Source organism: Sulfitobacter sp. THAF37 (assembly GCF_009363555.1).
Classification (GTDB): domain Bacteria; phylum Pseudomonadota; class Alphaproteobacteria; order Rhodobacterales; family Rhodobacteraceae; genus Sulfitobacter.
Map to the genome: position 1 here is coordinate 1122087 of NZ_CP045372.1, position 55717 is coordinate 1177803.

Below are 55717 nucleotides of genomic sequence, written 5' to 3' on the forward strand. Positions count from 1 at the left end.
GAGAAGACCCGCTTTGTCGGGGTGCGCGGGCTCATGAAGCAGAAGCTTGCCGAGGGTGATACAGATACCGCGCTGCAACTTGCGGAAAAGGCGTTCGCGCTGAAGCCGAAGCACGAGGAAACCGGCGATGTTCTGCTGCGTCTTCAGGCCGAGAAAGAAGACTGGAGCGGCGCCCGCAAGACGCTGAGCACCAAGCTGAAGAACGGCCAGCTGCCGCGCGATGTGCACAAGCGGCGCGACGCCGTGCTGGCCCTGTCCGAAGCGCGCGACGTTTTTGCCGAGGGCAATGACATCGAGGCGCGCGAAGAAGCGATCGAAGCGAACCGCCTGTCGCCCGATCTGATCCCGGCGGCGGTGATGGCCGCTCAGGGCTACATCGACCGCAAGAAGCCGCGCTATGCCTCCCGCGTTCTGACCAAGGCATGGAGCGTGCATCCGCACCCGGACCTCGCGGCCGCTTTTGCCGCGATCGAGCCGGACGAGAAACCCGCCGCCCGCATCAAACGCTTCAGCGCCTTGACCCGTTTGCAGCCCGATCATCCGGAAACCAAGATGCTGCTGGCGGAACTGAATATCGCGAACGAGGATTTCCCCGCCGCCCGCCGTGCGCTGGGCAAGCTGGCAGAGGAAAACCCGACAGCGCGTTCAGTAACGCTCATGGCGGCTATCGAACGGGGCGAGGGCGCGTCGGATACGGTGGTCAAGGGGTGGCTTGCACGTGCGCTGACAGTGTCGCGCGGGCCGCAGTGGATCTGCGAGAACTGCCAGCACATTCATGCAAACTGGAAACCGATCTGCGAAAACTGCAAGAGCTTCGACACGCTGGCCTGGAAGACGCCGCCGATGTCGGAAGTCGCGATGCCGGGTGGCGTCCAGATGTTGCCGCTGATCGTCGGCGCGCCTGCGGATGAGACAGGGGCGGATGGCGCTGAAAAGGTTGCCACCCGCAGCGATATCGAGGACGCGCAACTGATCGTCGATGACGATGATGCGAAAGAGAAGGAACAGCCTGCATCCTGATGGGGCGCGGGTCCTGACCTTAGCCCTTGGCCCCTTGGCCACGGGCGTAGACGTCTTCGTAGCGCACAATGTCGTCCTCGCCGAGGTAGCTTCCCGTCTGGACCTCGATCAGTTCCATGGGGACCTTACCGGGGTTCTCCATCCGGTGTACGGCGCCCAGCGGGATGTAGACGGATTCGTTCTCGCACACGAGCTGCACCTTGTCGTCGATCGTGACCTTGGCCGTTCCCGCGACGACGATCCAATGCTCGGAACGGTGGACATGGCTTTGCAGGCTCAACGCGGCGCCCGGTGTGACGACGATGCGTTTGACCTGAAACCGTCCGCCCAGGATCAGCGTCTCGAAAAAGCCCCAGGGACGGTGATCCTTGGGAAAGGCGTCAGCTTGCGGAATGCTGCGTTTGCGCATTTCTTTGACCACATTGCCCACGTCCGCAACCCTGTCGCGATGGGCGATCAGGACGGCGTCGGGCATTGCAACGGCGACGATACCGTCCAGTCCCAGGCCAACCACCTGCTGGCCCGCGTTCTCGGACCTCAGCAGGCTGTCCATGCAGTCGATCGCCAGTGCGGCGCCTTGCACCGCGACCCCGTCTTCATCTTTACCGGCGTGCTGGTGCACGGCCGCCCAGCCCCCCAGATCGGACCAGTCGCCGTGGTGCTCAATGACGCTCAGGTTCGTCACCTTCTCCATGATTGCATAATCGACGGAGATATCCTCGCAACGGGACCAGGCTTCGGGGTCAAGCCGCAGAAAGCCAAGATCGGGGCGAGCTCCCTCCACGGCGGCCCGTACATGCGTCAGCAAGTCGGGTGCATGGACGGCATAGGCATCGACCAGGGTCCGGGCGGTGTACATGAAAATGCCCGCGTTCCACAGGTAGCCGCCCGACGCCAGCATCCGCTCCGCCTCGGCCAGTTCAGGTTTCTCGACAAAGCGTTTCAGCGGTACGACAGCACCGCCGTCACCTCCGCCGACTTCGAGATAGCCGTAGCCGGTTTCGGGGCGATCCGGATGGATGCCGAAGGTGACGATCTGTCCGGCGACTGCCGCGTCCACCCCACGCTGAACGCTGTCGCGGAATTTGTCAGCTTCGGTGATGTAATGGTCCGAGGGCGCGGCCAGCATCAGGGCGTCCGGGTCCGTCTGCATCTGTACCAGGGCTGCCGCCAGCAGGGCAGGGGCGGTGTTGCGGGCCTGCGGTTCAATCAGGACGGCGCCTGGATCGAGCCCGGCGTCGGCCAGCTGTTGTGTGGCGATGAACCGGAAATCGGAATTGGTGACGATCATCGGGGCAGCGTAGCCCGGCCCGGACAGACGCGTGCTTGATTGTTGGTAGAGGCTGCCCTTGCCGATCAGTGAAATGAACTGCTTGGGAAAGCTCTTGCGGGACACGGGCCAAAGTCTTGTGCCTGACCCTCCGCAAAGGATAACCGGGGTGATTTCCGGTGCTGTCATCGCTTGGTCCTCTTCATTGTTCGGCGCACTATAGATTGCGCATAGCGGCAGGGATATGGCGGGCTGACACACCCCGGCCGATTCTGCCGAGCTGCGCTATTGAGACCCCGGTTTGCTGCACAACTGGAAACACGCGGGTCTGCGGGTCCGAGATGGCCACAGTTACCCTGCGGCACTCAGAGCTTGGCAAGTTCCTTGATCGCCTCGGTCAGGGGATAGTGGTGATTGCCCACGAACAAGCCGTGGGCGTCGATGTAATCAGCGTTTTTCGGAGTGCCGTGAATCTCATGGTCGATATACTGCATGACTTCGTTCTTGGCGAAATTGCCCGCAACGATGGGGCGGCATTCAAATCCCTTTGCCCCAAGGTCGCGCACCATCTGGGCACGGGTCCCGGCGTGATCTTCGCGCAGCACGAGGGAGAAGCCGAACCAGCTCGATTTTCCGATCTCCTTCTGGATCATGACGCGCGGGTGATCGCTCAGCGCCTCTTGCAGCAGTGTTCCGTTGGCCCGACGTCCGTCGATAAGGGCAGGCAGTTTGCGGATTTGTTCTCGGCCCAGGGCACCCGACATTTCCAGCGGGCGCAGGTTGTACCCTGGCAGGACAAAGCGAAAGCTCTCCTCGAAGGGGTCATCGGATTTCTCGCCGGTGACATGGTTGAACTTTGGCAGGTTCCGCGTCCACCCGTGGGCGCGCAAGGACAGCATGACGTGGTACAGTTCCTCGTCATCGGTTACGACCATGCCGCCTTCCATGGTCGAAATGTGGTGCGAGAAGAAGGACGAATAGCTGCCCATGACCCCGAACGTTCCGGCTTGCTTGCCTTCAAAGGTCGCGCCCATGGATTCGCAATTGTCCTCGATCATGACGATCCCGCGCGGTTCCGTCAGCGCCTTGAGGCGGGCAAAGTCGTTTGGGTTGCCCAGCAGATTCACCACCATCAGCGCGCGCGTCTTGTCGGTGATCGCGGCTTCCAGTGCGGTCAGATCGTAGTTCAGCGTTTCGCGGTCGATGTCCACGAATTTCAGCCGCAGGCCATATTGCGATAGGGGAAAATAGGTGGTCGACCAACTGACCGCTGGCACGATCACCTCGTCGCCCCGGTTGAGCTTCAGCGCAGGGTTACGAGAATAGAAGAGCGCCGCTGTCATCAGCAGGTTCGCGGACGATCCCGAATTGACCATGACCGCGAACTTTGAGCCAAACAGATCGGCGAACTCTTCTTCGTATGCGCGTACCTCCGGTCCCATCGAAAACATGTCGGATGCGATTACCCGGTCAATGGCGGCATATTCCGCGTCGTCCCAGGAGGACGTGGCAAGGGGGTATGTAAAGCTCATGTGGCGTAGTGCTCCAGGTAATAGTTGTAGGTTCTGGCGATCCCCTCGCGCAGTGGGGTGGGGGCCTGCCAGCCCCAGGCAGTCTGCCGGTCGGTGGCGCAGAGTTTCTGTTTCATGCCGACGGGGCGGGACAGGTCGTGGGTGAACCTCCCCTCCCAGCCGATCACCTCGGCAACGGCTGCGTAATAATCGTTGATCGAATGGTCATGACCCAGCCCGATGTTCATGGCGCCGGGCAGGGCGGCGGGGTCTTTTACCGCTTTCCAGACGGCACCGGCCAGATCCGCTGCGTACATGAATTCGCGCCGTGCGGTACCGTCGCCCCATATTTCGACTGTTTCCGCACCCGTGCGCATCGCCTCGTGCACCTTATGAATGATCGCAGGCAGCAGGTGCGACGCCTTTGGGTCGAATTTGTCATATGGCCCGTAAAGGTTGCAGGGGATCAGCGTCTTGTAGTGCGCATCCGGGTCTTCAATTCGGATGTAGTCGCAAAGCTTCATCGCCATGATCTTGGCAATCGCATAGCCCTCGTTCGTGGGTTCGAGCGGCCCTGTCAGGATGCTTTCCTCCCGCAGGGGGTTTTTCGCCTGCGCGGGGTACATGCAGGTGGACGCGAGATTGATCAGCCGTGCCACCCCTGCGGCACGCGCGCCCATGATGACGTTGCGGCCGATGGCGATGTTCTGTTCCAAAAATGCCACCGGATGCGCCATGTTCGCCTGAATGCCTCCCACGCGTCCTGCGGCGTGAACGATCACGTCGGGCTTCTGCGCGGCGATGTAGGCGGCGGTCTGGCCGGCATCCGTCAGGTCCACCTCGGCGGAGCCGGGGGCCAGTATCGTCCATCCGGACGCGCCTGTATGGTTTCGGATGTTGAGGCCGACCATGCCGTTGCCGCCGGTGAGAAAGAGCTTGCCCGCCACCGCTCAGTCCTCGCGCGACATTTGCGGATCATACCCGTGATCCTTGAGCACGCGTTCGCGCTGGGCGTTGCGCAGGTCACTGGCGACCATCTCGGCACACATTTCCTGCGCCGTGATCTGTGGGGTCCACCCCAGCTTGGCCTTGGCCTTGGACGGATCGCCCAGCAGCGTTTCAACTTCTGCCGGTCGGAAATAGCGCGGGTCGATACGAAAGATCACGTCCCCCTCCCGCAAAGCGGGAGCCTTGTCGCCGGTGATGCTGTCGACGATGCCGACCTCGTCCACCCCACTGCCTTCAAACTTCAAAGTCAGGCCCAATTCCGCCGCCGACCATTCGATGAACTGGCGAACTGAGTACTGGACCCCGGTGGCAATCACGAAATCCTCGGCGACGTCCTGCTGCAACATCATCCATTGCATGCGCACATAGTCCTTCGCATGGCCCCAGTCGCGCAGGGCGTCGATGTTGCCCATGTACAGGCAGGGTTCCAGCCCCTGCGCGATGTTGCAAAGTCCGCGGGTGATCTTGCGGGTGACAAAGGTCTCCCCGCGGCGCGGGCTCTCATGGTTGAACAGGATGCCATTACAGGCATACATCCCGTAAGCTTCGCGGTAATTTACCGTGATCCAGTAGGCGTACATCTTGGCCACGGCATAGGGGCTGCGAGGATGGAACGGCGTCGTCTCTGTCTGCGGCGTCTCCTGCACCAAGCCGTAGAGCTCGGATGTCGACGCCTGATAGAACCGGGTCTTCTGATCCATCTTGAGAAAGCGAATGGCCTCAAGCAGGCGCAGCGCACCGTTGGCGTCCACGTCGGCGGTGTATTCCGGTGCCTCGAAGCTGACCGCCACATGGCTTTGCGCCCCGAGATTATAAACCTCGTCCGGCTGGACCTCTGCCAGAATGCGGGTCAGGTTCGATGTATCGGTCAGATCCCCGTAGTGCAGGTGAAAATTGCGGTTCCGTTCGTGCGGATCCTGAAAGATGTGGTCAATTCGCTGGGTGTTGAACTGGGATGCGCGGCGCTTGATCCCGTGTACCTCGTAGCCCTTTTCCAGCAGGAATTCCGCCAGATAGGAACCGTCCTGACCGGTCACGCCGGTGATGAGTGCTGTCTTCATGTGATTTTCCTGCCGTCTATTTCGGTCCTTCTATGGCATAGGGTGTGTATAGCCAACACGCTTTCCATTGACGACGCCGGGCTGGCGGTGTTCGTTGCGCCCAGCGAAAGGAGCTTGCCCATGTTTGTTTTCGACCCTCCCCGCCAGGCCAGCCTTGCCGTGCAGGACAGCGATGCGCGTTTCCCTGTACGCCGGATCTTTTGTGTGGGGCGCAACTACGAGGCCCACGCGCGCGAAATGGGCAAGGACCCGACGCGGGAGGCGCCGTTCTTTTTCACCAAGCCTGCAGATGCGGCGGTGGATGCGCCTTGCACCATGCCTTATCCGCCGCTGACCGAGAACCTGCATTACGAGATCGAGTTGGTCATCGCCATTGGAAAGGGCGGCGCGGAAATCGCAGAGGATGACGTGATGGATCATGTCTGGGGCGCTTCCGTGGGGCTGGATATGACCCGCCGCGACCTTCAGGCCGAGGCCAAGGAAATGGGCCGCCCCTGGGACTGGGCCAAGGCATTCGACCAGTCGGCGCCGATTGCAGCGATCAAGCCGCTGGCAGATGTACCGAGTGTAGAGCGCGGGCGCATCTGGCTGGCGGTCAACGGCAACCTCCGGCAGGAGGCGGACCTGTCCGATCTGATCTGGTCGGTGCGTGAACACGTGTCGATCCTGAGCCATGCCATGACCCTTGCTCCGGGTGATCTGATCATGACCGGCACCCCCGCTGGTGTCGGGGCCGTCGTGACGGGTGACGTGATCACCGGCGGCGTCGAGGGCATCGGCGAGCTGAAAGTTACCATCGGCGAGCGCGCATGAGCGACCTGGTTCTTCACAACTACTTTCGGTCCTCCACCTCTGTCCGGGTGCGCGCGGCGCTGAACCTCAAGGGGTTGGCGTTCGACTATGTGCCGCTTTCGCTTTTGCAGGGCGAACAGGCCAGCGCCGCGCATCTGGCGCTGAACCCGTCGGGACTGGTGCCGACACTGGTTACACCGCAGGGGGCCTTGCCCCAGTCGCTGGCAATCCTGGAATGGCTGGATGAGGTGCACCCGGAACCCGCGCTGCTGCCCGACGACCCTTGGGGCCGGGCGCGTGTACGCAGCCTGGCGCAGATCATCGCGCTGGATATCCATCCGGTGAACAATCTGCGCGTCCTGCAGCACCTTGAGACCGAGTTCGGTGTCGATGCGGCGGGCAAGGCAGCCTGGTTCCGCAAGTGGGCAGGGGCCGGGATGCAGGCGCTCGAAACCCGGCTCGCGGCGGAGCCCGAAACGGGCCGCTTCTGCCACGGCGATACGGTCGGAATGGCGGACCTGTGCCTTTATGCCCAGGTGCTGAACAACGCGCGGTTCGAAGTGGACATGAGCAACTGTCCCACGATCCTGCGCATCCATGAGAATTGCATGGCGACCCCGGCGCTGGAACGCGCAGCGCCCGCGCATCAGCCTGACGCTAGCTGAAGGGATGGGCCGACAGAAAATCGTCCAGATGTGACACGACAGACTGCGGGGCGTCCCAGACAATGGAATGGCCCGCATCCTCGACAGTGGCTTCTCGCAGGTCGGCGATACCTTCGAAACCCGGCCGGGCCAGTGCGGGTGGCACGAGAACATCCTGTGCCGCATAGAGGATCAGTGTCGGGCAGGCGATATCCGACAAGCGGGCCTGGGGTCGGAACGCCTTGAAGGCGTCCAGCTGATGCGCCATCGCATCGGCGGTCTGGGCATAGGGATAGGCCTGCGCCGCTTCCAGCGCCGCCTCGACGCTGCCGGGTTGGGCAAAGAATTCCGGCCGGAAAATCCAGGGATAAAGCGCACGAAGCCAAGCTTCCTCGCCTCCGGGCATCCGCCGGATCGCAAGCAGTGCCTCAAACACCGCCGTGGTGCGCGGGCTGCGCACCCGACCCGAGGCCATGACGGTGGCGCTGGCCACCCGGTCCGGGAACAGTCCGGCGACTTCAAGCGTCATCAGCCCGCCCATGGAATGGCCCGCGACATGGAACCGCGGATGTCCCAGATGATCCATCAAAGCGACGACATCCTGCACCATGTCATTCATGGTGGCGGGAGCGTTCACGGGGGTGGTGCGACCGGTGGTGCGGTTGTCGGGACGGATCAGGGTGAAGCGGTCACGCAGCAACGGGATCAGCGGCGTCCAGGCGGCATTGTCGCTCAGCATCCCCGCCAGCAGCACAAGCGGTGGACCATCGCCTTCGATTTCATAGTGCAAGGACAGATCGTCAAGCGTCAGGTCAGGCATTCAGGTCGCTCCAGCAAGGCAGCAGGTCGCCGGGGCGCGGCGTCGCATGGTAGATTGCCCGTGCAATGGCGCGGGACAGGCACAGTGCGGCGGCATGGCCGATCAGCGTCACGTCCCCGGCGGCCCTGCCCGCGGTGCTGAGCGCAAAGACGAGATCGCCGTCATGCGGTGTATGTGCCGGGACGGTGGCGCGGCCGATCCCGTCATGTGCGGCGACGGCGACGCGTTGGCATTGCGCCTTGGTCAGGGCGGCGTCAGTGGCGACTATGGCAATCGTCGTGTTCTCTCGCGGGGACATCGCCCGCATCTTGCGGCTGTCGAGCGTCCTGCCCAGCCCGGTGGCAAGGTCCGGCCCGATACCGCCGAATTCCGCCCCTACCTCGAAGGGGGCGGCGTAAAAATGCCGGTCCCCCGGCGTTGTCACGGCGCCGACCGGATTGGCAGCCACCAGCGCGCCCACGGTGCTGCCATCCGGCAGCACCAGCGAAGCGGACCCCAGACCGCCCTTCATCATCGCGCTGAGCGCGCCTGTGCCGGCGCCTGCGGTGCCCAGCTCGAATTCCGTTGTCGCCGCGTCCAGTGCCTGTCGGCCCAGCGCACGGTAAGGATTCTCGGTCCAGGTTTTGTCGCCGCCGTTCAGCAGGTCAAAGATGATCGCACCGGGGACAAGCGGAATGACGGCCGGGCCGATGGTAAACCCGCGACCTGCCGCCCGCAGCCCGTCAACGACGCCCGAACAGGCGTCGAGCCCATAGGCCGAACCGCCCGACAGCACCAGCGCATCCACCGCATCGACCGATTTGTCCGGGGCCAGCAGATCGGTCTCGCGCGTGCCGGGCGCGCCGCCCATGACATGCACGGAGGCTACGAAGGGTGCCTCGCCGACCAAGACGGTCGTGCCGGATTTCAACGCATCGTCCTGTGCGTTCCCGACCTTCAGGCCGGGCACGTCGGTGATCAGATTTCCGGGTCCGGTATTCATTTCACGCCTGTCGGGATCGGGGTGTTCAGAAGTCGTGCTGCCAGGCGGTACCGGTCATATGCACCGTCCGCCATCCACTTCCATGGCGACGCCGGTGATCATGCTGGCCTCATCCGAGCAGAGAAACAGCGCCGCATTCCCCATATCCTGCGGCGTCGAAAACCGGCCCAGGGGGATGGTCGACAGGAACTTCGCCCTCATTTCCGGCGTGTCCTCACCCATGAAGCTTTTCAGAAGGGGGGTTTCACCCGCGACCGGGTTCAGCGCGTTCACGCGAATGCCCTTCGGGGCGAGCTCGACTGCCATCGCCTTGGTCGCGGTGATCATCCAGCCTTTCGAGGCATTGTACCAGCTCAGGTTCGGTCGCGGCGACACGCCGGCGGTGGACGCGACATTCAGGATCGCCCCCGCGCCGCGTTCTTTCATGTGCGGCGCCAGCGCGCGGGCGGTCAGGTAGACAGATCGCATGTTGACCCTGAAAACGCGGTCGAAGTCCTCTTCGGACACGTCATCCAGCGGTGTCGGAAGGTGAGTGACACCGGCGTTGTTGACCAGTATATCCACATGACCAAAGACATCCATCGCGGTGCGGGCCATGTCGTTGACAGACGCGCCGTCGCCCACATCCACGGTATGGGCCACGGCGTGGTCCCCCATCTCCTCGGCAAAGTCGCGTGCCGCGCTGGCGTTGATGTCCGCGATCATCACCCGCGCACCTTCCTGGATGAAGCGCCGCACGATCCCCGCGCCAAAGCCGGAAGCACCGCCGGTGATGATTGCTGTCTTCGCGGTCAGTCGCATGGCTTTGGCCTCCTGGTCGTTCAGCGCCCAGTGTGCCGCTTGCCGGGACGCTTGCCAAGCCCGGTCCGCGATCCACCCGAAAAGAGAAGCTTCCCGCCGGTCATCCCGTCTCTTGCAGTTGCGGCAGGACCGGGGCCGCATCTATCAGCGTCCTGGTATAGGGATGTTGCGGGTTCTCGAAGGTCTGTTCGGTTGGTCCTTCCTCGACGATCTTGCCTGACTTCATGACCAGCACCCTGTCCGTGACCGTGCGCACCACCGACAGGTCGTGCGAGATGAACAGATAGGTCAGGTCATAGGCACCGCAGAGATTGGCGAGCAAGTCGAGAATTTGGCTACGCACGGAGACATCCAGCGCGCTCACCGCTTCGTCGAACAGGATCAGCTCGGGCCGGATGATCAAGGCGCGCGCAATGGCGATACGCTGCCGTTGACCGCCCGAGAATTCGTGAATGTACTTGCGCGCGTCCGACGGGCCGAGACCGACGGCGGTCAATGCCTCGTCGATGGCGCGGGTGCGCGCGGCCCCCGTCGGCGGGTCGGGCAAAAGGTGGAACGGTTCCGTCACCAGCCGATCCACCCGGTGTCGGGGGTTGAAGCTGCCGAAAGGATCCTGGAACACAACCTGCATCTTGCGCCGCACGGCAAGATTGGGCGCGTTGCCCGAAAACACAGGCGCACCGTCCAGCGTGATGCTGCCCGCCTGGACCTGTTCGAGCCCCAGCAACGCGCGGGTCAGGGTGGATTTTCCACAGCCGGACTCGCCGACAAGCCCCAGCCGCTCCCCCCTTTGTATGGTAAAGGACACGTCATCGACGGCGCGGAAATGCTCGACCGGGCCAAACAGGGTCTTGCGCGGCAACCGATAATCCCGGCTGACGTTCGTGACCTCCAGCAGCGGTTTCTGTGCGGCTACCTTGGGCAGGGATACCTGATGACCGGAGGCCGCAAAGAGCATCTTCGTGTAAGGGTGGTTCATGTGTCGAAGCAGGTGCCCGGTTTCGCCCTCTTCCACCACTTCGCCGTTGCGCATGACCACGATACGATCCGCCAGGTCGGCGACCACAGCCAGGTCATGGGTGATCATCATCAGGCCCATCGCGTCCGTGCGGGCGAGGTGCCTGAGCAATTCGAGGATCTGCGCCTGCGTCGTGACGTCCAGTGCGGTGGTGGGTTCGTCGGCGATCAGCAAACGAGGCCGCAGCACGATGGCCATGGCAATCACCACGCGCTGGCGTTGCCCGCCCGACAGTTCGTGCGGATACCGGCTGAGCGGAAAGCGGTCCTGCGGCAGACCCACCCTCGCAAGGGTCTGCGCCGCGCGTTCCTCGGCCTCGGCGCGGGAGGTGTCGGGTTCGTGGATGCGGACGGTTTCGGCCACCTGGGCACCGATGGTCTGCACCGGGTTCAGGGCCGTCATCGGTTCCTGGAACACCATGCCGATGTCATTGCCGCGGATGCCGCAAAGCGTCTGTTCGCTTTGTTGTGCCAGATCCCGGTCCGCGAAGATGATCCGGCCCTGCGTCTGCGTCCCCTTGGGCAGCAATTGCATGCTGGCCAGGGCGGTTAGGGATTTGCCCGACCCGCTTTCTCCGGTGATCGCGACGATCTCTCCCTCGTTGATGGACAGGGTCACATCGCGCAGGATGTTGATCCCGTAGATCGACAGCGACAGGTTCTGGATCGACAGCAGGCTCATGCGCGCACCACCCGCAACCGCGGGTCGAGATAATCGCGCAGCCCGTCGCCCATCAGATTGAGACCCAGCACAGTGAGAATGATCGCGAACCCGGGGACCAGGGCCATATGCGGTGCGATGCTGACCAGTGTCTGGGCATCGGCCAGCATCCTTCCCCAAGAGGGCGTCGGCGGCTGCGCGCCCAGGCCCACATAGCTCAGCGCGGCCTCGGCCAGAATCCCCAGCGAGAACTGGATGGTGCCCTGAACGATCAGCAGGTTCGTGATGTTGGGCAGGATATGCTCGACCGAGATGCGCGGGGCGGATTTGCCCGCAACCCGTGCCGCCAGGATGAACTCGCGCTGCCACAGCGACAGCGCCGCGCCCCGTGTGATCCGTGCGAAGACAGGGATGTTGAAGATACCGATGGCGATGATGGCATTGATCGCCCCGGCGCCGAAGACTGCGGTGATCAGGATCGCGATGACGATGCTGGGAAAGGCAAAGACAAGGTCGTTGCCCCGCATGATCAGTTCGTCCAGCCAGCTGCCCTGACGCGCCGCGGCCCACAAGCCCAGCGGAATGCCCAGCCCCATGCCGATGCCCACCGCCACCAGCGCGACGGCGATGGAGGTGCGGGCACCGACCATAATCATGCTCAGGATGTCGCGGCCGAAATGGTCGGTGCCCAGAAGATGTATCGCATCCGGTGTCTGAAGCTTGTTCGGAATATCCAGCGCGGCGTAGTCGTATGGGGTCCAGAAAAAGCTGATCAGCGCAGCGAGGACGAAGAGCGCGGACAGCATTGCGCCGATGATAAGGTTACGCCTCATGTTCGCGACCTGAGCCTCGGGTCCACCGCCGCATAGGCGAGATCAACAAGGAAGTTCACCAAAATGACCGAAAACACCAGCAGCATCACGACGGATTCCACGACGATCAGGTCCCGGGCCGAGATCGACTGGAACACCAGCCGTCCAAGCCCGGGCAGATAGAAGACCTGTTCAATGATGATCGACCCGGCCAGAAGGAAAGAGAACTGCAGGCCGATGATCGTCAGCACCGGGATCAGCGCGTTGCGCAGCCCGTGCCGCCACAGCGCCTGCCGTTCGCTCAGCCCTTTGGCGCGTGCGGTGCGCATGAAGTCCTCACCAAGGACGTCCAGCAGCGATGACCGCATGACCCGCGCCAGAATCGCCGCCTGCGGCAATGCCAGCGCGACGGCAGGCAGTGTCAGTGCGTGGATGCCTGCCCAAAAGCCGCTGTCCCATCCGGCAAAGCCCCCCGCCGCGAACCAGCGCAGATTGATGGCAAAGACCAGCACAAGCATCATTGCGAACCAGAAGTTTGGGACCGCCACGCCCAGTTGCGTCGCCCCCATTACGCCGATGTCTCCGGCCTGCCCGCGGCGGGACGCCGCGAAAAGGCCCGCGGGAAAGGCCACCGCCGTGCTAAGCACAAGCGCGTAGATCGCCAACGGCAATGAGACCCACAACCGGTCAGCTACCATGCCGATCACCGGCGTCCGGTAGGTGTAGGATGTTCCGAAATCTCCGGTCAGCATGCCGCCGACCCAGGACAGGTACCGCTGGACCTTGGATTCGTCCAACCCAAGCTCCGTACGCAGGGCCGCCAGAGTCTCTGGCTGGGCGTTCATCCCCAACATGAACGAAGCCGGGTCGCCCGGTGCGACTTCGATCACCGCGAAAATCACCACGGACGCGACGGCGAGGCTCAGCAGCAGGGAGAGCAATCTTTTGAAGGTGTACCTGACCATTTTTCAGAAGGTTATGCGCAGTCGTGAGAGCCGTCCAGAGCAGATGACAACGCATCTGGCGCGGGCCTTCACATCGTCTAGAATTTGTTCATTCATCATCGCCGAGCCCGCCTGTCAGCGGAATTCCGCATGTTATTTCAGAACCAATTCTCTATTTGAATTCAAATGATTGGATCATTTCAGGCGGCTGTTGCCTGCAGAAAACTTTGCGCGAATATGGAACCGTCGCTTGCTGAGGTTGTTGTCACTTCAACAGTTAGCAAAGGAGATTAAGATGAATATTGCACTCAAAACGCTCGCCGCAGCCACTCTTGCCGGGTCGTTTGCCGCACCGGTTTTCGCCGCTGCGCACATGGATGTGTCGACCATGACCTGCGAGCAATACAATGAACTGGGTGGTGCGGACCGCGACAAGGTCGCGATGATGGTTCTGGCCGATATGGATTCCAACACTGCTGGCAGCGATGGCACTGCAACTGCGACCGAGTCTGCAGACATGGAGCAAGCGGAAGAAAGCAACGATACCGCATCGCTTGAAGGTTCCGCAAACTCCACTTCCATCGCCGGTGCCGACGATGATCTGGCCATGATGGCCGAAGACATCAAGCGCCTGAACCGCGTCTGTTCGCGCAACTGGGACGCAATGGTGACGGAAGCCGCAGCTGGCCTGCCCGGCACGCGGTAACTTGGCCGATTGACCGGTCCGCGCCATGCGTGGTTCTTCTCAGCAATGAGGCCGGAATAAACTAGTGAAGTTTGGGGCACCTTCGGGTGCCCCAAGTGCATTGGGCATCTGACGTATAGAAAGATGTCACGTCGGGAAACGGTCCCCGGACATTCCGTTGAGCCTTCAGGCGGCTGATCCCGCCCTTTCATACAAGCAAGCGCGTGCAGACAAGTCAGGCCCGCGCGTACCGATATTCAGCGTCTCACCCCATGCGCTCGATCGCCAGCGCAATGCCCTGACCGCCGCCGATACACATCGTGATCAGGGCACGTTTGCCGCCGATCCGTTCCAGTTCGTACAACGCCTTGACCGTGATGATCGCGCCTGTGGCACCCACCGGATGTCCCAATGCGATGGCCCCGCCGTTGGGGTTCACCTTGGCCGGGTCGAAGTTCAGCTTCCGGGATACCGCGACCGCCTGGGCGGCGAAAGCCTCGTTGCTTTCAATGACATCGAAATCTTCGGCCCGCAAACCGGTGCGTTCCAGCAGCTTTTCGACAGCAGGGACCGGGCCGATCCCCATCACCTCGGGCCGGACTCCGGCGTGGGCATAGCCGAGGATACGCGCGCGCGGGGTCAGCCCGGCCTTTTGTGCCGCGTCGGCGGTGGCCAGCACCAGGGCGGCGGCCCCGTCGTTGATGCCGCTGGCGTTTCCGGCGGTCACTGCGCCATCTTTCTTGAATACGGGGCGCAGACCGGCAAGCGCCTCTGCGGTGGTGGCCTTGGGATGCTCGTCCACCTCAAAGGCGACGGTCTCACGCTTTACCTTCACATCGACAGGGGTGATCTGTTCCTTGAAATGTCCCGCCTCAATGGCAGCACGTGCCCTTTCCTGGCTTTCCAGTGCGAAAGCATCCATGTCTGCCCGGCTGATGCCGTGTTCCGCGGCGACGTTTTCGGCGGTGACACCCATATGGCCACTGCCAAAGGGGCAGTTGAGCGTGCCCAGCATCATATCGACGGATCTGACGTCACCCATTTTCTGCCCCCAGCGGGCGTTCTGCAGAAGGTAGGGCGACCGCGACATGTTCTCGGCACCACCGGCAAGGCCGAATTCCGCATCGCCCAGCATCAGGGATTGCATGACCGAAACGATGGCCTGAACACCGGAGCCGCACAGGCGGTTCACGTTCATCGCGGGAACCTCTTCCGGGACACCTGCCTGCATGGCGGCGACCCGCGACAGATACATGTCGCGCGGTTCGGTGTTGATCACATTGCCGAAAGCGACATGCCCGATGCGGTCCGGGGCGACACCGGCCCGTTCGATTGCCGCTTTCGCCGCTGTGCAGCCCAGGTCGATGGGCGCAACACCCGCCAGCGCCCCGCCGAAGGTGCCGATGGCGGTGCGGGCGCCGCCCAGGATTACGATATCTTTTGTCATGATGTTTCCTTTGTCCTTCGTCGAATATGGCCGAACCTGAACCGAATGTCAGGACCAAACCGGCGCGTTGACTTTTCCGACAGCACCGGCAAAACCCTCCGTTATGACGGAGAAGCCGGACCCCATGTTGTCGAAACTGCCCGCCCGCCTGAAACAGGCGCGGCTGGGTCAGGGGCTGTCACTAGAGGCGGTGGCGAAACTTTCGGGTGTCTCGCGTTCCATGGTCAGCCAGATCGAAAGAGGGGAATCGTCACCGACCATCGCGACGCTGTGGAACCTTACCCGTGCTCTTCAGGTGGATTTCGCGGGGTTGCTGGACCAGGACCCGCAGGTTTCGCGGATTGAACTTTTAAGGGCGCATGACGTCCCCACCATCAACAACCTTGGATCACGCTGCCGGATCAGGATCCTGTCACCCCCGGAGGATGCAGGCCGGCACGAGGTCTATGAACTGCGCATGGACGATGGCGGCACGCTGGACAGTGACCCGCATGCGCGCGGTGCGCGGGAGCATCTGACGGTGATCAAAGGTCAGGTCACACTGACCAGCGGGGCCAGCCAGGAAACGCTCCAAGCGTCCGACACGGCGCGCTACCCGGCGGACGTGGCGCATTCCATCGCCGCGCGAGAAGGCCCGGTGCATGCGTTTCTCGTGGTTCGCTATACTTAGGCCATCGCCAGGATCCCTTAAAACGGATTTTGTCCGTAATAACGGATTATTTTGTTTTCAGCCGGATCAGGCCATGTTAACTGGCAGGAAAAGGACCTGCCCATGACCCAAACCTATCTCAATCATATCGAAGACATGCTGGCCGAGATCGACAAGGCTGGCATGATGAAGAAAGAGCGGTTGATCACCTCGCCGCAGGCGACGACGATCAAGGTCGGCGGGCGGTCCGTCATCAACCTGTGCGCGAACAACTACCTGGGCCTGGCCGACCATCCCGACCTGATCGCGGCCGCCAAGGATGCGATGGACCCCAAGGGGTTCGGCATGGCGTCGGTCCGGTTTATCTGCGGCACGCAGGACATCCACCGCGAGCTTGAGCAGCGCCTGGCCGCCTTTCTGGGCAAGGACGATTCGATTCTCTTTGCCGCCTGTTTCGATGCCAACGGCGGATTGTTCGAACCCCTGTTCGGACCGGAAGATGCCGTTGTCTCGGACGCGCTGAACCATGCGTCGATCATCGACGGCATCCGGCTGTGCAAGGCCAGACGCTATCGCTATGCCAACAGTGACATGGATGACCTCGAAGGTCAGTTGAAACTGGCCCGCGAAGAAGGCGCGCGTTTTATCGTGATCGCGACCGACGGTGTGTTCAGCATGGACGGATACCTGGCCCGGCTGCCCGAGATTACGGCGCTGGCCGAGAAATACGAGGCGCTGGTCATGGTAGACGATTGCCACGCCACCGGTTTCATGGGGCCAAAGGGCGCTGGCACGCCAGCACACTTCGGGGTGGATGTGGACCTGCTGACCGGCACGCTGGGCAAGGCGCTGGGCGGGGCCCTTGGCGGTTACATCGCCGGTCCGCAGCCGGTGATCGACCTGCTGCGCCAGCGTGCGCGGCCCTATCTGTTTTCCAACTCCCTGCCGCCGGCCATCGTCATGGCGGGGCTCAAGGCGCTCGACCTGGTCGAGGCTGGCGATGACCGCCGCGCGCGCCTGTTCGAGAACACCGAATATTGGCGCGCCGGACTGGACGCACTGGGGTTCGACCTGTTGCCGGGTGAACATCCGATCGTGCCGGTGATGCTGGGCGAGGCGCAGCTTGCGCAGGATATGGCGACACATCTGTTCGAAGAAGGTGTCTATATCAGCGGGTTCTTCTTTCCGGTCGTTCCGCGCGGACAGGCGCGCATCCGGACACAGATGAACGCGGCGCTGACGCGGGATGAACTTGATCAAGCTCTCGCCGCCTTTGAGGCTGCCGGTAAGGCCTGTGGAATTCTGGCATGAGCAACGAGATGAAGGCGCTGAGCAAGCTGCACCCCCGCGAGGGGCTTTGGCTGACCCACGCCCCGGTGCCTGAGATCGGCCCGGACGACGTGCTGATACGGATCAACAAGACCGGCATTTGCGGCACGGATATCCACATCTGGAACTGGGATGACTGGGCGGCGTCAACGGTACCGGTGCCGATGATCACCGGTCATGAATTCGCGGGCGAGATCGTCGAAATCGGGCGCAATGTCGAGGGACTGGAGATCGGCCAGCGGTGTTCGGGAGAAGGCCATCTGATCGGCAAACAATCGCGCCAGTCGCGGGCCGGAAAATTTCACCTGGACCCGGCAACCAGAGGGATCGGGGTGAACGAACAAGGCGCCTTCGCGGAATACCTGCGTTTGCCCGCGTTCAACGTCGTTCCGCTGCCCGACACCATCAGCGATGACATCGGGGCCATTCTGGACCCGCTGGGCAATGCGGTACATACCGCGCTCAGCTTTGATCTGGTGGGTGAAGACGTGCTGATCACCGGCGCCGGGCCGATCGGCATCATGGCAGCGGCGGTGGCGCGGCATGTGGGCGCGCGGCATGTGGCGATCACCGACATCAACCCGGCGCGGCTGGACCTGGCGGCGAACGTGGCGGACGTGGTGCCCGTGAACGTGGCCAAGGAGGACCTGCGCGATGTCGTCGCGCGGTTGAAGATGAAGCAGGGCTTTGACGTGGGCATGGAAATGTCCGGCGCGCAGGCGGCGCTCGACCAGATGGTCGAGGCGATGACCATGGGTGGCCGCATCGCCATGCTGGGCATTCCGCCGGGAAAGTCGCCGGTGGATTGGAGCCGCATCGTGTTCAAGGCGATCACGATCAAAGGCGTCTACGGGCGCGAGATTTTCGAGACCTGGTACAAGATGATCGCGATGCTGGAGAACGGTCTGGATGTTTCTGCCATCATCACCCACCGCTTTGCGGTCGATGATTTCGACGCCGGTTTCGCGGCAATGAAGTCAGGTGAGTCGGGCAAGGTCGTGTTGGACTGGACTGGCGCGCGGCGCTCCTGAGCCTTCGGCCAGGTCGCCCCGCCCGCCATCCCGTTGCGCCTCGGCGCGGACGGTGCAAAACAGGTCGAATGTTCAAACGTCTTCTGCATCGCCTTGCGCACCGGGTCGAGCGCGTCATCGACCGCTTGCGCGGCCAGCGCGACCGGCGGCGGGTCATCGACCCCTATATCGGCTATGCCACACCCGACCACCTGGTGGTGCGGGGCCGGGTGCTGACCGCGCTGCGCCGCAACAAACCCGTTCCCGATCAGTCGGCGTGGCTGAACCTGCGTCAGATGGTGTCGCTCTTTCTCACGGACGAAGTTGTCGGGGTCGAGGTGCGGGCGCGGGGTGTCGCGGCGCTTTCGGACGACGAAGGCTACTTTACCCTGTTGCTCCCACGGGGCGACGACACGGGTTGGGTGGACGTGACGGTTGCGATTGCAGGGCATGAGGCTGCAGCGACCTGTCCCGTCCTGATCGCACGGGCGGACGCGTCCTATGGCGTGATTTCGGACATCGACGACACCGTGCTGCGCACCGGGGCATATTCGCTGCCGCGCAACCTGTGGACCTCGCTCACGGGAAACGCATTGACCCGAGAGCTGTTCGAAGACGCGACGACCTTCATGGCAGACCTGTCGGATGGCGGTCGTAATCCCGTCTATTACGTCAGCTCCAGCCCCTGGAACCTGCATCATTTCCTGCGCCGCATCTTTGCCGCCGCTGGCCTGGTGGAAGGGCCGAAGTTCCTGCGCGACTACGGCATCGGAGAGACCCAGTTCATCACCGGCACGCATGGCGATCACAAAGGGTCCAGCATCGACGTGATCCTGGCCGCCAATCCTGCGCTTCGCTTCGTCCTGGTGGGCGATACCGGTCAGCACGATGCCTTTGTCTATCGCGATGCCATCGCCCGGCATCCCGGACGTATCGCGGCGGTTGTCCTGCGGGAGCCGGGGCCGGGGCCGGGTCCGGACGATGCGGCAGCGATGCAGCAGATCGCGGCCAGTGTCCGGCTGTTCCATGCGCCGACATTCGATGGTTTCGCCGAACCGCTGCGCAAGGCGCTGGGCGCAGGCTGACCGGCTGCCCCCTGCTCAGGGCGTCAGCGGCACCCGGCCGGTTTCGGTCAACAGCCAGCAGGCGTGCCCTTCGAACACCACCGCCGACAGCGGTTCGCCGTAACCCGCCCCGCTGTCGAGGTTGACCCGGTTGCCGTAATGACGGGCGGAGGAGACCGGCGTGTGGCCATGCACGATGAGCTTGGGGTGCGCAGCCTCGTAATCGTGGAATTCCTTGCGAATCCACAGCAGATCTTCTTCATCCTGCGCGGCCAGCGGCACGCCGGGTTTGATGCCGGCATGGCAAAAGAACAGATCGTCGGTTTCAAAGGACAATTCGAGCCGGGCCAGAAAGTCCAGATGGCTTTGCGGCACGGCATCCCGTGCGGCGCGGTGCACCGCGAGCATCCTGCTTCGCCCGCTGAAATCAATCCCGTAAGAGGCGAGCGTGGTGTCACCGCCCAGCCGTTCGTGCAGCCAGTAGAGGTTCACGGGCAGGTAGGCTTCGTGCCGGGGATAGTCCTGCATGAACCATTCGAACATGCGGTCGTGATTGCCTTTGATAAAGGTCCATGGCCTGCCTTCGCGCTGTCCTTCGATCAGCGTTTCAAGCACGCCCCGGCTGTCCGGTCCGCGATCCGTGTAGTCCCCCAGGAAGACGATGCGCGCCTGCGCGCCGCCGTCCGCTTCGATCAGGGAGAGGACCCGCTGCAGTTCGTGCAACTGTCCGTGAATGTCGCCAACGGCGTAGATGGGATTGCTCATGGTCAGGACGTAACCCGGTCGGCAGATCAAGGAAAGGGGGGCTGCGCGGGTGGCGGAGTTTCATGATCAAGCGGTGCCATCAGATCGGCGATGACACCCCTGATCCAGCGATGTGCGGCAGCATTGGTACGCCGGCGGTGCCAGATCATGCCGATCATCGGCCCCGGCATCGCGAGGGGGGGCGTCAGGATCTGAAGGTTCAGCTTGGTGACGATCTTCTGGGCCAGCTGATCGGGTACGATAGCGACATAGTCTGTCTCGGCCACCGCACTGCATACGCCGTACATGACCGGCAGCGTCATGACGACCCGCCGTTCACGACCCACGGCGGCCAGCGCGGCGTCGCTCATTGCCTGCAGATTCCCCTCGGGCGAGAAAAGGATATGACCGAGGTCGCAGAAGGTATCCAGGTCGATTTCACCCGGTGTCGGCAAAGCGGCCAGTCTGGGGTGGCCACGCCGTGCGATCATGGCAAACCGGGCCCGGAACATCGGTTGCCATTCCATCCAGGAGGGGCCCTTCATTTCGGGGACCATGGCAAGGTCGACATCCTGCCGCTCCAGTGCTCCGGCAAAGTTGTCGGGCACGAGGTCCACCAGCTGGATGCGGACGCCCGGCGCGTCCTGTCCCAGTTTTTCGGCCAGGGCGGGCATCAGCATTTCGGCGAAAAAGTCGCTGCCAGACAGACAGAATCGGTCCTCTGCCACCGCCGGGTCGAAAAGCGGTGGACCGGACAGAACGGCTTCGGTCTGTTCCAGCACTTTCCGCAGTGGGTCGGCCAACGAAAGGGCATAGTCAGTGGGTTCCAGACGTGGGCCGACGCGGACGAGCAAGGGGTCGTTCAGCGCGAGGCGCAGCCTGCTCAGCGCCGCCGACACGGCAGGTTGCGACAACCCGATACGCTGACCGGCACGGGTCGTGGACCGGGTGTCCAGCAGTGCGTCGAGAACGCGCAGCAGATTGAGGTCGAAGCTGGAGAAATTCATGGTGTGGATAATGATAATACATTCAATAGATTTTTTGTATCATAATTCTTCTGGCAGACTGCACGCATGATTTGAAAGAAGTCATACTTGCCTGAAGGGCTGCCTTTCGCATCTGCGGTGGCAGCCCTGATTATGCAGGGTCGGAGAATAGGTTTGGTGGCAAATCGCCCGAAGAGGTCGAAATGAAAGGTAAACTATGAAGGGTCTGTCGTTTTACTTCCTGGTCGTGGGGGTGCTGTCGGCGCTGGTCGGAATGGTGTGGGGGATCCAGATGTCCGCCACGCATGATCACGGCTTGTCGCCCGCGCACGGGCATCTCAACCTGATCGGCTGGGTCAGCATGACGCTGTTTGCGCTCTACTACCACGCGGTGCCCGCCGCCGCGGATAGCAGACTGGCGAAGGTTCACTTCGCGGTTTCGGTCGTCGGTTTGGTCGTGCTGGTGCCGGGCATCGCCATCGTGCTGTCCGCGGGAACGGAACTGCTGGCGCAGGTGGGATCGCTGGTCAGCGTTGCGGCGATGTTGGTGTTTCTGGCCGTGGTTCTGCGCAACCGGGTGGCATGAAGGAAAAAGGGCGCCCCTGCCGGAGCGCCCTGAACCGCCTGTCAGGCCACGTCGAACTGGAGGGGCTTGATTTGTTTGAACATGCCCGTCGCGTGCAATTTCTGAATGACCGGTTCGGGCACGACTTCATCCACATAAAGCAGCGCGATGGCCTCTCCCTTGGCGGCTGAGCGGCCCAATGTGAAGTTGGCGATGTTCACGTTGTTCTCGCCCATGGTCTGGCCCAGCGTACCGATGATGCCGGGCACATCCTCGTTCGTGGTATAGAGCATATGCGCCCCGATCTCGGCGTCGATGTTGATGCCCTTGATCTGGATAAAGCGCGGCTTGCCGTCGGAAAAGACGGTGCCTGCGATGGACCGCTCGCGTTTGTCAGTGACCACAGTGACCTTGACATAGCCGTCAAAGACCCCCGATTTGTCCTGATTGGTGGTGCTGATCTGGATGCCCTTTTCGCGTGCGACGACCGGGGCAGAGACCATGTTCACATCTGGGTTGGCGCGTTTCATGATGCCCGCAACCACCCCACAGTTGAGCGCGTCGAGGTTCATCTTGCCGACCGACCCGTCGTAGAGAATATTGATCGCCTTGATCGGTTCATCTGTCATCTGACCGATGAAAGCCCCCAGATGACCGGCCAGTTTGAGCCAGGGACCCATGACCTTGGCTTCCTCGGCGGTGACGGATGGCATGTTCAGCGCGTTGCTGACGGCACCTGTCAGCAGATAGTCCGACATCTGTTCGGCCACCTGAAGTGCGACGTTCTCCTGCGCCTCTGAGGTGGCGGCACCGAGGTGCGGTGTGCAGACCACGTTGGGCAGGTTGAACAGCGGGTTTTCGGTGGCGGGTTCAACCTTGAACACGTCAAAGGCCGCCCCTGCCACATGGCCTGATTTCAGCATGTCGGCCAGCGCCTCTTCGTCCACCAGACCGCCCCGGGCGCAGTTGATGATACGCACGCCTTTCTTGGTTTTCTGCAGGTTTTCGCGGCTGAGGATATTGGCGGTCTGGTCGGTGAAAGGAACGTGCAGGGTGATGAAATCGGCGCGTTTCAGCAGGTCGTCAAGTTCGACCTTCTCGACGCCCATCTTCTTAGCCTTCTCGTCGCCGAGGAAGGGATCATATGCGACGACCTTCATCTTGAGGCCGCGTGCACGGTCACAGACGATACCGCCGATATTGCCCGCGCCGATCACGCCCAGCGTCTTGCCGGTCAGTTCGACGCCCATGAATTTGGACTTTTCCCATTTGCCCGCGTGGGTCGAGGCGGACGCTTCGGGGATCTGGCGCGCCACGGCGAACATCATCGCGATGGCGTGTTCGGCGGTCGTGATCATGTTGCCGAAAGGCGTGTTCATGACGATCACGCCTTTCTTCGACGCTTCGTCCTTGTCGATGTTGTCGGTGCCGATACCGGCGCGACCAATCACCTTGAGGTTCGGCGCATTGGCGAGGATCTTTTCCGTGACCTTGGTCGCCGACCTGATGGCGAGACCGTCGTAGTTGCCGATGACTTCGGCCAGCTTGTCCTTGTCCTTGCCCAGATCGGGCTGAAAATCGACGTCAATGCCACGGTCCTTGAAGATCTGCACGGCGGCGTCGGATAGTTTGTCGGAGATGAGTACTTTGGGAGCCATTGCTGTGGTCCTTGAATGGAATGGGGGGATGGTGCGTGGAAACCACGGACCCTACCGGCAGGGGGCAGGGTGCGTGCTCGGCACGCACCTATGCGTTGATTTCGGCCTCGAACGCCCAGGCGAGCCAGGGCAGCATTGCCTCGATATCGGCGGTTTCGACCGTGCCGCCGCACCAGATGCGCAGGCCCGGAGGGGCGTCGCGGTAGGCGCCGATGTCCAGTGCCACATCCTCATCCGCCAGACGCTTCGCCACGGCCTTGGCAAAAGCGGCGCCGTCGATGATGCGGTCATCGGTGAACTTCAGGCAGACCGACGTGTTGGACCGCGTGGCCGGGTCGGCAGCGAGGAAGTCTATCCAGTCGTGTTCCGCGACAAATTCGGCAATGGCCCTGGCGTTGGCATCTGCCCGTGCGATCAGACCTTTGAGCCCGCCCACAGATTTGGCCCAGTCCAGCGCCAGCAGGTAGTCCTCGACACAGAGCATGGAGGGGGTGTTGATCGTTTCACCCTTGAAGATGCCTTCGTTCAGCTTGCCGCCTTTCGTCAGGCGGAAAATCTTCGGCAGCGGCCAGGCGGGGGTGTAGCTTTCCAGCCGTTCCACCGCGCGGGGCGACAGGATCAGCATGCCGTGGGCCGCTTCACCGCCCAGCACTTTCTGCCAGGAGAATGTCGTCACATCCAGCTTGTCCCAGGGCAGGTCCTGCGCAAAGGCGGCCGAGGTCGCGTCGCACAGCGTCAGACCCGCACGATCCGCCGGGATCGCATCGCCATTCGGCATCCGCACGCCGGAGGTGGTGCCGTTCCAGGTAAAGCAGACATCGTTGTCGTAGTTGAGCGCGGTCATGTCCACGATCTGGCCATAGTCAGCCTCGTGCACCGTCGCTTCGATCTTGAGCTGTTTGACCACGTCAGTGACCCAGCCCGCGCCGAAGGATTCCCAGGCGACCATTTCGGCAGGGCGTTCGCCCAGCAGCGACCACATGGCCATTTCGAAAGCGCCGGTGTCGGAGGCGGGCACGATACCGATGCGGTAATCCGCGGGCACACCGAGGACCTCGCGGGTCGTCTCGATCGCCGCAAGCAGTTTGGCTTTGCCGGGTGCGGCGCGGTGGCTGCGCCCCAGGGGCGCGGACGCCAGCTTGTTCAGATCGAATGTGGGGATTTTGGCACAGGGGCCGGAAGAAAAACGCGGATTAGCCGGCCGCGCAGCCGGTGCAGTAATAGCCATTGATGCTACCCTCTCAGATATGCGCCCTTCGTTGGGGAAGGGTGTCCCAAGATTGCGTTTAAGGGGTCACTCTGGCTGGCGCAATCTGAAAAACGTGTCTAGAACGCCGCCTTGTCGCACATTTGCGACCTCAATGACGCGGATCGGAAACTTCGGATGTATACAGTTGTCTTGTTGACCTCACCCCGGGCGCGGACCCTTGAGCCCGCATTGGTCGAAAACCTGCGCAATGCCTGGGGCGGCGGTGAAGCGGTCTGGCTGGCGCCGGACGAGGCGGCGGAATTCGAAATCGCGCATCATCCCGACAATTTCGAGACGGTCTGGGAGGATTGTCAGAAAATGGGCGTCGATCTGGTTGTCGTGTCGGCCGCAAATCGACGCAAGCGGATGCTGTTGGCCGACATGGACAGCACGATGATCCAGCAGGAATGTATCGACGAACTGGCCGATGAGGCCGGTGTCGGGGCAAGGGTCAAGGACATCACGGCGCGCGCGATGAATGGCGAGCTGGATTTCGACGGCGCGCTGCGTGAGCGGGTCGGTCTGCTGAAAGGGTTGCCGGAAGCGGTGATCGACAAGGTGCTGGCGGAACGGATCACCCTGATGCCGGGCGGCCCGGCGCTGCTGGCGACGATGAAGGCGCAGGGCGGCCATGCGGCGCTGGTCTCAGGCGGCTTCACGGCCTTTACGGAGAAGGTTGCGGGTCTATTAGGCTTTGACGAACATCGGGCCAATCGGTTGTTGGTCGACAATTCCCTGTTGAGCGGTGAGGTGGGAATGCCGATCCTGGGCAAGCAGGCAAAGGTCGATGCGCTGGAGCAGATCACGGCGCGGCTGGGCATTGCCGAGGCGGATGTGATCGCCGTGGGGGATGGCGCGAACGACCTGGGGATGTTGACGCGGGCCGGTCTCGGTGTGGCGCTGCACGCAAAGCCCGCCGTTGCCGCGCAATGCAATGTACGGGTGAATTTCGGCGATTTGACCGCGCTGCTCTATGTGCAGGGGTATGCGCAATCGGAATTCGCCGCCTGACGGCGGCCATCCGGTGGGGGCGCTGCCCCCGTCCTTCGGACTCCCCCGGAGTATTTTCCTGCAAAAAGAATCAGAGGAGCCCTGCTGCGGGTTTCAGCACGCCGGTCACGATGTTTCGCCTGTTGGTGATCGGGGCATTCATGCGCTTCAGCGTGGCGGGATGGTTCGGATCGAGGGCACCCAGCTTCACCAGTATCGCTGCGATGGCGCATTCCGCGGCTCGGGTGGTGCCGCAGGCGGCTTTGATCGCGATGCCAAGCTTCTGTTCGGGCAGTATCGCGATGAAGAAACCTTCGGCGCCCGTTTTCAGTGCGACCTTGCCGTTCATCGCGCGCATCAGTTCGGTGCAGGCACGGCCTTCTCCGGCCACCAGTTCCGGATGCAGCCGCATCGCCTGATGCAGCCGCGCCTCCGCCGATCCGTCGGGTGCGGCGGCAAATCCGGCCATGGCGCGTGCCATGCCGTGCAGGCTGGAGGCGAAATTCGGGGCGGAACAGCCGTCGATCCCGAATCCGGGTGACGTTTCGCCTGTCACCTCCTCGAAAGCGGCGAGGCAGGCGCGCTGCACCGGGTGCGCGGGATCGACATAGTCCGCGCCGCCGCCCAGGTGCCTCTTCAGCGTCAGGAAGCCCGCGTGTTTGCCCGAGCAGTTGTTGTGCACCTGGCAAGGGCTTTGGTGTGCCCGTATCAGGCGGTCACGCATGTCGCGGTCGTCGGGTTCCTGCGGGCCGCACCGGAAGTCGGAATCGTCCAGCCCCAGGGCGGAGAGCCAGTTTTCCACCCGGTCGGTGTGGATCGCGGCACCGTTGTGCGAAGCGCAGGCCAGTGCGAGCTGTTCGGTACCCAAGCGGGCTTTGTCCGCCGCGCCGGAGGTGATGAGCGGCAGCGCCTGGATCATCTTGGCGGAGGATCGTGGCAGGATCACGGCCTCGGGATCGCCCCAGGCCTGAACGATCTCCCCCCGGTCGTCGCAGATCACCGCATGGCCGGAGTGGACGCTTTCCAGAAAGGGGCCGCGCCAGATTTCAGCAAAGGGGCTGGGTTGGGTCATGGATTCCTCCGATTCGTGCGCGAATTCCTGCCAATCAGGGTTTCGTCTGTCGCGTGTTTCGCGTTATTATGCTTGTTGTCGAAAAGATAACAGGCACTTGCGGGAGAGCGGCCAGGAAATGCCGTCATCAAGGCTTGCGATTGAGTTGAGGTCAAGGACAGCTGGAGGCTGGACAGATGGGAATGATTAAGAATTTCGGTGTTGTCGCGGGATTGGCCGCGCTGGCGGCGTCCGGTGCCGCCGCTCAGGATCAGAGTACGAACCGCGTGGCGGCCAAGACCGACTGGAGCGTGTTCGTGGAGGATAACCCGACCGAGTGCTGGGGCGTCTCCACACCGAAGGAGACCGTGAATTCGCGTGACGGACGGGTCGTTGCGGTGAACCGGGGTCAGACCCTTCTGATGGTCTTCTACCGCCCGTCTGCCGGCGCGAAGGGGCAGGTCGCCTTTACCGGCGGATACCCGTTCAAGTCGGGGTCGACGGTGACGATGGACATATCCGGCAATTCGTTCGAGCTTTTCACCGAAGGCGAATGGGCGTGGCCCGCGACCACCGACGATGACGCCAAGATCATCACCGCGATGAAGCGTGGTGCCGATGCGGTTGTCAGCGGCGTATCCGGCCGTGGCACTGATACGAAGGACACGTTTTCGCTTCTTGGCTTCACGGCTGCGGTCGAAGATGCGGCCAAACGCTGCGGCGGCTGACAGGAGATGGCCGCGTCACTTACACGACGCGCACCATCAATATCATGGCTGCCAAGGCACAGCCGATACCGGCGAGCTCCCTGAACTCCAGGGTTTCGCCGAATCTCAGCACCCCCAGCGTGCAAAGCGCGATCAATGTGATCATGGAAAAACCGACCCCCGCCTGCGAGAGGGTCACGTGTTTCAGGGAAAAGTACCAAAGCAGGGCTGAAACGGCGTAAAGGGTGCAGCCCGTGAACACCGGCAGCGAAGTTGCCGATTGGCCATTGTCTACGGCGGTTTTGATCAGGTAGTCACCGAGTATGACGATGAAAGCCGTGCTGGCCGTAAGCGCGAATCCGTAGAAAATCGACATTTCAATATCCTTCGAGAATATCGACTTTGCCCCGGGTCTTGAAACGACTTGAAATGAAATCGTCGGGAACGAAGCCTTGTGGGAACCAGTATCGTCGGCTGCCGGGTCCGCCTCAAGTGGGGATAACCTTACTCTGAAGGGGTTTCACCAAGACCTTTTGCAATTTCCGGCACGTTCTATATAGAGACGCATCCACCCAAGGAGACTCGCCCCATGACCGCCACCGCGCCGATCACCCAGGACGTCCATACCATTCCGCGCAAGGTGGCGGAGGGGCCTGTGAACCTTGTCGGGATGACCCGCGACAAGATGCGCGACGTCCTGATTGCCAATGGCACGCCGGAAAAGCAGGCCAAGATGCGGGTGGGCCAGATCTGGCAGTGGATCTACCAGTGGGGCGTTCGGGACTTTGCGTCGATGACCAACCTCGCCAAGGCCTATCGCGCCGATTTGGCCGAGAAGTTCGTGATCGAGGTTCCCGAGGTCGTGACCCGCCAGGTCAGCACCGATGGCACGCGCAAATATCTGGTCCGGATCGCCGGCGGCCACGAGGTGGAGGTGGTCTATATCCCCGAGGACGGGCGCGGCACGCTTTGCGTATCGTCTCAGGTGGGCTGCACGCTGACATGTTCGTTCTGCCACACCGGTACGCAAAAGCTGGTGCGCAACCTGACGGCTGCCGAAATCATCGGCCAGGTCATGGTCGCGCGCGACGATCTGGGCGAATGGCCGGTGCCCGGAGCGGTGAAGGACGAAACGCGCCTGCTGTCCAACATCGTGCTGATGGGCATGGGCGAGCCGCTCTATAATTTCGAGAACGTGCGCGACGCGATGAAAATCGCGATGGATGCCGAGGGCATTCAGCTGTCACGTCGTCGCATTACCCTGTCGACCTCGGGGGTGGTGCCGGAAATCTGGCGCACCGCCGAAGAGATCGGCTGTCAGCTGGCGGTTTCGTTTCACGCCACGACCGACGAGGTGCGCGATAAGTTGGTCCCGATCAACAAACGCTGGAACATCGCCGAACTGCTGGAGGCGCTGAAGAGCTATCCCAAGGTCAGTAACTCCGAGAGGATCACATTTGAATACGTGATGCTTGACGGGGTGAACGACAGTGATGAAGACGCCCGCCGGCTGGTGAGGCTGATCGACGGCATTCCGGCCAAGATCAACCTGATCCCCTTCAACGAATGGCCCGGCGCGCCCTACAAACGGTCCAGCAACAACCGCATCCGTGCGTTCGCGGACATCATCTACAAGGCTGGTTATGCCTCTCCGATCCGGACGCCGCGGGGCGAGGACATCATGGCCGCCTGCGGGCAGCTCAAATCCGCGACCGAACGCGCGCGCAAGTCACGCAAGCAGATAGAGGCGGACGCTGGGATCACCTGATGATGCCCTTGGCGTCGCGCCGGTGCATGACGCCTGCCGATTTATGTGCGGGTCAGCTATAGCCCTGTGCCTGACCCGGACGCTGGGGATATTTACCAACCAGCGCGGGTATTAAGGCGGAATATCCGCGAAATGACCCCTATATCGCCCCGGTCCTGGGCAACTGTGGCCATGGTCTTTTCCAAGATCGTTTCCTGTAGACCCCAATCAGGAAACAGAACATGTCTGCCATGATCAACAAAGAAGCAGTTGTGACCGCTCAGGTCATTGACCTTGTGCTGCGGGAACGCGCTTTGGCGTTGTCCAGTCGCGAATGGAAGCATCGGTTGGCCGGATATGGCTACGCGATCAAGGAGACTGATCACGGTCAGGTCGTGGAAACCCTGCCGGATCGTGTGGAAGTCGGGGTGCTGCCGGTTCCGCCGGAGGTCTGATCCAGTTTGACGGTTATCCATTCAAACTTGCCATCGATATTCCCCACCAGAGCCCTCTCCGCAACCGCTATCTAAGCAGGCTCAGTCCTTTGGAACTGTCCAACGGCGACAAAGGAGGGGAGAGCAACTGAATCATGACGGTCGCCCCAACCGCAAAGACAAAGGCAGCCTGCGGTGCCGACAGTTCAGCCATACTGCAAATGCCTGTTGTCGCCACCGCCCAACGCCACATCACGCATAGCGCAGGTTTGCCCTGCAAAAGCATCGACGGCGCGGATCGACGCGGGGTGCTTAGCGTCCCGGGATTTCCTGGCGCGGCGGCGTGACTTTCCAGTTCTCGATCAGCTCCATCGCCTCGGCGGCGGTTTCGACGAAGCTGAACAGTTCGAGGTCCTCGGCCGAAATGGTTCCCGCGTCGGCCAACGCCTCCCAATTGATGATCTTTGTCCAGAATTCGCGCCCGAACAGCAGGAAGGGCACGGGTTCCATCCGGCCGGTCTGGATCAGGGTCAGCGCCTCGAACATCTCGTCCATGGTCCCGAAACCACCCGGAAACACGCAGATTGCCTTGGCCCGCATCAGGAAGTGCATCTTCCGGATCGCGAAGTAGTGGAAGTTGAAGCAGAGTTCCGGCGTCACGTATTCGTTCGGCGCCTGTTCGAAAGGCAACACGATGTTCAACCCGACCGACCGTCCGCCTGCGTCCATTGCGCCGCGGTTCCCGGCTTCCATCACACCGGGCCCGCCACCGGTCACGATCACGCCGTCTCGCCCGTCGCCCTGCATGGATTTCAGTGTCATCAGTCGGGCGAATTCCCGGGTCTCCTCGTAAAACCGTGACAGCTCGGCCAATGTCTCGGTCCGGGCGCTCTGGCGTTCCGATGGGGCGGGAATGCGGGCGCCGCCGAAGAGCACGATGGTGCTGTCCACGCCTTCGGCGTCCAGCATCAGCTGCGGTTTGAGCAGCTCAAGCTGAAGCCGCACCGGGCGCAATTCCTCGCGGCACATGAAATCGTCATCGGTAAAGGCAAGACGATAGGCAGGTGCACGGGTCTGGGCCGTATCGGGCACCGTCTCCGCCGCTCTGCGGTCGCTTGACGCATGGCGCAAGGGGTGGCGGCGGTCGTCGTCTTTCATCTTTCTCTCCGGATCTGGTGGCAAGCCAGCGTGGCGCGGTTGGCCGGAAGTTGCAATGGGCCATCGGAATCGTCGAACCGGCCAGCCCCTCGATCGTCTCGGACATTGCGCGGACACCGGCGCGCAGGTATAGGCCGACAAAGTCTTTCTTCTGCAGGAGTGCGCCCGATGTCCAACGCCCAGCTTGAAACTGCCATCGAAAATGCTTGGGACACCCGTGACCAGATCAATTCAGCCACCACCGGTGAGACGCGCGAGGCGATCGAGGATACGCTGAATGCACTCGACTCGGGCGAGCTGCGGGTCGCGGAGAAGCTGGAAGACGGCAACTGGCACGTGAACCAGTGGGCCAAGAAGGCCGTGCTGCTGGGGTTTCGCATCAAGGACATGGAACAGCAGGATGGCGGCCCGCAGGGCGGCGGCTGGTGGGACAAGGTCGACAGCAAGTTCAAGGGCTGGGGCGACAACCAATGGAAAGACGCCGGTTTCCGCGCCGTTCCGAACTGTGTCGTGCGCCGCTCGGCCTATATCGCGCCCGGCGTGGTGCTGATGCCGTCCTTTATCAACATCGGCGCCTATGTGGACAGCGGCACGATGGTGGACACATGGGCCACGGTCGGCTCCTGCGCACAGATCGGCAAGAACGTGCACCTGTCCGGCGGTGTTGGCATCGGCGGTGTGCTGGAACCGATGCAGGCGGGGCCGACCATCATCGAGGACAACTGCTTTATCGGGGCGCGTTCCGAAGTTGTGGAGGGTTGCATCGTCCGTGAAGGTTCTGTTCTGGGCATGGGTGTCTTCATTGGCCAGTCGACCAAGATCGTGGACCGCGAGACCGGAGAAATCATGTACGGCGAAGTGCCGTCCGGCTCTGTCGTGGTGGCGGGCACCATGCCTTCAAAGAACAACGTCAGCCTTTACTGCGCCGTCATCGTCAAGCGGGTAGATGAACGCACGCGGTCGAAAACGTCGATCAACGAGCTTCTTCGCACCTGATTTCGGAACCATCGGCCCGATTGCCGGTTTGTTCCTAAATTGATCAAAGGGACGAACGACATGACAGGTTTGGGCTGGATTGCATCCATCATCGTTGGCGGCATCGCCGGTTGGCTTGCGGAAAAATTCATGAAGGGAGACCACGGGCTTCTCCTGAACATCTTCATGGGCATTGTCGGCGCGATGCTGTTCAACGCCATACTGCTATTCATCTTCGATTCGACGCTGGGCGGCTGGATCGGACAGTTGTTTGTCGGCTTTGTGGGTGCCTGCCTGCTGATCGGCATCATCCGCGCGGTTCGCGGTCGCGGCTGACGCGAATATGGACGCTTGACGGGGGGCAAGCCACGGGGCCTGTCATCCGTCCTCCCGGATGATTTCCTCTCTTCCCCTCCCGCTTTTGCTGCTGGTCTTCGCAGCGGCAATCCTCGTTGTGGTTCTGGCTTCGGTGAAGGCAACGCAGCTTGCCGATATAATCGCGGACCGGACCCGCATGGGGGAGGCGCTGACAGGCGGATTGATCCTCGGCGGTGCCACTTCGCTTGCCGGGATCGTTGTTTCGGTGAACGCCGCGGCATCCGGCGATGCAAGCTTTGCCTTTTCAAATGCAGTCGGCGGGATCGCGGCCCAGACATTGTTCCTTGCGCTTGCAGACCTGCTGCACAAACGCGCAAATCTCGAACACGCTGCGGCGGAGCCCGCGAACCTGTTTCAGGCCGTCATGCTGATCATCCTGCTCAGCTTGCCGATCAGCGCCATGGCGGGGCCGAACCTGTCCTATTTCGGCGTTCACCCCGTTTCGGTCCTCATGTTCCTGGCTTACGTGGCGGGCACGCGACTGTCCTCCACCATCAGCGAAGAGCCGATGTGGCGGCCCGTCAAGACGCCGGAAACCCGCGAAGACACCCCCGAAGACGACAAGGAAGCCGGTCGTTCGGCGCGTGGTCCGGCGATCAAATTTGCCGTGCTCGTGGCGCTCATGGGCTGTGGCGGCTGGGTAATCAGCCAGGTTGGCGGCACCTTCATCACACGGTTCGCACTTTCGTCCAGTCTGGTGGGTTCGCTCATCACCGCGGTGGTGACGTCCCTGCCCGAACTGGTGACAACGCTGGTCGCGGTGCGGCGCGGCGCGCTGCAACTGGCAGTCGGGGGCATCATCGGCGGGAATACCTTTGACACCCTGTTTCTCGTGGCCTCGGATATCGCCTACCGCGACGGGTCGATCTTTCACGCCGTCGCGCTGCATGACCTGTATTGGCTGGCGACGGGTCTGATGATGACTGCTGTTCTGTTGGGCGGGCTGATCCTGCGCCAGCGGGCAGGGCCGGCGCGGATCGGGATTGAAAGCGTCCTGATCATGGCGATCTACACAACGGCCCTGGTCGTCGAGGTCACGGCTTGACAATGGTCCCGCCGCTCCGCCAATTGCGCGCATGGCAAAGAATGGTCCAAGCAAGCAGCAGGTCTATACCCTATTGGTCGAAATCGGCCGCAAGGAAGGCGACGGCCTGCCTGACAAGGCGACGGGCGCGGCGCTGATGTGCTTTGCCTCCGGCGTTGACGAGGCCGAAGCGGTGCGCGAAACCGTCGCGATCCTCAAGCAGGCTGATACCAATCCGCTGGACGTGACGGGCTACGGCACGCTTGCCGAGCGCGAGGCAGAGGGTCACGAGATCGACGCGGAAGAGCGTGCGCTGATGACCCGTGCGCTGGAAGAGAATTCGGTCATTGTGGCGCAGATGACCCCGTTTTTCGATTAGCAACGTAACCGATCACGCAGCGCGCTGGCGGGCCAGATGAATGGCATCATGCCATTTCAACACGTGATGCGCGGGTTTGCCGTGTTCCGGCAGGCTGTTGCGGTCCAGCTGTTGAAGGAGGCTGGCGTGCATATGCTGGCCGTTACGGCGAATGCGCCCGATGTAGAGGCTCTCCAGCGCGGTGCCTGCAGCGATCAGCGTTTCGTGACTGGGCAGCAGCAGCTGGGTGTAGCTGATCGTAGGCCCACAGGGTTCATCCATGGCGGCAAACCCGTTGACGAGATGCCGGGCAGGCACGAGCACCGCTTCCTGACCAAACAGATATTCAACCTCCGGCCCGTCGATGAGCAATCGCTGGTCGGGTGATACAACGATATCCTGCTGCAAACCGAAATAGGGCGCACGCAGGCGAACCGGTCGATAGCTGCCGCGCGCCGGTACAGTGCGGCTTATGCTGTGCAGCACCGGCACCACACCCGCCCCACGCGTCAGGACGGTATCGCCCCGTTGCAGCGTGACGGCTGGTTTGTAGCCCCAGGGCGTCGCGAGGGGCGTACCCGGCAGCAGGCTGGGCATCGGGCCGGTGGGTTCGATCCGGTCCGACAGCGCGGCAAAAATCATGTCAGGCGCGAAAGTGCTCCCGCCTGTGCCCAGCATCAGGTGGCGAACGTCCTCCAGCGACAGGGGATGCGGGTTCTCGACATAGACGCTTGTCAGGGTCGTGTCCTCGGGCTGCTCCAGCGTCAGTCGGCCCCATTTGGCGCAGCTGTCCCAGGAATAGGTGATGCGGACGACATCGGTGCGCCCGGCATCCTTGCGCTGAATCGCTGCGTGAGCAATCGACTTGCCCTGCACCTGAACCATGGCGATGCCACCGCCCGGGATCGCCTGGAAGGTCAGGCTTCGCTGCCAGGGAAAAGTCGTGTTGTGCCCAAACAAGAGCTGCGGTCGACCGTCCGCCGAAAGCCGGGTTTCGAAAACGATTGAGCCACGGGTCAGCAGGCTGCGCGGATCATCTGCGATACACGCCTCTTGCTGCTTGTCACTACCAAGACCCCGAACGGAGAAGCGGCGCTCGTCATGATCGCAAAGTGCCAGCCAGGTCATGTCATGCCGCCTTTGACGCGCGAAGCAGGTTGGCCTCGAACCGCTTGAGGGTGCGCCGCGCGGCTGGGGGATAACCTGCGCCCGTGTCGGGGTCGATCTCGGGGAACAGGGCACAGATCTCGTTAACGATCTCCTGCTCGAAACTGCGTTTGGTCTGAGGGCCGGGCAGAAAGCTCTCGGTTTCGAGCCCTTCGGAAAAGACGACCTGGTGCCGGTCGAACAACAGATGGACATAGGTCACGTCCCCCCCGGTGCGGCGTGTCACTGACCGATCGTTGACCAGATCCCGTGCCGCAACCAGCACTTCGGCCTCTCCGAACAGCAGTTCGGCCAGGTTGTCCCGGATCAGCACGCGGTGCAGGGGTGACACCAGCAGGTCACGATGCGTGCCGAAAGTGTTGGAGCGGATGTGGATCGGCGCAAACTCAGCCTCGGCCGGAACTGTGCGTGTGCCGCGCCAGCGTAGCGGCTGGGGGCCGTCATCCTTGGTCAGCACGAGGTCGCCGGGCTGCAGGCTCTCCGCCGGGCGTTCCCCGTCCGGCGTGGCGATCAGGGTACCGGCCACAAAGCAGGGTACGCCCGTGGCATTGACGAAGCCGACATCGGTGTTGATGCCGTTGTCTATGGTGTAGGTAAAGTTGAAGTTCTCGACATCGCCGTCACCGGTGACGGTGAATGTCCCGTTGGCGTTCAGGCGCACGGTCTGGCCGGTGGGTAGGGTGATGGTATCACCCGCACTGACGGCGGCCCCGTTGATGTGCGTGATGGTCAACGTCCCGCCGCCATCGTTGATGTCATTGCCCAGCACGTCGATCTCGCGTTCGCCATCGGGGAACAGGTCGACATTGTCGGACATTGCGATCAGGTCGGTCTGAATCGAGTTTCCGGCGATCAGGAGGTTGGAATCGTAGTTGCTGTCCGAGACGTCTGCTATTGCAAGGCGAAGCGAGTTCACGACGCCGGGGTTGACGTACATCGTCAATGTCAAGGTGATCGTGAAGCCGTCCATCTCGGTGTTGAACTGGTCGGCCTGGTTGTTCACGTACATGTTGATGTTGTTGGCGGTGTTCACGTTGCCGGGATCCACGTCGCCGTTGCCAACGTCCATCGGCACCAGTGAACCGTTGACCCAGACACCGACAAAATCTTGATAGATGGAGTTTTCGAACTCGGGGTATTCCTCGGACGAGAAGATGAACTGCATGGTCATCACGCTGTTGTCCGGAATGAAATCGACATCCAGTGTGGCTGCGTCATAGGTTCGGGCGCCCGCCACGCTGTTGTAGGGTCCGTAGTTATTCGTTCCCGATGTATTCGTGGAGGTATTGGTGTTCTGGTTCGACTGGCCGCTGGAATTGGTGAAATCCTGCGCATTGCCCGTGGAGAGGATCACGCCGCTGTCGCCCGGGGTGACACCGGGTGCTATGTTGTCGCCGCCGCTGTAGGTGCCCGCGCTGTCGATATCGCCGTAGTAGGTCGCGCCGACGACTGTCACCCCGTTGCCGAAGATGGTCTGCGCCATATCCGTGGCGGTGGTGCCTTCACGGACCGTTTCGATGGGAAGTTCTGATGCTGCTACCACGCCTCTGCCTCTGCTCTTGGGTCGAGGCGGCACTGGTCAGCACGGCACGGAAATAGCCCGCGCGGTTCGGAAAAACGGATGCAGATCTGGACCTGTTTTCAGGTGCTCGGTCCTGCGATTGCTGCTGATGCCCTGCCTCGGGTCATATTATTGCCACAACAATAACACTATTCGCGCGAGGCTGTTAAGCATTTCGTAACCCGCACCCCTTGGCACCGCGCCTTTTTGGCCACAAAAAGACCTGGCCAAGGATGGAATGCCGCGAAAGGACACGAGAATGCCCGGGACAGACCCTGTCGATCTGACTGCACGGCTGGTGCGCTGCGCCTCTGTCACCCCCGCCGACGATGGCGCGTTGGAGATCATAAACGAGATGCTGTCGCGGGCGGGGTTCGACTGTGTCTGGGTGGAACGGGGCGGCATCCGCAATCTCTTTGCGCGGTGGGGGCGCAAGGGCAACGGCAAGGCGTTCGGCTTTAACGGCCATACTGACGTTGTGCCCGTGGGCAACTCCGACGACTGGACCATGCCCCCTTTTGGTGCCGAAATCAGGGACGGGATCATGTATGGCCGTGGCACAACGGATATGAAATCCGGGGTGGCGGCCTTTGTCACCGCCGCGATCGACTTTGTGCAGGCGGCGCCGCCAGACGGGTCAGTCGTATTGACCATCACGGGCGACGAGGAAGGCGAGAGTGTGGATGGCACCGCCGCGTTGCTGGACCATATGGCTGCGCAGGGTGAGCGCATGGACGTCTGCCTGGTGGGCGAGCCGACCTGCCCGGAACGGATGGGCGACATGATCAAGATCGGCAGGCGCGGGTCGATGACAGCATGGTTCGAGGTCATTGGCACCCAGGGCCATTCCGCCTATCCCCACCGGGCCAACAATCCGCTTCCGGCGATGATGCGGCTGATGGACCGGCTGGCCAGCCATACGTTGGACGCGGGCACCGATCATTTCGACCCCTCCACATTGGCCATTGTGACGGTAGATACAGGCAACCCGGTCACCAATGTGATCCCGCGAAGCTGCTCTGCGGCGGTGAACATCCGTTTCAACGATCGCCATAGCGGCGCCAGCCTGACAGAGTGGCTGGAAAATGAGGTGTCTCAGGTGCGCGATGCCTACGGTGTGGAAATCAAGCTGAGGATCAAGGTGTCCGGCGAAAGCTTCATTACGCCACCGGGTGCATTGTCTGCCCTCGTGTCAGCTGCGGTCGAGGCGGAAACCGGCGTCAAACCCGAGCTGTCGACGACAGGCGGCACCTCCGACGCCCGCTTCATCAAGGCGCATTGCCCCGTGGTTGAGTTCGGCCTTGTCGGTCAGTCCATGCACCAGGTCGATGAACATGTCGCTATTGAGCAGATCCACCAGCTCAAGGCGATCTACGGCCGCATACTGAGGGACTACTTCGCATGACAGTGACTGTTGCCCCGACAGAAGACCTGGAAACCTGCCTGAATCTGCGGCGTATCGTCTTCATGGACGAACAGGGTGTGAGCGAGGCGGAAGAGATTGATGGGCTGGACGAAGACTGCCTGCATCTGCTGGCGCGCGAAGGCGACCTTCCGGTGGGCACCGCCCGCGTCTATTTTGACCAGGACATCGCAAAGATCGGGCGTGTCTGCGTGCTGAAGTCCCATCGCGGCACCGGATTGGGCGCTGCCCTGATCCGGGCGGCACTGGCAGCATCCGAGGGCCGCGCCGTGCGGGCAAAGCTGGGGGCGCAGACCCACGCGCTGGGCTTTTATCGGACCCTGGGGTTCATTCCGGTCGGGCCCGTCTATGACGACGCCGGTATTCCGCACCGTGACATGGTGCGCGCGCTTTGAGGCGGACACTGATTGTCATGGTGAAGGAGCCGCGACCGGGTCGGGTCAAGACGCGGCTGGGCAGGGACATCGGCATGACGGCGGCGGCGTGGTGGTTCAGACATCAGACCGCCAGCCTGCTCAGACGTCTGAGGGACCCGCGGTGGCGGCTGGTCATTGCGATTTCTCCAGATATGGAAGGGCTGCACAGCCGGGTCTGGCCTGCGGACCTGCGGCGTTTGCCGCAAGGGCGGGGCGACTTGGGTGCGCGGATGGCGCGGATGTTGCGCACGGTCCATGATGGCCACGCCTGTCTGATCGGTGCGGATATTCCGGGCGTGCGCCCTGCGCATATCGCCAGGGCATTTGCCCGATTGGGAGAACACGACGCGGTGTTCGGTCCCGCCCCGGACGGTGGCTTCTGGCTGGTCGGTCTGAAACGACCCGCCCGCCCGCCTGCCGGATTCTTTCTCACCGTGCGCTGGTCAACGGCTGACGCGCTGTCCGACAGTGTCGCGACCCTCCCGGATCACCGGATCGCGCTGTGCGATACTCTAAGAGACGTGGATACGGCGGACGATTTGACCATGACGTCCGGAGGGTCGCGTGCTAGCTCAGGGGGATGAGCAACATTCCCACCAAGGCCGAGATTCTCGACTGGATCGAACAGAACCCAACCCTGACCGCCAAGCGTGACATCGCAAAGGCGTTCGGGATCAAGGGCGCGGCGCGCATCGACCTCAAGCGGCAGCTCAAGGAGCTGGAAGCCGAAGGGCACCTGGAGAAGCGCAAGCGCAGCTATCAGGATCCGGACCGGCTGCCTCCGGTGTCGGTTCTGGTTATCAGCCACGCGGACAAGGACGGCGATCTGTTCGCCAAACCAATGGAATGGCAGGGCGAGGGGGTGGAGCCGGTGGTCCTGGTCATTGCCCGCGCTTCGGACCCGGCACTGGGCGAGGGCGACCGCATTCTGGCGCGTCTGACGGTGGTCAAAGAGGACAGCCACAACTACGAAGCGCGGCTGATCCGGCGTATCGGAACAAACCCAAGGCGGGTGATGGGCGTTTTCCGCAAGGGCAGCGAAGGTGGGCGGATCGTCCCTATCGACAAGGGGGCGGACCGCGAATGGGTGGTGGCAGAGGGGGCGACCCACGGCGCGAAGGACGGCGAACTGGTCGAGGCGGAGCAAGCCGGACCTAAGGGTCGCATGGGTTTGCCCAAGGCCCGGATTGTGGAACGGTTGGGCGACCCCTCCGCCCCCAAGGCGGTTTCGCTGATCGCGATACACCAGCACGGCATTCCCGACCATTTTCCTGACGAAGTTGTCGCAGAGGCGGACGCAAAGAAACCTGCGGGGTTGAAAGGCCGCGAGGATCTGCGTGATCTGCCGCTCATCACCATCGACCCGTCCGATGCGCGCGATCATGACGACGCCTGCTATGCCCATGCCGACGACGACCCGGGAAACGAAGGCGGTCATGTGCTTTGGGTCGCGATTGCTGATGTGGCGTATTATGTCACGCCCGGCTCTGCGCTGGACCGCGAGGCACGCAAGCGCGGCAACTCCACCTATTTCCCCGACAGGGTGGTGCCGATGCTGCCCGACCGCCTTTCCGGCGACCTGTGTTCGCTGCATGAAGGTGTGCCGCGTGCCTGTGTCGCTGTACGCATGGTGCTGGATGCCGGGGGCAATAAGCTGAAACACTCGTTTCATCGCGGGCTGATGCGGTCGCCCGCCTCATTGCATTACGAAGAAGTGCAGGACGCCATCGACGGCAAGCCCAACGACCGGACTGGTCCGCTGCTGGAGCCGGTCCTGATGCCGCTATACGCGGCCTATGACGCGCTGAAACACGCGCGGGCCGACCGCCAGCCGCTTGATCTGGATTTGCCGGAGCGGCGGATCGAACTGGCAGAGGACGGCACCGTCAGGTCGGTAAACTTCAAGGACCGGCTGGATGCCCATCGGTTGATCGAGGAATTCATGGTGCTGGCCAATGTCGCCGCCGCCGAAACGCTTGCGGCCAAAAAGACACCGCTGCTTTACCGCATCCACGAAGAACCTTCGCAGGAAAAGCTGGATGCGCTGCGGGAAACAGCCGAAGCGGCGGGGTATACGCTGGCAAAGGGACAGGTCTTGCACACCGCGCATCTGAACCGTTTGCTGAACGACGCGGCGGGCACCGACGATGCCGAGTTGATCAACCTCAGTACGCTGCGGTCGATGACGCAGGCCTACTATGGGCCAGAGCACATTGGCCATTTCGGGCTGGCGTTGAAATCTTACGCGCATTTCACCTCGCCCATCCGGCGCTATGCCGATCTGATCGTGCACCGCGCGCTGATCACCGCGCATGGCTGGGGCAAGGACGGGCTGACCCCTGAAGATATGGAAAGCCTCGATCAGACGGGCGCTCATATTTCGGATACGGAGCGTCGGTCGATGACGGCGGAACGGGACACCACCGACCGCTATCTTGCCGCCTATCTGTCGGAACGGGTGGGCAGCGAGTTTACGGGTCGGATCAGCGGAATCGCCCGGTTCGGCGCCTTCGTAAAGCTGGACGAAACGGGTGCCGACGGGCTGCTGCCGATGCGGGCACTGGGGCGCGAATATTTCCACTACGACCGTGAGGCCCAGACCCTGATGGGCGCCGACACCGGCATGATGATCGGGATTGGCCAGCGTGTCACGGTGAAGCTGGCCGAGGCAGTGCCAGTCACCGGCGGCATCGCGCTGGAGCTGGTCGAAATCGAGGGGCAGAAGGTACCGCAGGGGCGGCAATCTCCGGCCGGCCGCAGCCCGCGTCGTAAATCTGCCAAGGCCAAGCGCAAAAAGGACAAGGTGAAGCGCAAGGTATCCCGCACCCGCCGTTCGAAGTAGGGTCTGGCGACAGGGCAAGCTGTCTAAATCTGCCCCGATGAGATAGGCTGCGCGCATGACCCGGACCCACCGCCTGTTCCAGATGATGACCACATTGCGCCGATTGCCTGCGCCAGTCCGCGCACAGCAGCTGGCGGATGAACTGGCCGTTTCATTGCGCACGGTTTACCGGGACATTGATGCGTTGCGGGGGCTGGGCGCGGTCATCGACGGAGAGGCGGGTTTCGGGTACACCCTGATCGAAGATGCGGCCTTGCCGCCGCTGGGGTTTCAGGACGATGAGCTGGAGGCGCTTGTACTGGGGCTGCGGAACGTCACGGTGATCGGCGACCCGGCCCTTGCCGCAGCGGCCGGAACGGCGCTGGCGAAACTGACCGCGCGGGTGCCGCCGCGTCAGGGCCACCGGCTGCAGCATGCGATACTGGATGCCCGCCGCTTTGACCCGCCCCCGCCGCCGCGCATCGACGTGGCGGCGCTACGTGCCGCGACGAGGGAGGAAGAGGCGGTGTCTTTTTCCTATGTGGATGCGAAAGGCGCCGCGACGGTCCGCGAGGTCGATCCCTTGGGGATCGTCTATATGCAGGAAACGAGCATGCTTTTGTCCTGGTGCCATCTGAGGCGGGATTTTCGCGCCTTCCGGCTGGATCGGATGGACGACCTCGCCCTTACCGGCAAAAGCTTCCGGCCCCGGCGGGTGCCGATGTTGCGTGACTACACCGCACGCCTTCGAGAGCAAGCCCGCCTGCGCAATGCGGAACATGGATAGTTCTGGCTTTTTCAGGGCGCCAAAGGAAAGTAGTCTGATGCGAAACAATGAGGGTTTGCCATGCGAGGAAGGATAGGTCTTTCGGTCGCGTTGGTGTGTCTCGGCACTTTCGCGATTGCTCAGAAGGCGCCGGATGTCTCTGCAAGACCGCCGGAACGCCTTGTATCGGCGGTGAGCGGGGATGATGCGGCAAGCGGAACAACCGGCGAACTGCGCGCCTGGGTTGCCCGGTTTCGCGACCGGGCGTTGCAGGAAGGTGTCGACGGCGCGGTCTACGACCGCGCGTTGCAGGATGTGGCCTATGACGCCCAGGTCGTGCGACGCGACCGGAACCAGGCGGAGTTTACCAAGACGATCTGGGACTATCTGGACACCGCCGTGTCAGACGTGCGCATCGCCAACGGCAAGGCGGCGCTGCAGAAATGGAACGGGGCGCTCAGCCAGATCGAGGAAACCTATGGCGTGGAGAAAGAGATCGTTGTCGCCATCTGGGGACTGGAGAGCGCCTATGGGACGTTTCGTGGCCAGAATTCCGTACTGAATTCCATGGCCACTCTTGCCTATGACGGACGGCGGGCGGAATTTTTTGAAGATCAGCTTCTGGCTGCACTGCGTATCCTTCAGGCCGGGGACACCACGAAATCCGACCTCATCGGGTCATGGGCCGGAGCCATGGGCCATACCCAGTTCATGCCGACGTCCTTTCAGGATCATGCGGTGGATTACGACGGCGACGGCAAGCGGGACATCTGGGGCGATGACCCGGTGGATGCGCTGGCATCGACGGCGGCCTACCTGAAGCATCATGGCTGGACGCGCGGCCAGCCTTGGGGGATCGAAGTACAGATCGCGGACGGTTTCGACTATATGCTGGCGCGCCGTTCTCTGCGAAAAATGCCCAGCGAGTGGGCGACACTTGGAGTAACCCGGCCGGGCGGGACAGCGGTGAAGGACTACGGCCTCGCGTCTGTCCTGCTGCCGGGCGGGGCGGATGGGGCAGCTTTCCTGGTTTTCTCGAATTTCGCCGTGTTGGAAAGCTATAACACCGCCGATGCCTATGTGGTAGCGGTGGGGCACCTGGCCGACCGGATCAAGGGGCGTTCCGCGTTCGAACACGGATGGCCGCGTCATCTGCGGGTGTTGACCTTTGACGAGCGGATCGAATTGCAGAAGCGACTGACCAGTGCCGGGTACGACACCGAAAAGATCGACGCCAAGATGGGGCCGCTGACGGTGGACGCGATCCGCCGGTTCCAGGCGGATCAAGGCGTGTTGCCTGATGGCTATCCGTCCCTCAAGGTGCTGGACCGGCTGCGCGCGTTGTAGGAGGGTGGGGTGACGTGCGCCCGGTCGGGCGACACCCCACCCACCCTCCCGCCAACCGTCAGGACGCGGATTTGAGCATGTCCTTTTCCTTGAGGTCTTTGTACGTCGCGTCGAGGGCGAGCTTGGCGCGGGCCTCGAACACTTCGATCTCTTCGGGTGTGATCACCAGCGGCGGCGATATGATCATCCTGTCGCCCACGTGACGCATGACCAGATTATTCGCAAAACAGTGTTCGCGGCAGATGTAGCCGACAGCACCACCTTCGCTTGCGAACTTTGCGCGGCTTTCCTTGTGCGGCGTCAAGGGCAGCGAGGCCATCATGCCAGATACGTTTACCGTCCCGACAAGCGGATGTTCCCCGAGGTTCTTCAGCGCCGCGTGAAGCGCAGGGATCGCGGTGTTGCGAATGTGGTCGAGCAGGTTCTCCTCTTCCATGATCCGCAGGTTTTCCAACGCGACGGCCGCGCAGACGGGATGGCCCGAATAGGTGTAGCCGTGATTGAATTCGCAGGCACCGATGACGGCGGCGATCTCGTCGGAGACGATGGAGCCGCCGATGGGCGCGTAACCGGAGCTGAGGCCCTTGGCGATGGTCATGATATCGGGCGTGATTTCCATGGTTTGAGAGCCGAACCAGTTCCCGGTCCGGCCAAAACCGCAGATCACTTCATCCGCGATCAGCAGCACGTCGTGCTTCTTGCAGATGCGCTGAATCTCGGGCCAGTAGGTGCTGGGCGGCACCACGACACCGCCCGCGCCCTGGACCGGCTCCGCGATGAAGGCCGCGACCTTGTCGGCGCCGAGCTCGTTGATCTTCGCCTCAAGCTCCTGCGCACGGGCGAGGCCGAAATCCTCGGGTGTCATGTCTCCGCCCTCGGACCACCAATCGGGCTGTCCGATATGGTGAATACCGGGAATGGGCATGCCGCCCTGCTCATGCATGTAGGTCATGCCACCCAGACTGCCCGACCCGACGGAGGAGCCGTGGTAGGCGTTCTTGCGGCTGATGATGTGGCTCTTTTCCGGCTGACCCTTTTGCGCCCAGTAGGTTCGGACCATACGCAGGTTGGTGTCGTTCGCCTCGGATCCTGACCCGGCGAAGAAGACATGGTTCAGGTCGCCCGGCGCAAGTTCGGCAAGTTTGCTGGCCAGGGCAATCGCGGGCACATGCGAGGTCTGGAAGAAGGTGTTGTAGTAGGGCAGTTCGTTCATCTGGCGCGCGGCAACCTGGCCCATCTCCGGCCGGCCATAGCCCAGGTTCACACACCAAAGGCCCGCCATCGCGTCCAGTATTTCATTTCCGTCGCTGTCCGTCAGATAGATACCGCTGGCGCGTGTGATCACCCGCGCGCCTTTTTCCGCCAGTTCTGCATTGGTGGTAAAGGGATGCATGTGGTGGGCCGCATCGAGGGCCTGGAGTTCGGCAGTGGGCAGATGATTGGTAATGGTCGACATGAAATGACCCTTTCGGACAGACGGTTCAGGATTGCGGGCAGAATATGATCAAATTTTTCGAAGTCAATCGAATCGCTGGATCTGTCACTCTTCGTTCAGCGCCGCCCTGATCTGCTGCATACCTTGATCGACGTCTTCCGCCATCGCTTCCGCCGCCGCGTCGGCATTACCTTCGGTAAGAGCCGCGATCAGGTCGGAGTGCTTGTCCGGCAGGCTGGATGTGCCGTATCGTCCGCAGACCACCCGCAGGGAGGGGCCGAACCGAAGCCAGAGGCGATCGACCGTGGCGGTCATGATCGGTGCGCCCGCGGCGGCGTAGACCTGAGAATGAAATTTGTAGTTGTGTGTGAGGTATCCGCCAATGTCGCCGAGCGCGATCGCGGTGTTGAGATCGCCATCGCAGGCCCTGAGCCGGTCCAGGCAATCGGGGGTCATGCGCAAAGCCGCGCGACGGGTCAGTTCCAGTTCCAGTGTGCGCCGCATGAAGTGCAGTTCATCCAGGCAGTCGGCAGTCAGATCCGGTACGGAAACGCGGCGGTTTCCCTGGTGAATTAATGCCCCTTCGGCGATCAGGCGGCGCAAAGCTTCCCGCACGGGGGTCATGCCGGCCCCCAGGGTTTCGATCAGCCCCTGAATGGTGACGGCCTGCCCCGGGGCCAGATCACCAAACAGAATCATCACACGCAATTGTTCGTAGACCTGCTGATGTGCCGGTATTTTGGCGGTTTCGGCCCCCACAGACGGGGTCCTCTCAGCTATCACCTCATTTTTCATTTTCAGCGCCTTTTTTTTGTCCAACGCCAGCACCTTGCACTAGGATGCAGTGAATGAAACCATATCTGAACTTGCCGAAAGAGGCAAAACTTGATCAAATTTACCGCAAGCCGGGGATAAACCCGGTAACATATGGGAGAACCGAATGAAGAATCGCATTCTTGGCAGCATTGCTGCTGCCGCAGTCATGGCAACGGGTGCCGTCGCCGAGGAAGTCCGCGTCTATAACTGGTCAGACTACATCGACGAAAGCCTGCTTGAAAAGTTCGAAGAGGAAACCGGGATCGACCTCGTCTATGACGTGTTCGACAGTAACGAAGTGCTCGAAACCAAGATGCTGGCGGGCGGATCCGGTTATGACGTGGTTGTCCCCTCGGGCACCTTCCTGCAGCGGCAGATCACGGCAGGTGCGTTCCAGAAGCTTGATATGTCCAAGCTGCCGAACAAGGACAACCTGTGGGACGTGATCGAGGACCGGCTGAAAAAGTACGACCCCGAAAACGAATATGCAGTCAATTACATGTGGGGCACGACCGGCATCGGCGTGAACGTCAACAAGGTCAAGGAAGTTCTGGGCGAGGATGCCCCGATGGGGTCGCTCGACCTGATTTTTGATCCCGCGAACATGGAAAAGCTTGCCAGCTGTGGCGTGCATTTCCTGGATGCGCCCGCCGAGATGATCCCGGCTGCGCTTGCCTATATCGGCGAAGATCCCGATGCACAGGACGCGGAGACCATTGAAAAGGCTGAACCGGTGCTGGCGGGCGTGGCGCCTTACGTCCAGAAATTCCACAGTTCGGAATACATCAATGCGCTGGCCAACGGCGACATCTGTGTGGCGTTCGGCTGGTCGGGTGACATCCTGCAGGCCCGCGATCGCGCCGCTGAAGCCGACAACGGGGTAGAGATCGAATACAACGCACCGTCGGAAGGGGCGCTGATGTGGTTCGATAACATGGCGATCCCGGTGGATGCGCCGAACCCGGATGCGGCGCATCAATTCATCAACTTCATCCTGGATGCGCAGAACATGGCGGCAGCGTCGAACTATGTCTACTACGCCAATGGCAATGAGGCATCCCAGGAGTATCTGGAGGACGACGTCATCGGGGATCCTGCGATCTATCCCAATGAGGCCACGCTGGAGAACCTCTACACCACTTCGCCCTACGGTCCGAAAGTACAGAGGACAGTGACCCGCATGTGGACCAAGATCAAATCGGGCACCTGACCGATCCCGGGGGCGGGGCCTGATGGCCCCGCCTTTTTTCATGACCCCGCGTCGCGCAAGGATGAATTGAATTGACCCAGACCGTATTTGCCCCTTGGGACGATCCCGATGAAAAGCCGTTGATCCGCTTTCAGAACGTGACCAAACGCTTCGGCGAATTCGTCGCCATCGACGATCTGACACTGGATATCTTCGAGAAAGAATTCTTCGCTCTGCTTGGGCCGTCGGGCTGTGGCAAAACCACCATGATGCGCATGCTGGCGGGTTTCGAAACCATCAGTGAGGGCCGGATCGAACTGTCGGGCAAGGATATCGGGCACGTGCCGCCGAACAAGCGTGCGGTGAACATGATGTTCCAGTCCTATGCGTTGTTTCCGCATCTGTCTGTCTGGGACAACATCGCCTTCGGTCTGCGCCGCGACCGAAAGAGCAAGGAAGAAATCAACGCGCGGGTGGAAGAGATGCTCAAGCTCACCCGGCTTGGGAAATTCGCTCGTCGCAAGCCACACCAGATTTCCGGTGGTCAACGGCAGCGTGTCGCCCTCGCGCGGTCGCTGGCCAAGGCCCCCAAGCTGCTGTTGCTGGATGAACCGCTTGGGGCTCTGGACAAGAAGCTGCGCCAGGATACCCAGTTTGAACTGATGGACATTCAGGAAAGCACCGGCACCACTTTTGTCATCGTGACCCACGACCAGGAGGAGGCAATGACTGTGGCCTCCCGCGTGGCGGTGATGGACGAGGGACGGGTGATTCAGGTCGCTACACCCGCGAACATCTACGAATACCCCAATTCGGTTTACGTGGCCGACTTCATCGGGGATGTGAACATAATCGGCGCAAAGGCGCGACCGACGGGCGAGAACGTCTTTGCGCTGGACTGGATTGACGGGCAGCCGCCCCTGACAGCGGAGAGCAAGACCCGCTTCAGCGAAGGGCAGCAGGCCCATCTGGCCATCCGTCCCGAAAAGATCCGCATCTCCAAAGAGAAGCCCGAGGATGCCCCAAACGTGCTGGAGGGCAAGGTGCTGGACATCGCCTATCTGGGCAACCTCAGCACCTATCACGTGCGACTGCCCGACGGGCAGGTGATCAAGGCGCAGACGGCCAACACCCGCCGTATCGCGCGGCGTGACATCACCTGGGAAGACCCGGTCTGGGTCTCGTGGAGCGCCACCGCCGGCGTTCTGCTGGAGCATTGAGATGCGCCGCTTTGCCCTGATCGCCGTTCCATATGCGTGGCTGCTGGCGCTCTTTCTCGTTCCGTTCATCATCGTCTTCAAGATCTCGCTGTCGGATCTCGCGCTGGCGATTCCGCCCTATACGCCGACCATGCGGGATGGCATCGGCGAGATGTTCGCAGCCTTCGATTTCGAGAATTTCACCTTTCTTGCGGAAGATGACCTGTACTGGAAAGCTTACCTCAGCTCACTTCGGATTGCGCTGCTGTCGACGCTGATGACGCTGCTGGTGGGCTATCCAATCGCCTATGGCATGGCCAAGGCGCCGGACGAATGGCGCGCCACATTGATGATGTTGGTGATTCTGCCGTTCTGGACCTCTTTCCTGATCCGGGTCTATGCGTGGATGGGTATTCTCAGCAACGAAGGGTTGTTGAACCAGCTTTTGATTTCCCTGGGGCTCATCAGCGAACCCCTGCAGATCCTGAACACGAATACCGCCGTGTATATCGGCATCGTCTATACCTATCTGCCATTCATGATCCTGCCGATCTATGCGGCGCTTGACCGGCTGGACGAATCGCTGAACGAGGCGGCGGAAGATCTGGGTTGTTCACGTTTGCAAGCCTTCTGGCTGGTGACGGTGCCGCTGTCACGCAACGGGATCATCGCGGGTTCGTTCCTTGTCTTCATCCCTGCGCTGGGCGAATTCGTCATCCCCTCGCTGTTGGGCGGGTCGGGCACGCTGATGATCGGCAAGGTTCTGTGGGAAGAGTTCTTCAACAACCGGGATTGGCCGGTGGCCAGTGCCGTGGCGGTGGTGCTGCTGTTGATCCTGATCATTCCCATCGTTCTGTTCCAGCGAAACCAGCAGAAACAGGCGGAGGCGGAGCAATGAAGCGGATGTCATGGTTCAATGTCACCTCGCTGACATTCGGTTTCGCCTTCTTGTATCTGCCGATGATCATTCTGGTGATCTACAGCTTCAATGCGTCCAAGCTGGTGACGGTCTGGGCAGGGTTTTCAACCCGGTGGTACGGGGAGCTGATACAGAACGAGGCATTCCTGGACGCGGCCTGGGTGACGATCAAGGTTGCCGTGCTGTCATCGACAATGGCCACCCTTCTGGGAACGATGGCGGCCTACGTGCTGGTCCGTGGTGGGCGGTTCATGGGGCGGACGCTGTTCTCGGGCATGATCTATGCGCCGCTGGTCATGCCAGAGGTCATTACCGGCCTGTCGCTGCTGCTGTTGTTCATCGGCATCGGCCTGGACCGGGGGGTTCTGACCATTGTTCTGGCACATACGACGTTTTCGATGTGCTACGTTTCGGTCGTGGTGTCGTCGCGCCTGGTCACATTTGACCGCTCTCTTGAGGAGGCGGCGCTCGACCTTGGATGTTCAGGCTGGGAGGCGTTTCGCCTTGTCACCCTGCCGATCATCGCGCCCGCGGTGATCTCAGGCTGGCTTCTCGCGTTCACCTTGTCGCTCGATGACCTTGTGATCGCATCCTTCACGGCCGGTCCGTCCGCCACGACTCTGCCGATCAAGATTTTCTCGGCTGTTCGTCTGGGGGTCTCGCCCGAGATCAACGCCCTGTCGACCATCATGATTGGCATCGTTGCGGTCGGTGTGATTGTCGCGTCGCTTGTCACCAAGCGGAACGCTCTGAGGGCCGAAGCGGATACGCGGGCAGCGGAACGCGCGCCGGCATGAAGCGTATCTACGGCGATTTCGCCTATTCCGACGCGCCACGAAAGGGGTGCTGGTGGGACAGGACATGCGACATCCCCGACCGGCCCAGCCTGCAGGGTGATCACCGCTGCGATGTGGCGATTATCGGCGGTGGGTTCACCGGCATTTCCGCCGCCCTGCAATTGGCCGAGGCCGGGGTCAACGTGATTGTGCTGGAAGCGCGCTATGTCGGGTGGGGGGCGTCCGGCCGAAACGGCGGTTTCTGTTGCCTGGGCGGCGGCATGTTGGACAACGCGGCACTCGAGAAACGATTTGGCAAGGAGGGGCGGGTTGCCTGGCGACAGACGGAGCTTGCTTCGATCCGTTATGTGGAGGAGCTGCTGGCAAAATACGACATCGACGTCGACCGGCATTCAGACGGCGAGACCCAGTTGGCGCATCGCCCCAAGGATTTCGCGGCGATGCAGGATCAGGTCGCCTATTATGCCGACAGTTACGGGGTTGAGGCGCGGCTGACCCCGGCGGGGGATCTGGAGGCGGAAGGGATGAGCGCCGGGTTCCAGGGGGCGATCACAGTGCCCATCGGTTTCGGCCTGAACCCGCGCAAGTACATAGCAGGTCTTTCGGCTGCCGCTGAAGCAGCCGGGGCGCACATCCATCACGAGACGCCCGTGACGTCGATCACCCGCACTGGTTCCGGCTTTGCGCTTGCTACACCCTCGGGGCGGGTCGACGCCGCGCGGGTTATCGTAGGGACAAATGGTTATTCCTCGGAAGACCTGCCCGAATGGCTCGCGTCACGATATATGCCGACGCAATCGAGCGTTATCGTGACGCGCCCCCTTACCCAGAGCGAGCTGGGCGCGCAGGGATGGACCAGCGGCCAGGCTTCCTATGATTCGCGCCACCTGCTGCATTACTTCCGGCTCATGCCGGATAATCGGATGCTCTTTGGTGTGCGGGGCGGCTTGATGGCCAACAAGGGGTCAGAGCGGCGTGCAATGCGACGCGCGCGGGCCGATTTCAACCGGATGTTCCCTGCCTGGCGCGATGTGGAAACCCCCTACAACTGGTCGGGGATGGTCTGCATTGCCCGAGACCGGATGCCATTCGTCGGTCAGGTCCCGGATCAGCCCGGCATTTTCGCCAGTCTGTGCTATCACGGCAATGGCGTGGCGATGGCAAGCTATTCCGGCGCGCTTCTGGCCGATCTGGTTCAGGACAAGGCGCCGGAACGCATGTATCCCGAGGCCGTCCAGCGCCCTCTTGAAAAGTTTGAACTGGGGGGCTTTCGCCGCGCGATCATGCCCTTTGCCTATATTGGTTTCAGCCTCTCCGATCTGTAGGGACCGATCCGTTCGACGACCCGGCGCCGGCGGAACCGGACAATGGTGCCGCAAGGCCGGGCTCGCGCAATCCGGTCACGTCGCTGGCCAGCACGGCTGCGCCGCCTTCAAGAACCAGGACGGTCTGACCCCCCTGCATCCGAGCTTCGGTGACGCGGCCATAGGTCTCCACAGGGTCGGTCAACACGACCTCGCCGCCCGCCCAGCTTTCGATTTCAAAGCTGTAGAACCCGTTCGCAAAGGGTGTGCCGTCGTCCGCGACACCTGCCCATTGAAAGGGATCCGCAGAAACCGGGATTGAGCTGCGCTGCACCTCGGTTCCGTTTTCGTCATAGACGACCAGAAACACCTCTTCGGAAGCAGCAGCAGGATTCGGGGTGATCGTTATGGGGGCGCCATCGAAATATGCGGGTGCGGTGCTGAGCGCCTCCATCCCGATCCAGCCGGTCAACTGGGCCATATTGCCCGACCCCAGTTGTGCGGAAAGCGCGGTCAGCAGATCGTTGGACAGCACCTGCTGCTCCACCATGGAGAATTGTGCGAGCTGCGCGGCATACTCCGACGAATCCAGCGGCTCCAACGGGTCCTGAAACCTCGCCTGGGCTGTCAGCATTTTCAGGAAGGTTTCGAAATCCGAGGACAGGACCGAGGTCGAGGCGGCAGGCGTAGCCGTGTTGCCGCCAGGGTGTGCGAAGGTGGTGGAAGTGGGTGTGATCATGTTGTGTCTCCGGTCAAAGCCTGATGTCGACGCCGGTGTCCGGCGCGGCGGAAAGGGTGATCTCGACAGGGTTGTCCGGCGTCCCCTCGCCGTCCGGTTCAGTGGCGCCCAACGGTGTCGCTCGCCCCTCGTCACGCGCGTTACCGTCGGCAAAGCTGAAGCTGACATCCGGATATCCGATGTCTCTGAACTCTTGGGAAAGCTCCGCAATATGCCGACGTACCAGGTCGAGCGTATCCGGTCGTTCTGCCGTCACATGCATCACCATGCCGCTGTCCGACACCGACATCGTTAGCCGCAGGCGGCCAAGCTCTTCGGGATTGAGGGCGATGTCGACCGGCCGCAGAGAGTTCCCTTGCATCGCTTCCGCAAGCTGGCGGGCGATATGTACCGGCAGATCGGGACGCTGGTGGAGTGTATGTTGCGGCGCCTGCGGTACCTGAACCGTTTCGATGCGGGCGGTGGCCGACAACTCCGCAATTGGGGGTGAATTCAAATCGTCGCCCCCCTGACCGATGTTGGCGTTGGCCCGGCCAAGGTTGGGCCCCAAGGATGGTATTCGCCCTGTTGCGGATGCCTTGATCATGCTGCGCATCTTGTCCGGTGTTGCGGCCGTCGATACCGAGACGTTATTGTTCGCTTCTCCCGACGAAATCTGGGCAGTAGCCATTCTGGACAGATCTTTCAAAGCGGGGTGCTGGGATGACTGTCCCGGCGGAACGGAATCTGCAACTGGCGCTGCTGATATTTGGGGTGCCGAATCGACGGAAGTCCGTGGCGATGGATCCATCGGTTGCCCCGGTCCACGGGTCGGCGCGCGCGCGGGCACAATCGGCTCGGAGAGCCTTTGGACTGCGGTTGGCATGGGTGGCAGGCGGGCACCCGACTGATCTGACTGCACGCGAGACGGCGGCGGAGCACCAGCATCTTGCTGCGTAGAGCTATCGGATGTCGCGATTTCTATTCGAGATGCGTGCCTTAGATGATGCAAGATCGGCCCTGCGGAAGGGGAAACCGTATCAAACCCTGACGCCATTTGCCCGGAAATGGTCCTTTCGACGAGGGTTTCCCGCCGCGGCGCGGCCGGTGTCGCCTGACCCGCGACAGGAAGCGGGTTTCCATGTCCATTCAGGCTTTCAGCTGCTGCGGGCCAATCAGCGGTTTCGGGGGCTGCCGTCCCAGCCTGCGTCGGCAAAGAGCGAATACCCATCCCTTTATCATGCTCAATACCGGTGCCGGTGACCCGCGCCTGCAGCGGCAATTCCGCTCTGGCCATCCGCCCCGAAACATCGGTTTCCCGCATGGCCGGGTTCGGATGATGAGATGTTTCCTCTTCCAGCATCACCTTGACCGGCACCATTTTTTCGGGCCGAGACACATCGTGCTCCACCCTCCAAGTGGACCGGAACCCGGCGCTTGCTATGGCATCTGATGGCTGGTGGGTATCACCGCGTGGTGCCTTTGCCCGGTCGGGAGAGTGCGCCTGCGCCGGCAGGGCATCAAAAGGCACTTCGGTCTCCTGCGGCTCAAGGATCACCTCCTTTTCCGAAAATTCCGGCGAATCAGGCGGCGATTTTTCTTCGGCGCTTGCGATCTGGCGGCGGTCTGCCGGATCGGATCCCTCGGACCAGTCCGCCCGTGACGCTGCCCCGCCAGAGGCGTGCGAATAGGTCCGACCGAAATCTGGACCCGCGTAACTCCTCTTGTCATTCGGTATGTCATGCGGGACCCCCTTACTCTGTGAAGTGGTTTCGCCTTTCATGAGCGGGCTTTGGAAAATGTTCACTTGCACCTCCGGGAGTTCTTCTCCGTCGGCGGTTATATGTCGCAACATCCTTACCCGTTATTTACCGGTCCCTGCGCATCCTTGGAAAAATGCGGTGCAATTTAAGGAAACCCCCATGCAGATCACATCTACACCCATACCGAAACCGCCGACCGATCATGGCGACGGAAAGCTAAGAAAAGCTGCCGAGCAGCTGGAGACGGCTTTTCTCGCGGAGATGCTGAAGGCTGCTGGCGTAGGCAAGTCGCGCGATCACTTCGGCGGCGGCGCGGGGGAGGACCAGTTTTCCTCCTTTCTCGTGCAGGAGCAGGCGGCGGCGATGGTCCGCGCCGGGGGCGTCGGGCTGAGCGAGGCGCTTTACCAGTCTCTCAAGGAGAAAGACAAATGACGGATCGCTTGAAAGTGGATCGGATCGACGCCCTGGACGAGCTGTTGGAATCGGAGCGCGAGGCGCTTCTCGCCGGTGATCTCGCCAAGCTGGCTGAGATGCTGGAACCCAAGGAAACCCTGATTGAGGCGATCAACGCGATGGATCCGACGGAGATCGAAGGGCTTCGGCATCTGGATACCAAGGTCAGGCGCAACCAACTTCTTCTGGATGGCGCAATAGAAGGGATACGCGCGGTTGCCGCACGCATGGCGGCGTTGCGACAGGTCAGGAACGGGCTTGAGACCTATGGCGCGGACGGTCGCAAGCGCACGATAGACATTCAGGACGGTCCAAACCTTGAACGGCGCGCATGAAAGGCAGTCGATCGGGAAAGCGGCAAAATCAGTTCAAATCAGTGGAAGTCTGTGTGGTGGCATTCAGCGAACATTAACAGCGCAGGCTGCATGAAGGCGCTGCATCCGAAATCGGATGGCGCATCCCCTGTCACAAGGGAAAGTGCATCGGTCAGAACGCCACAATCAGTTGCCCCAAGGGGGGTGAGACTCCACGGGCGCAAAGCGTCCCAGCCTGAAGGAACATGCTTATGTCGAGCATTCTAACCAACAACGGTGCAATGGTTGCACTGCAAACCCTCAAGTCCATCAACAAGGACCTTGCTCAGACGCAGAATGCGATCTCAACCGGTAAAGATATCGGTTCTGCCAAGGACAATTCCGCCATCTGGGCCATCTCCAAGGTGATGGAATCGGATGTAGCGGGCTTTTCTGCCGTTCAGGATTCACTCGCGGTGGGTGAATCCACCGTCGCAGTGGCATCCGCCGGTGCTGAGCAGATCGTCGAGACGCTGAAGGAAATGAAGCAGCTCGCGATCGCAGGTCAGTCCGAAACAGCGGACTTCGCCAAGATCCAAGCCGACATGACCGAAAAAGCCGAGGGAATTTCGGCCATCATCGGCGCGTCGCAGTTCAACGGCGTGAACCTGCTGGCCACGGACGTCGACGGGAACGGCGGCACCTCGCTGACGGTTGTCTCGTCGCTCGACCGCGTTGGCGCTGCGTCTCCGACCGTTTCCACCATCGGCGTGGATACTGTCGACTTCGAAGCGAACATCGACGCGGTCAGCAACCTGACGGCGATCACCGATGCCGCTTCGGCGGCAACGGCTTTCGGTGAGCTGGAGACGTTCCTGACCACTGCGATCGACGGTGCTGCGGCCCTGGGGGCGTCCGCCAAGCGGATTTCCGATCAGAGCGAGTTCGTCGGAAAGCTCAATGACGCCGTCAAATCCGGCATCGGGTCTCTGGTGGATGCGGACATGGAAGCGGCCTCGGCCCGCTTGCAAGCCCTGCAGACCCAGCAACAGCTGGGTGTTCAGGCATTGTCCATCGCCAACCAGGCACCGCAGACGATCCTGTCTCTGTTCCGGTAAAACCACGGGCGGAGGCGCCATCCGGCGCCTCCGCTAACCTACAAATTCGGATCTTGAGCAGGTAAGGAAAAGCCGTGAACGCAACCGACAAGGCAAGACGTGCCTATGCGCCAACCACCGCGCCGACCAAGTCAGAGCGCAGCATTGAATTCGAAGTCATCGCACGTATCACCGCGCGCTTGAAGGCGGCGATAGAGGCGGCGCATTTTCCAGGGCTATTGGAGGTCTTGCATGAAAACCGCAAGCTCTGGCGAACCCTCGCGACCGATGTCGCCAACCCCGAAAATCTGCTGCCCGGCGACCTGCGTGCACGGATCTTCTACTTGGCCGAGTTCACAAATCACCACACGAGCAAGGTGATTTCCCGTGAGGATACCGCGCACCCATTGCTGGAGGTCAACACCGCCATTCTGCGCGGCCTGAAACAAAGGAGTGCCCCGAATTGAGCGGACTTGTCCTGAAACTGAGCCCCAAGGAGCGCGTATTGATCAACGGCGCGGTCATCGAGAACGGGGACCGCCGCAGCCGTCTTTCGATCATGACGCCCGGTGCGAACATTCTGCGTCTGCGCGATGCAATTCACCCTGAAGACGCGAAGACTCCGGTCAGGCGTGCCTGTTTCGCCGTGCAACTGGTCCTTTCCGGCGACATCGCGCCTGCC

The 55717-nt window shown here is 61.8% G+C and carries 57 protein-coding genes (2 of these 57 only partly in view); 33 read left to right on the forward strand and 24 right to left on the reverse strand.

Annotated features, from left to right (window positions below; all coding sequences use genetic code 11):
- Positions 1 to 1020: the 3' portion of a heme biosynthesis protein HemY gene (locus FIU94_RS05570; RefSeq protein ID WP_152464834.1), read on the forward strand. It extends 474 nt beyond the left edge of the window; the window shows 1020 of its 1494 coding nt (coding positions 475-1494); the start codon falls outside the window, past its left edge; it ends in the stop codon at positions 1018 to 1020.
- A 19-nt stretch (positions 1021 to 1039) separates the two neighbouring features.
- Here the strand turns inward: FIU94_RS05570 and FIU94_RS05575 are convergent, their stop codons facing one another.
- The 4 genes from FIU94_RS05575 to gmd all read right to left on the reverse strand — a co-directional run bounded on the left by FIU94_RS05575 (position 1040) and on the right by gmd (position 5870).
- A complete protein-coding gene (locus tag FIU94_RS05575; RefSeq protein WP_152464835.1) occupies positions 1040 to 2479 on the reverse strand; it encodes a mannose-1-phosphate guanylyltransferase/mannose-6-phosphate isomerase in 1440 nt (479 codons plus the stop codon).
- A gap of 176 nt (positions 2480 to 2655) precedes the next feature.
- Entirely contained in the window at positions 2656 to 3822 is a 1167-nt protein-coding gene (locus tag FIU94_RS05580) for a DegT/DnrJ/EryC1/StrS aminotransferase family protein (RefSeq protein WP_152464836.1), read from the reverse strand.
- Positions 3819 to 4748 carry a GDP-L-fucose synthase gene (locus tag FIU94_RS05585; protein ID WP_152464837.1) on the reverse strand — a complete coding sequence of 310 codons (930 nt, stop codon included), beginning with the start codon at positions 4746 to 4748 and terminating at the stop codon, positions 3819 to 3821. Before FIU94_RS05585 ends, FIU94_RS05580 begins: the two co-directional genes overlap by 4 nt.
- 3 nt (positions 4749 to 4751) lie before the next feature.
- Positions 4752 to 5870: a GDP-mannose 4,6-dehydratase gene (gmd, locus tag FIU94_RS05590; protein WP_152464838.1), complete on the reverse strand. Its 1119-nt coding sequence runs from the start codon at positions 5868 to 5870 to the stop codon at positions 4752 to 4754.
- A 120-nt stretch (positions 5871 to 5990) separates the two neighbouring features.
- On the opposite strand from gmd, the gene FIU94_RS05595 reads away from it, so the two are divergent.
- Both FIU94_RS05595 and maiA read left to right on the forward strand, forming a co-directional pair.
- The gene (locus tag FIU94_RS05595) at positions 5991 to 6683 is read left to right on the forward strand and encodes a fumarylacetoacetate hydrolase family protein (protein WP_152464839.1); all 693 of its coding nucleotides are present in this window, start codon (positions 5991 to 5993) and stop codon (positions 6681 to 6683) included.
- Positions 6680 to 7327, forward strand: a complete 648-nt coding sequence (maiA, locus tag FIU94_RS05600) for a maleylacetoacetate isomerase (RefSeq protein ID WP_152464840.1) — start codon at positions 6680 to 6682, stop codon at positions 7325 to 7327. The genes FIU94_RS05595 and maiA overlap by 4 nt, the downstream gene beginning before the upstream one ends.
- Here maiA and FIU94_RS05605 read toward each other — a convergent pair.
- The 6 genes from FIU94_RS05605 to FIU94_RS05630 all read right to left on the reverse strand — a co-directional run bounded on the left by FIU94_RS05605 (position 7320) and on the right by FIU94_RS05630 (position 13364).
- The gene (locus tag FIU94_RS05605) at positions 7320 to 8126 is read right to left on the reverse strand and encodes an alpha/beta fold hydrolase (RefSeq protein ID WP_152464841.1); all 807 of its coding nucleotides are present in this window, start codon (positions 8124 to 8126) and stop codon (positions 7320 to 7322) included. The genes maiA and FIU94_RS05605 overlap by 8 nt on opposite strands.
- The gene (locus FIU94_RS05610; protein WP_152464842.1) at positions 8119 to 9108 is read right to left on the reverse strand and encodes a P1 family peptidase; all 990 of its coding nucleotides are present in this window, start codon (positions 9106 to 9108) and stop codon (positions 8119 to 8121) included. The genes FIU94_RS05605 and FIU94_RS05610 overlap by 8 nt, the downstream gene beginning before the upstream one ends.
- A 54-nt stretch (positions 9109 to 9162) precedes the next feature.
- On the reverse strand, positions 9163 to 9909 hold the full coding sequence (locus tag FIU94_RS05615; protein ID WP_152464843.1) for an SDR family oxidoreductase: 747 nt from the start codon (positions 9907 to 9909) through the stop codon (positions 9163 to 9165).
- 100 nt (positions 9910 to 10009) lie between these two features.
- Complete coding sequence (locus FIU94_RS05620; protein ID WP_152464844.1) at positions 10010 to 11608, reverse strand: ABC transporter ATP-binding protein; 1599 nt, start codon at positions 11606 to 11608, stop codon at positions 10010 to 10012.
- On the reverse strand, positions 11605 to 12420 hold the full coding sequence (locus tag FIU94_RS05625) for an ABC transporter permease (protein ID WP_152464845.1): 816 nt from the start codon (positions 12418 to 12420) through the stop codon (positions 11605 to 11607). The genes FIU94_RS05620 and FIU94_RS05625 overlap by 4 nt, the downstream gene beginning before the upstream one ends.
- Entirely contained in the window at positions 12417 to 13364 is a 948-nt protein-coding gene (locus FIU94_RS05630) for an ABC transporter permease (protein WP_152464846.1), read from the reverse strand. The genes FIU94_RS05625 and FIU94_RS05630 overlap by 4 nt, the downstream gene beginning before the upstream one ends.
- Before the next feature lie 274 nt (positions 13365 to 13638).
- On the opposite strand from FIU94_RS05630, the gene FIU94_RS05635 reads away from it, so the two are divergent.
- On the forward strand, positions 13639 to 14049 hold the full coding sequence (locus FIU94_RS05635) for an HdeA/HdeB family chaperone (RefSeq protein ID WP_152464847.1): 411 nt from the start codon (positions 13639 to 13641) through the stop codon (positions 14047 to 14049).
- Between the two features lie 244 nt (positions 14050 to 14293).
- On the opposite strand, the gene FIU94_RS05640 is transcribed toward FIU94_RS05635, so the two are convergent.
- Positions 14294 to 15475, reverse strand: coding sequence for an acetyl-CoA C-acyltransferase family protein (locus FIU94_RS05640; RefSeq protein WP_152464848.1), 1182 nt, complete (start codon positions 15473 to 15475; stop codon positions 14294 to 14296).
- 103 nt (positions 15476 to 15578) lie between these two features.
- Here FIU94_RS05640 and FIU94_RS05645 point away from each other — a divergent pair, with 103 nt between their 5' ends.
- The 4 genes from FIU94_RS05645 (at position 15579) to FIU94_RS05660 (ending at position 19548) form a co-directional block, all read left to right on the forward strand.
- Positions 15579 to 16145, forward strand: coding sequence for a helix-turn-helix domain-containing protein (locus FIU94_RS05645; protein ID WP_152464849.1), 567 nt, complete (start codon positions 15579 to 15581; stop codon positions 16143 to 16145).
- A 102-nt stretch (positions 16146 to 16247) separates the two neighbouring features.
- A complete protein-coding gene (locus FIU94_RS05650) occupies positions 16248 to 17435 on the forward strand; it encodes a glycine C-acetyltransferase (protein WP_152464850.1) in 1188 nt (395 codons plus the stop codon).
- Positions 17432 to 18484, forward strand: a complete 1053-nt coding sequence (gene tdh / locus FIU94_RS05655; RefSeq protein WP_152464851.1) for an L-threonine 3-dehydrogenase — start codon at positions 17432 to 17434, stop codon at positions 18482 to 18484. The genes FIU94_RS05650 and tdh overlap by 4 nt, the downstream gene beginning before the upstream one ends.
- Before the next feature lie 68 nt (positions 18485 to 18552).
- Positions 18553 to 19548, forward strand: a complete 996-nt coding sequence (locus FIU94_RS05660; RefSeq protein WP_152464852.1) for a phosphatase domain-containing protein — start codon at positions 18553 to 18555, stop codon at positions 19546 to 19548.
- Between the two features lie 15 nt (positions 19549 to 19563).
- On the opposite strand, the gene FIU94_RS05665 is transcribed toward FIU94_RS05660, so the two are convergent.
- Together FIU94_RS05665 and FIU94_RS05670 are read right to left on the reverse strand one after the other, a co-directional pair.
- On the reverse strand, positions 19564 to 20292 hold the full coding sequence (locus FIU94_RS05665) for a metallophosphoesterase family protein (RefSeq protein ID WP_152464853.1): 729 nt from the start codon (positions 20290 to 20292) through the stop codon (positions 19564 to 19566).
- A gap of 26 nt (positions 20293 to 20318) precedes the next feature.
- Positions 20319 to 21278 carry a LysR family transcriptional regulator gene (locus FIU94_RS05670; protein ID WP_152464854.1) on the reverse strand — a complete coding sequence of 320 codons (960 nt, stop codon included), beginning with the start codon at positions 21276 to 21278 and terminating at the stop codon, positions 20319 to 20321.
- A 196-nt stretch (positions 21279 to 21474) separates the two neighbouring features.
- Between FIU94_RS05670 and FIU94_RS05675 the strand changes: the two genes are divergently transcribed.
- Positions 21475 to 21843, forward strand: a complete 369-nt coding sequence (locus FIU94_RS05675; RefSeq protein WP_152464855.1) for a hypothetical protein — start codon at positions 21475 to 21477, stop codon at positions 21841 to 21843.
- A 41-nt stretch (positions 21844 to 21884) separates the two neighbouring features.
- Here FIU94_RS05675 and serA read toward each other — a convergent pair whose 3' ends face one another.
- Both serA and FIU94_RS05685 read right to left on the reverse strand, forming a co-directional pair.
- Positions 21885 to 23480, reverse strand: a complete 1596-nt coding sequence (serA, locus tag FIU94_RS05680; protein ID WP_152464856.1) for a phosphoglycerate dehydrogenase — start codon at positions 23478 to 23480, stop codon at positions 21885 to 21887.
- Between the two features lie 88 nt (positions 23481 to 23568).
- The gene (locus tag FIU94_RS05685) at positions 23569 to 24708 is read right to left on the reverse strand and encodes a phosphoserine transaminase (protein ID WP_152464857.1); all 1140 of its coding nucleotides are present in this window, start codon (positions 24706 to 24708) and stop codon (positions 23569 to 23571) included.
- 156 nt (positions 24709 to 24864) lie between these two features.
- Here FIU94_RS05685 and serB point away from each other — a divergent pair, with 156 nt between their 5' ends.
- Positions 24865 to 25740 carry a phosphoserine phosphatase SerB gene (serB, locus tag FIU94_RS05690; RefSeq protein ID WP_152464858.1) on the forward strand — a complete coding sequence of 292 codons (876 nt, stop codon included), beginning with the start codon at positions 24865 to 24867 and terminating at the stop codon, positions 25738 to 25740.
- Between the two features lie 70 nt (positions 25741 to 25810).
- Here the strand turns inward: serB and FIU94_RS05695 are convergent, their stop codons facing one another.
- Entirely contained in the window at positions 25811 to 26791 is a 981-nt protein-coding gene (locus FIU94_RS05695; RefSeq protein WP_152464859.1) for an asparaginase, read from the reverse strand.
- Positions 26792 to 26973: 182 nt separating this feature from the next.
- On the opposite strand from FIU94_RS05695, the gene FIU94_RS05700 reads away from it, so the two are divergent.
- Positions 26974 to 27498, forward strand: coding sequence for an invasion associated locus B family protein (locus tag FIU94_RS05700; protein ID WP_254702621.1), 525 nt, complete (start codon positions 26974 to 26976; stop codon positions 27496 to 27498).
- A gap of 19 nt (positions 27499 to 27517) precedes the next feature.
- On the opposite strand, the gene FIU94_RS05705 is transcribed toward FIU94_RS05700, so the two are convergent.
- Complete coding sequence (locus tag FIU94_RS05705) at positions 27518 to 27913, reverse strand: EamA family transporter (protein ID WP_368407145.1); 396 nt, start codon at positions 27911 to 27913, stop codon at positions 27518 to 27520.
- A gap of 153 nt (positions 27914 to 28066) precedes the next feature.
- Between FIU94_RS05705 and rlmN the strand changes: the two genes are divergently transcribed.
- Positions 28067 to 29245, forward strand: a complete 1179-nt coding sequence (rlmN, locus tag FIU94_RS05710; protein WP_152464862.1) for a 23S rRNA (adenine(2503)-C(2))-methyltransferase RlmN — start codon at positions 28067 to 28069, stop codon at positions 29243 to 29245.
- 221 nt (positions 29246 to 29466) lie between these two features.
- Positions 29467 to 29679, forward strand: coding sequence for a hypothetical protein (locus FIU94_RS05715; protein ID WP_152464863.1), 213 nt, complete (start codon positions 29467 to 29469; stop codon positions 29677 to 29679).
- A 291-nt stretch (positions 29680 to 29970) separates the two neighbouring features.
- Here FIU94_RS05715 and FIU94_RS05720 read toward each other — a convergent pair whose 3' ends face one another.
- Positions 29971 to 30816 (reverse strand): TIGR00730 family Rossman fold protein, encoded by an 846-nt coding sequence (locus FIU94_RS05720; RefSeq protein ID WP_152464864.1) that lies wholly within the window; start codon positions 30814 to 30816, stop codon positions 29971 to 29973.
- 168 nt (positions 30817 to 30984) lie between these two features.
- Between FIU94_RS05720 and dapD the strand changes: the two genes are divergently transcribed.
- Genes dapD through FIU94_RS05740 form a run of 4 tightly spaced genes read left to right on the forward strand, consistent with a single transcriptional unit; the run spans position 30985 to position 33572 of the window.
- Entirely contained in the window at positions 30985 to 31812 is an 828-nt protein-coding gene (gene dapD, locus FIU94_RS05725) for a 2,3,4,5-tetrahydropyridine-2,6-dicarboxylate N-succinyltransferase (protein WP_152464865.1), read from the forward strand.
- A gap of 60 nt (positions 31813 to 31872) precedes the next feature.
- Entirely contained in the window at positions 31873 to 32127 is a 255-nt protein-coding gene (locus FIU94_RS05730; RefSeq protein ID WP_152464866.1) for a GlsB/YeaQ/YmgE family stress response membrane protein, read from the forward strand.
- 58 nt (positions 32128 to 32185) lie between these two features.
- Positions 32186 to 33214, forward strand: a complete 1029-nt coding sequence (locus FIU94_RS05735) for a sodium:calcium antiporter (protein ID WP_152464867.1) — start codon at positions 32186 to 32188, stop codon at positions 33212 to 33214.
- 31 nt (positions 33215 to 33245) lie between these two features.
- On the forward strand, positions 33246 to 33572 hold the full coding sequence (locus FIU94_RS05740; protein WP_152464868.1) for a hypothetical protein: 327 nt from the start codon (positions 33246 to 33248) through the stop codon (positions 33570 to 33572).
- A 12-nt stretch (positions 33573 to 33584) separates the two neighbouring features.
- Here FIU94_RS05740 and FIU94_RS05745 read toward each other — a convergent pair whose 3' ends face one another.
- Together FIU94_RS05745 and FIU94_RS05750 are read right to left on the reverse strand one after the other, a co-directional pair.
- On the reverse strand, positions 33585 to 34679 hold the full coding sequence (locus tag FIU94_RS05745; protein WP_152464869.1) for a Hint domain-containing protein: 1095 nt from the start codon (positions 34677 to 34679) through the stop codon (positions 33585 to 33587).
- 1 nt (position 34680) lies between these two features.
- On the reverse strand, positions 34681 to 36201 hold the full coding sequence (locus tag FIU94_RS05750) for a Hint domain-containing protein (RefSeq protein WP_152466958.1): 1521 nt from the start codon (positions 36199 to 36201) through the stop codon (positions 34681 to 34683).
- A 337-nt stretch (positions 36202 to 36538) separates the two neighbouring features.
- On the opposite strand from FIU94_RS05750, the gene dapE reads away from it, so the two are divergent.
- The 6 genes from dapE to FIU94_RS05780 are packed head-to-tail and all read left to right on the forward strand — an operon-like array spanning position 36539 to position 43052.
- Positions 36539 to 37684 (forward strand): succinyl-diaminopimelate desuccinylase, encoded by a 1146-nt coding sequence (dapE, locus tag FIU94_RS05755; RefSeq protein ID WP_152464870.1) that lies wholly within the window; start codon positions 36539 to 36541, stop codon positions 37682 to 37684.
- On the forward strand, positions 37681 to 38097 hold the full coding sequence (locus FIU94_RS05760; RefSeq protein WP_152464871.1) for a GNAT family N-acetyltransferase: 417 nt from the start codon (positions 37681 to 37683) through the stop codon (positions 38095 to 38097). Before dapE ends, FIU94_RS05760 begins: the two co-directional genes overlap by 4 nt.
- Positions 38094 to 38702, forward strand: coding sequence for a TIGR04282 family arsenosugar biosynthesis glycosyltransferase (locus FIU94_RS05765; RefSeq protein ID WP_152464872.1), 609 nt, complete (start codon positions 38094 to 38096; stop codon positions 38700 to 38702). The genes FIU94_RS05760 and FIU94_RS05765 overlap by 4 nt, the downstream gene beginning before the upstream one ends.
- Entirely contained in the window at positions 38699 to 40960 is a 2262-nt protein-coding gene (rnr, locus tag FIU94_RS05770; RefSeq protein ID WP_152464873.1) for a ribonuclease R, read from the forward strand. The genes FIU94_RS05765 and rnr overlap by 4 nt, the downstream gene beginning before the upstream one ends.
- Before the next feature lie 55 nt (positions 40961 to 41015).
- Positions 41016 to 41726 (forward strand): YafY family protein, encoded by a 711-nt coding sequence (locus FIU94_RS05775; RefSeq protein ID WP_152464874.1) that lies wholly within the window; start codon positions 41016 to 41018, stop codon positions 41724 to 41726.
- Between the two features lie 60 nt (positions 41727 to 41786).
- The gene (locus FIU94_RS05780; RefSeq protein WP_152464875.1) at positions 41787 to 43052 is read left to right on the forward strand and encodes a lytic murein transglycosylase; all 1266 of its coding nucleotides are present in this window, start codon (positions 41787 to 41789) and stop codon (positions 43050 to 43052) included.
- 58 nt (positions 43053 to 43110) lie between these two features.
- On the opposite strand, the gene FIU94_RS05785 is transcribed toward FIU94_RS05780, so the two are convergent.
- Together FIU94_RS05785 and FIU94_RS05790 are read right to left on the reverse strand one after the other, a co-directional pair.
- Positions 43111 to 44508: an aspartate aminotransferase family protein gene (locus FIU94_RS05785; protein WP_152464876.1), complete on the reverse strand. Its 1398-nt coding sequence runs from the start codon at positions 44506 to 44508 to the stop codon at positions 43111 to 43113.
- Between the two features lie 84 nt (positions 44509 to 44592).
- Positions 44593 to 45282 (reverse strand): GntR family transcriptional regulator, encoded by a 690-nt coding sequence (locus FIU94_RS05790; RefSeq protein WP_152466959.1) that lies wholly within the window; start codon positions 45280 to 45282, stop codon positions 44593 to 44595.
- 145 nt (positions 45283 to 45427) lie between these two features.
- Here FIU94_RS05790 and FIU94_RS05795 point away from each other — a divergent pair, with 145 nt between their 5' ends.
- The 5 genes from FIU94_RS05795 (at position 45428) to FIU94_RS05815 (ending at position 50732) form a co-directional block, all read left to right on the forward strand.
- Positions 45428 to 46513: a polyamine ABC transporter substrate-binding protein gene (locus FIU94_RS05795; protein ID WP_152464877.1), complete on the forward strand. Its 1086-nt coding sequence runs from the start codon at positions 45428 to 45430 to the stop codon at positions 46511 to 46513.
- Positions 46514 to 46584: 71 nt separating this feature from the next.
- Positions 46585 to 47712 (forward strand): ABC transporter ATP-binding protein, encoded by a 1128-nt coding sequence (locus FIU94_RS05800; RefSeq protein ID WP_152464878.1) that lies wholly within the window; start codon positions 46585 to 46587, stop codon positions 47710 to 47712.
- A gap of 1 nt (position 47713) precedes the next feature.
- Positions 47714 to 48589, forward strand: a complete 876-nt coding sequence (locus tag FIU94_RS05805) for an ABC transporter permease subunit (protein WP_152464879.1) — start codon at positions 47714 to 47716, stop codon at positions 48587 to 48589.
- Positions 48586 to 49407: an ABC transporter permease gene (locus FIU94_RS05810; protein ID WP_152464880.1), complete on the forward strand. Its 822-nt coding sequence runs from the start codon at positions 48586 to 48588 to the stop codon at positions 49405 to 49407. The genes FIU94_RS05805 and FIU94_RS05810 overlap by 4 nt, the downstream gene beginning before the upstream one ends.
- Entirely contained in the window at positions 49404 to 50732 is a 1329-nt protein-coding gene (locus tag FIU94_RS05815) for an FAD-binding oxidoreductase (RefSeq protein WP_152464881.1), read from the forward strand. Before FIU94_RS05810 ends, FIU94_RS05815 begins: the two co-directional genes overlap by 4 nt.
- Here FIU94_RS05815 and FIU94_RS05820 read toward each other — a convergent pair.
- Positions 50713 to 51450 (reverse strand): flagellar hook capping FlgD N-terminal domain-containing protein, encoded by a 738-nt coding sequence (locus FIU94_RS05820; RefSeq protein WP_152464882.1) that lies wholly within the window; start codon positions 51448 to 51450, stop codon positions 50713 to 50715. The genes FIU94_RS05815 and FIU94_RS05820 overlap by 20 nt on opposite strands.
- A gap of 13 nt (positions 51451 to 51463) precedes the next feature.
- Entirely contained in the window at positions 51464 to 53284 is a 1821-nt protein-coding gene (locus FIU94_RS05825; RefSeq protein WP_152464883.1) for a flagellar hook-length control protein FliK, read from the reverse strand.
- A gap of 67 nt (positions 53285 to 53351) precedes the next feature.
- Between FIU94_RS05825 and FIU94_RS05830 the strand changes: the two genes are divergently transcribed.
- The 5 genes from FIU94_RS05830 to flbT all read left to right on the forward strand — a co-directional run.
- Entirely contained in the window at positions 53352 to 53624 is a 273-nt protein-coding gene (locus tag FIU94_RS05830) for a rod-binding protein (protein ID WP_152464884.1), read from the forward strand.
- A complete protein-coding gene (locus FIU94_RS05835) occupies positions 53621 to 53980 on the forward strand; it encodes a flagellar biosynthesis protein FlgN (RefSeq protein WP_152464885.1) in 360 nt (119 codons plus the stop codon). Before FIU94_RS05830 ends, FIU94_RS05835 begins: the two co-directional genes overlap by 4 nt.
- Before the next feature lie 230 nt (positions 53981 to 54210).
- Positions 54211 to 55056 (forward strand): flagellin, encoded by an 846-nt coding sequence (locus tag FIU94_RS05840; protein ID WP_152464886.1) that lies wholly within the window; start codon positions 54211 to 54213, stop codon positions 55054 to 55056.
- Between the two features lie 74 nt (positions 55057 to 55130).
- The gene (gene flaF / locus FIU94_RS05845; protein WP_152464887.1) at positions 55131 to 55502 is read left to right on the forward strand and encodes a flagellar biosynthesis regulator FlaF; all 372 of its coding nucleotides are present in this window, start codon (positions 55131 to 55133) and stop codon (positions 55500 to 55502) included.
- Positions 55499 to 55717: the 5' portion of a flagellar biosynthesis repressor FlbT gene (flbT, locus tag FIU94_RS05850; protein ID WP_152464888.1), read on the forward strand. Its footprint extends 186 nt past the window's final position; 219 of the gene's 405 nt are visible here — the first part of the coding sequence; it begins with the start codon at positions 55499 to 55501; its stop codon lies off the right edge, out of view. Before flaF ends, flbT begins: the two co-directional genes overlap by 4 nt.

Coding starts and splice junctions, on each gene's coding strand:
- FIU94_RS05840 (WP_152464886.1), top strand. CDS start 54,211: ATGTCGAGCATTCTAACCAACAACGGTGCAATGGTTGCACTGCAAACC.
- FIU94_RS05830 (WP_152464884.1), top strand. CDS start 53,352: ATGCAGATCACATCTACACCCATACCGAAACCGCCGACCGATCATGGC.
- tdh (WP_152464851.1), top strand. CDS start 17,432: ATGAGCAACGAGATGAAGGCGCTGAGCAAGCTGCACCCCCGCGAGGGG.
- FIU94_RS05790 (WP_152466959.1), bottom strand. CDS start 45,282: ATGAAAAATGAGGTGATAGCTGAGAGGACCCCGTCTGTGGGGGCCGAA.
- FIU94_RS05805 (WP_152464879.1), top strand. CDS start 47,714: ATGCGCCGCTTTGCCCTGATCGCCGTTCCATATGCGTGGCTGCTGGCG.
- serB (WP_152464858.1), top strand. CDS start 24,865: ATGTATACAGTTGTCTTGTTGACCTCACCCCGGGCGCGGACCCTTGAG.
- FIU94_RS05665 (WP_152464853.1), bottom strand. CDS start 20,292: ATGAGCAATCCCATCTACGCCGTTGGCGACATTCACGGACAGTTGCAC.
- FIU94_RS05740 (WP_152464868.1), top strand. CDS start 33,246: ATGGCAAAGAATGGTCCAAGCAAGCAGCAGGTCTATACCCTATTGGTC.
- FIU94_RS05650 (WP_152464850.1), top strand. CDS start 16,248: ATGACCCAAACCTATCTCAATCATATCGAAGACATGCTGGCCGAGATC.
- FIU94_RS05625 (WP_152464845.1), bottom strand. CDS start 12,420: ATGAGGCGTAACCTTATCATCGGCGCAATGCTGTCCGCGCTCTTCGTC.
- FIU94_RS05605 (WP_152464841.1), bottom strand. CDS start 8,126: ATGCCTGACCTGACGCTTGACGATCTGTCCTTGCACTATGAAATCGAA.
- FIU94_RS05675 (WP_152464855.1), top strand. CDS start 21,475: ATGAAGGGTCTGTCGTTTTACTTCCTGGTCGTGGGGGTGCTGTCGGCG.
- FIU94_RS05815 (WP_152464881.1), top strand. CDS start 49,404: ATGAAGCGTATCTACGGCGATTTCGCCTATTCCGACGCGCCACGAAAG.
- FIU94_RS05580 (WP_152464836.1), bottom strand. CDS start 3,822: ATGAGCTTTACATACCCCCTTGCCACGTCCTCCTGGGACGACGCGGAA.
- maiA (WP_152464840.1), top strand. CDS start 6,680: ATGAGCGACCTGGTTCTTCACAACTACTTTCGGTCCTCCACCTCTGTC.
- FIU94_RS05660 (WP_152464852.1), top strand. CDS start 18,553: ATGTTCAAACGTCTTCTGCATCGCCTTGCGCACCGGGTCGAGCGCGTC.
- FIU94_RS05745 (WP_152464869.1), bottom strand. CDS start 34,679: ATGACCTGGCTGGCACTTTGCGATCATGACGAGCGCCGCTTCTCCGTT.
- FIU94_RS05615 (WP_152464843.1), bottom strand. CDS start 9,909: ATGCGACTGACCGCGAAGACAGCAATCATCACCGGCGGTGCTTCCGGC.
- FIU94_RS05715 (WP_152464863.1), top strand. CDS start 29,467: ATGTCTGCCATGATCAACAAAGAAGCAGTTGTGACCGCTCAGGTCATT.
- FIU94_RS05835 (WP_152464885.1), top strand. CDS start 53,621: ATGACGGATCGCTTGAAAGTGGATCGGATCGACGCCCTGGACGAGCTG.
- FIU94_RS05610 (WP_152464842.1), bottom strand. CDS start 9,108: ATGAATACCGGACCCGGAAATCTGATCACCGACGTGCCCGGCCTGAAG.
- FIU94_RS05685 (WP_152464857.1), bottom strand. CDS start 24,708: ATGGCTATTACTGCACCGGCTGCGCGGCCGGCTAATCCGCGTTTTTCT.
- FIU94_RS05670 (WP_152464854.1), bottom strand. CDS start 21,278: ATGAATTTCTCCAGCTTCGACCTCAATCTGCTGCGCGTTCTCGACGCA.
- FIU94_RS05595 (WP_152464839.1), top strand. CDS start 5,991: ATGTTTGTTTTCGACCCTCCCCGCCAGGCCAGCCTTGCCGTGCAGGAC.
- FIU94_RS05780 (WP_152464875.1), top strand. CDS start 41,787: ATGCGAGGAAGGATAGGTCTTTCGGTCGCGTTGGTGTGTCTCGGCACT.
- FIU94_RS05785 (WP_152464876.1), bottom strand. CDS start 44,508: ATGTCGACCATTACCAATCATCTGCCCACTGCCGAACTCCAGGCCCTC.
- FIU94_RS05735 (WP_152464867.1), top strand. CDS start 32,186: ATGATTTCCTCTCTTCCCCTCCCGCTTTTGCTGCTGGTCTTCGCAGCG.
- FIU94_RS05750 (WP_152466958.1), bottom strand. CDS start 36,201: ATGGCGCAGACCATCTTCGGCAACGGGGTGACAGTCGTCGGCGCGACC.
- FIU94_RS05640 (WP_152464848.1), bottom strand. CDS start 15,475: ATGACAAAAGATATCGTAATCCTGGGCGGCGCCCGCACCGCCATCGGC.
- FIU94_RS05810 (WP_152464880.1), top strand. CDS start 48,586: ATGAAGCGGATGTCATGGTTCAATGTCACCTCGCTGACATTCGGTTTC.
- FIU94_RS05820 (WP_152464882.1), bottom strand. CDS start 51,450: ATGATCACACCCACTTCCACCACCTTCGCACACCCTGGCGGCAACACG.
- FIU94_RS05695 (WP_152464859.1), bottom strand. CDS start 26,791: ATGACCCAACCCAGCCCCTTTGCTGAAATCTGGCGCGGCCCCTTTCTG.
- FIU94_RS05825 (WP_152464883.1), bottom strand. CDS start 53,284: ATGTTGCGACATATAACCGCCGACGGAGAAGAACTCCCGGAGGTGCAA.
- FIU94_RS05795 (WP_152464877.1), top strand. CDS start 45,428: ATGAAGAATCGCATTCTTGGCAGCATTGCTGCTGCCGCAGTCATGGCA.
- dapE (WP_152464870.1), top strand. CDS start 36,539: ATGCCCGGGACAGACCCTGTCGATCTGACTGCACGGCTGGTGCGCTGC.
- dapD (WP_152464865.1), top strand. CDS start 30,985: ATGTCCAACGCCCAGCTTGAAACTGCCATCGAAAATGCTTGGGACACC.
- FIU94_RS05645 (WP_152464849.1), top strand. CDS start 15,579: ATGACGGAGAAGCCGGACCCCATGTTGTCGAAACTGCCCGCCCGCCTG.
- FIU94_RS05630 (WP_152464846.1), bottom strand. CDS start 13,364: ATGGTCAGGTACACCTTCAAAAGATTGCTCTCCCTGCTGCTGAGCCTC.
- FIU94_RS05730 (WP_152464866.1), top strand. CDS start 31,873: ATGACAGGTTTGGGCTGGATTGCATCCATCATCGTTGGCGGCATCGCC.
- FIU94_RS05635 (WP_152464847.1), top strand. CDS start 13,639: ATGAATATTGCACTCAAAACGCTCGCCGCAGCCACTCTTGCCGGGTCG.
- FIU94_RS05575 (WP_152464835.1), bottom strand. CDS start 2,479: ATGACAGCACCGGAAATCACCCCGGTTATCCTTTGCGGAGGGTCAGGC.
- FIU94_RS05700 (WP_254702621.1), top strand. CDS start 26,974: ATGATTAAGAATTTCGGTGTTGTCGCGGGATTGGCCGCGCTGGCGGCG.
- FIU94_RS05775 (WP_152464874.1), top strand. CDS start 41,016: ATGACCCGGACCCACCGCCTGTTCCAGATGATGACCACATTGCGCCGA.
- FIU94_RS05720 (WP_152464864.1), bottom strand. CDS start 30,816: ATGAAAGACGACGACCGCCGCCACCCCTTGCGCCATGCGTCAAGCGAC.
- gmd (WP_152464838.1), bottom strand. CDS start 5,870: ATGAAGACAGCACTCATCACCGGCGTGACCGGTCAGGACGGTTCCTAT.
- FIU94_RS05760 (WP_152464871.1), top strand. CDS start 37,681: ATGACAGTGACTGTTGCCCCGACAGAAGACCTGGAAACCTGCCTGAAT.
- serA (WP_152464856.1), bottom strand. CDS start 23,480: ATGGCTCCCAAAGTACTCATCTCCGACAAACTATCCGACGCCGCCGTG.
- rnr (WP_152464873.1), top strand. CDS start 38,699: ATGAGCAACATTCCCACCAAGGCCGAGATTCTCGACTGGATCGAACAG.
- rlmN (WP_152464862.1), top strand. CDS start 28,067: ATGACCGCCACCGCGCCGATCACCCAGGACGTCCATACCATTCCGCGC.
- FIU94_RS05620 (WP_152464844.1), bottom strand. CDS start 11,608: ATGAGCCTGCTGTCGATCCAGAACCTGTCGCTGTCGATCTACGGGATC.